General features: G+C 43.8%; 28 protein-coding genes (1 of these 28 running past the window's edge). 18 read left to right on the forward strand and 10 right to left on the reverse strand.

Annotated elements, in window-relative coordinates; all coding sequences use genetic code 11:
- The 5 genes from AAFP11_RS11905 to AAFP11_RS11925 all read left to right on the forward strand — a co-directional run.
- Positions 1 to 874, forward strand: partial view of an amino acid adenylation domain-containing protein gene (locus AAFP11_RS11905; RefSeq protein ID WP_341737260.1) — the 3' portion only. The gene continues 746 nt to the left of window position 1, outside the view; 874 of the gene's 1,620 nt are visible here — the last part of the coding sequence; its start codon lies beyond the left edge, outside the window; it ends in the stop codon at positions 872 to 874.
- A 14-nt stretch (positions 875 to 888) separates the two neighbouring features.
- Positions 889 to 1,152 carry an acyl carrier protein gene (locus AAFP11_RS11910; protein WP_340522711.1) on the forward strand — a complete coding sequence of 88 codons (264 nt, stop codon included), beginning with the start codon at positions 889 to 891 and terminating at the stop codon, positions 1,150 to 1,152.
- A gap of 152 nt (positions 1,153 to 1,304) precedes the next feature.
- A complete protein-coding gene (locus tag AAFP11_RS11915) occupies positions 1,305 to 7,748 on the forward strand; it encodes an SDR family NAD(P)-dependent oxidoreductase (protein ID WP_341737261.1) in 6,444 nt (2,147 codons plus the stop codon).
- 1 nt (position 7,749) lies between these two features.
- Positions 7,750 to 13,374: a type I polyketide synthase gene (locus AAFP11_RS11920; RefSeq protein WP_341737262.1), complete on the forward strand. Its 5,625-nt coding sequence runs from the start codon at positions 7,750 to 7,752 to the stop codon at positions 13,372 to 13,374.
- Between the two features lie 128 nt (positions 13,375 to 13,502).
- Complete coding sequence (locus AAFP11_RS11925) at positions 13,503 to 16,724, forward strand: beta-ketoacyl synthase N-terminal-like domain-containing protein (RefSeq protein ID WP_341737263.1); 3,222 nt, start codon at positions 13,503 to 13,505, stop codon at positions 16,722 to 16,724.
- A 255-nt stretch (positions 16,725 to 16,979) separates the two neighbouring features.
- Here the strand turns inward: AAFP11_RS11925 and AAFP11_RS11930 are convergent, their stop codons facing one another.
- Positions 16,980 to 17,696 carry an SDR family oxidoreductase gene (locus AAFP11_RS11930; RefSeq protein WP_341737264.1) on the reverse strand — a complete coding sequence of 239 codons (717 nt, stop codon included), beginning with the start codon at positions 17,694 to 17,696 and terminating at the stop codon, positions 16,980 to 16,982.
- Positions 17,697 to 17,840: 144 nt separating this feature from the next.
- On the opposite strand from AAFP11_RS11930, the gene AAFP11_RS11935 reads away from it, so the two are divergent.
- The 9 genes from AAFP11_RS11935 to gntT all read left to right on the forward strand — a co-directional run bounded on the left by AAFP11_RS11935 (position 17,841) and on the right by gntT (position 28,063).
- The gene (locus AAFP11_RS11935) at positions 17,841 to 18,506 is read left to right on the forward strand and encodes a GNAT family N-acetyltransferase (RefSeq protein ID WP_341737265.1); all 666 of its coding nucleotides are present in this window, start codon (positions 17,841 to 17,843) and stop codon (positions 18,504 to 18,506) included.
- Positions 18,507 to 18,933: 427 nt separating this feature from the next.
- The gene (locus AAFP11_RS11940; protein WP_341737266.1) at positions 18,934 to 20,385 is read left to right on the forward strand and encodes an APC family permease; all 1,452 of its coding nucleotides are present in this window, start codon (positions 18,934 to 18,936) and stop codon (positions 20,383 to 20,385) included.
- A 300-nt stretch (positions 20,386 to 20,685) separates the two neighbouring features.
- Positions 20,686 to 21,318: an NAD(P)-binding domain-containing protein gene (locus AAFP11_RS11945; RefSeq protein WP_341737267.1), complete on the forward strand. Its 633-nt coding sequence runs from the start codon at positions 20,686 to 20,688 to the stop codon at positions 21,316 to 21,318.
- Positions 21,319 to 21,511: 193 nt separating this feature from the next.
- On the forward strand, positions 21,512 to 22,417 hold the full coding sequence (locus AAFP11_RS11950) for a DUF4437 domain-containing protein (protein WP_341737268.1): 906 nt from the start codon (positions 21,512 to 21,514) through the stop codon (positions 22,415 to 22,417).
- A gap of 511 nt (positions 22,418 to 22,928) precedes the next feature.
- The gene (locus tag AAFP11_RS11955) at positions 22,929 to 23,267 is read left to right on the forward strand and encodes a lipocalin-like domain-containing protein (RefSeq protein WP_341737269.1); all 339 of its coding nucleotides are present in this window, start codon (positions 22,929 to 22,931) and stop codon (positions 23,265 to 23,267) included.
- Positions 23,268 to 23,469: 202 nt separating this feature from the next.
- A complete protein-coding gene (locus tag AAFP11_RS11960; protein ID WP_341737270.1) occupies positions 23,470 to 24,102 on the forward strand; it encodes an NAD(P)-binding domain-containing protein in 633 nt (210 codons plus the stop codon).
- A 323-nt stretch (positions 24,103 to 24,425) separates the two neighbouring features.
- A complete protein-coding gene (locus AAFP11_RS11965) occupies positions 24,426 to 25,145 on the forward strand; it encodes a lipocalin-like domain-containing protein (protein ID WP_341737271.1) in 720 nt (239 codons plus the stop codon).
- A gap of 393 nt (positions 25,146 to 25,538) precedes the next feature.
- The gene (locus AAFP11_RS11970) at positions 25,539 to 26,300 is read left to right on the forward strand and encodes an alpha/beta fold hydrolase (protein WP_341737272.1); all 762 of its coding nucleotides are present in this window, start codon (positions 25,539 to 25,541) and stop codon (positions 26,298 to 26,300) included.
- Positions 26,301 to 26,674: 374 nt separating this feature from the next.
- A complete protein-coding gene (gene gntT / locus AAFP11_RS11975; RefSeq protein WP_341737273.1) occupies positions 26,675 to 28,063 on the forward strand; it encodes a guanitoxin biosynthesis MATE family efflux transporter GntT in 1,389 nt (462 codons plus the stop codon).
- Positions 28,064 to 28,307: 244 nt separating this feature from the next.
- Here the strand turns inward: gntT and AAFP11_RS11980 are convergent, their stop codons facing one another.
- Together AAFP11_RS11980 and AAFP11_RS11985 are read right to left on the reverse strand one after the other, a co-directional pair.
- Positions 28,308 to 29,063 (reverse strand): DUF4277 domain-containing protein, encoded by a 756-nt coding sequence (locus AAFP11_RS11980; RefSeq protein ID WP_341737274.1) that lies wholly within the window; start codon positions 29,061 to 29,063, stop codon positions 28,308 to 28,310.
- Positions 29,064 to 29,605: 542 nt separating this feature from the next.
- Positions 29,606 to 30,973, reverse strand: a complete 1,368-nt coding sequence (locus AAFP11_RS11985) for a TldD/PmbA family protein (RefSeq protein ID WP_341737275.1) — start codon at positions 30,971 to 30,973, stop codon at positions 29,606 to 29,608.
- A 253-nt stretch (positions 30,974 to 31,226) separates the two neighbouring features.
- On the opposite strand from AAFP11_RS11985, the gene AAFP11_RS11990 reads away from it, so the two are divergent.
- The 3 genes from AAFP11_RS11990 (at position 31,227) to AAFP11_RS12000 (ending at position 37,463) form a co-directional block, all read left to right on the forward strand.
- Positions 31,227 to 34,772 (forward strand): PAS domain S-box protein, encoded by a 3,546-nt coding sequence (locus AAFP11_RS11990; protein ID WP_341737276.1) that lies wholly within the window; start codon positions 31,227 to 31,229, stop codon positions 34,770 to 34,772.
- Positions 34,773 to 34,857: 85 nt separating this feature from the next.
- On the forward strand, positions 34,858 to 35,715 hold the full coding sequence (locus AAFP11_RS11995; RefSeq protein ID WP_341737277.1) for a DUF1361 domain-containing protein: 858 nt from the start codon (positions 34,858 to 34,860) through the stop codon (positions 35,713 to 35,715).
- 122 nt (positions 35,716 to 35,837) lie between these two features.
- Positions 35,838 to 37,463: an NB-ARC domain-containing protein gene (locus AAFP11_RS12000; protein ID WP_341737278.1), complete on the forward strand. Its 1,626-nt coding sequence runs from the start codon at positions 35,838 to 35,840 to the stop codon at positions 37,461 to 37,463.
- A gap of 62 nt (positions 37,464 to 37,525) precedes the next feature.
- On the opposite strand, the gene AAFP11_RS12005 is transcribed toward AAFP11_RS12000, so the two are convergent.
- The 4 genes from AAFP11_RS12005 to dndB all read right to left on the reverse strand — a co-directional run bounded on the left by AAFP11_RS12005 (position 37,526) and on the right by dndB (position 43,437).
- Positions 37,526 to 39,256 carry an NAD(P)H-quinone oxidoreductase subunit 4 gene (locus AAFP11_RS12005; RefSeq protein WP_341737279.1) on the reverse strand — a complete coding sequence of 577 codons (1,731 nt, stop codon included), beginning with the start codon at positions 39,254 to 39,256 and terminating at the stop codon, positions 37,526 to 37,528.
- A 182-nt stretch (positions 39,257 to 39,438) separates the two neighbouring features.
- Positions 39,439 to 41,142, reverse strand: a complete 1,704-nt coding sequence (gene dndC / locus AAFP11_RS12010) for a DNA phosphorothioation system sulfurtransferase DndC (protein WP_341737280.1) — start codon at positions 41,140 to 41,142, stop codon at positions 39,439 to 39,441.
- Positions 41,143 to 41,164: 22 nt separating this feature from the next.
- Complete coding sequence (locus AAFP11_RS12015) at positions 41,165 to 42,133, reverse strand: HNH endonuclease (protein ID WP_341737281.1); 969 nt, start codon at positions 42,131 to 42,133, stop codon at positions 41,165 to 41,167.
- A gap of 164 nt (positions 42,134 to 42,297) precedes the next feature.
- Positions 42,298 to 43,437, reverse strand: a complete 1,140-nt coding sequence (gene dndB, locus AAFP11_RS12020) for a DNA sulfur modification protein DndB (protein WP_341737282.1) — start codon at positions 43,435 to 43,437, stop codon at positions 42,298 to 42,300.
- 194 nt (positions 43,438 to 43,631) lie between these two features.
- On the opposite strand from dndB, the gene AAFP11_RS12025 reads away from it, so the two are divergent.
- Complete coding sequence (locus AAFP11_RS12025) at positions 43,632 to 45,224, forward strand: DGQHR domain-containing protein (protein ID WP_341737283.1); 1,593 nt, start codon at positions 43,632 to 43,634, stop codon at positions 45,222 to 45,224.
- A 62-nt stretch (positions 45,225 to 45,286) separates the two neighbouring features.
- Here the strand turns inward: AAFP11_RS12025 and AAFP11_RS12030 are convergent, their stop codons facing one another.
- The 3 genes from AAFP11_RS12030 to AAFP11_RS12040 all read right to left on the reverse strand — a co-directional run.
- A complete protein-coding gene (locus AAFP11_RS12030) occupies positions 45,287 to 45,502 on the reverse strand; it encodes a hypothetical protein (protein WP_341737284.1) in 216 nt (71 codons plus the stop codon).
- Positions 45,489 to 45,677: a hypothetical protein gene (locus tag AAFP11_RS12035; protein WP_341732121.1), complete on the reverse strand. Its 189-nt coding sequence runs from the start codon at positions 45,675 to 45,677 to the stop codon at positions 45,489 to 45,491. The genes AAFP11_RS12030 and AAFP11_RS12035 overlap by 14 nt, the downstream gene beginning before the upstream one ends.
- A 150-nt stretch (positions 45,678 to 45,827) precedes the next feature.
- On the reverse strand, positions 45,828 to 46,651 hold an 824-nt coding region (locus AAFP11_RS12040), incomplete at its 5' end, for an endonuclease/exonuclease/phosphatase family protein (protein WP_341737285.1).

Consider the following 46,651-nt stretch of genomic DNA (forward strand, 5'->3'; position numbering starts at 1 on the left):
GGCTAAATTCATAGCCCAAGAAAGAATTTCGATCTGGTATTCAGTCCCCTCTATTCTCACAAGTTTGGTCTTATATGGTCGATTAGAGCAACATACCTTCCCCGCTTTAAGAACCATTTTGTTTGCGGGTGAAGTTTTCCCCATCAAATATTTGCGTCAGTTGATGGTGCATATTCCCCAGGCCTCCTATTACAACCTCTATGGCCCCACTGAAACGAATGTCTGCACCTATTACCAAGTTTCACCACTTGATATAGAACTAACCGAATCACTTCCACTTGGCAAAGCCTGCGCTAATACTGAAGTTTTTGTCTTGAGTACAAGTAATGAATTGGTAGCTAAAGGTGAGGTGGGTGAGCTTTGCGTGCGTGGCCCTGGGTTGATGACAGGTTATTGGGATTTGCCTGAAAAGAGTGCTCAAGTCCGAGTTCCCTTTACTTTGCATCGTAGCTTGGGATCTGAGATGATTTACCACACGGGGGATCTTGTCAAAGAAGCCCCGGATGGCAATTATATCTTTTTAGGTCGTCGCGATCATATGATTAAGAGTCGGGGCTATCGCATTGAATTGGGTGAGATAGAGAGCATTTTGTACAGCCATCCTCAAGTGGAAGAAGCCGCAGTAATTCCCATTCCCGATCATGAAATCGGTAATCGGATCAAAGCTGTTGTGGTGCCACGTAGTAGTAACGATCTCACAGGAGCAATACCTTCGGAAGTGCCTGATGTCTCAATACAGGCTTTAAAATTGTTTTGTGCAGATCGGCTTCCCAAATATATGGTTCCCGATTTGTTTGAGTTCCGTAGTTCCTTGCCCCACACTTCAACTGGTAAAATAGACAAAGTTCAGTTATCTCAAGAAACACAGCAATAACAGGAAACAATACAATGACAGAAGAAAAGATCGAACAAATGCTCAAAGAGTATATCACTCAAGAGTTGGCATACGACCAACCTAACTTGGTTCTAACTAATAGTTTAAAGATCGTAGAGCAACGGATAGTGGACTCAATGGATCTCTTTCGGTTGGTTCGCTTTGTCGAAGAAGAATTTGGAATTTTTTGGGAGCCTGAAGAACTCGTATTAAAAAACTTTGAAACGATTGACCATATCAAAGCTTATATACTTGGTAAATTGGCGTCACAGGTATGAAGGAAGAAGGTATTATTCCCTGAGACAAAAGTAAACATAGGATTTAATCGTTCATTTCTTTGTAATTGACTCCAACTCCACATTGGAATTTTCTGACCGTTCGTGTCTATCCTAATTTGCAATAATCTTAACCCTTCTCAAAAAAATCAATCATGAACAAAATCACTCATCCTAACCATGATTCTGATATCGAAAATCCTCAGAAGGAACCAATCGCGATCGTTGGGATGGGATGCCGTTTCCCAGGAAATGCCGACACTCCAGAAGCATTCTGGGAACTGTTGCGTAATGGCGTAAATGCTGTAACAGATATTCCCTCTTCTCGCTGGGATCTAGAGAGATACTATGACCCTACTCCTGCACCGGGCAAGTTTTATGTGCGTTCTGCGGCTTTCTTAGATACAAATGAGATAGAACAGTTTGATGCCGAATTTTTTCGGATGGCATCGCGAGAAGCGGCGAACTTAGATCCACAACAACGCTTGCTTCTAGAAGTAAGTTGGGAAGCTCTCGAAAACGCGGGAATTGCACCTACATCTTTGGCGGGTAGCCAGACAGGTGTATTTGTCGGTATTCACTGGGATGATTACTCGGCAGAACGCTTTTATATGGTGAATCCTAGTGAAATCAATGCTTACCCTACATTGAGCAATTTACGAAGTTTATCAGCAGGGCGAATTGCCTATGTATTGGACTTGCATGGGCCAACAATGCAAATTGATACAGCTTGTTCCTCAGCATTAGTTTCCGTCCATTTGGCCTGTCAATCCCTGCACGATCGCGAGTGCAATCTGGCTATAGCTGGTGGTGTCAGTCTGCTACTCTCTCCGAAACTAACAGTTGGCTTCTGCCAAATGAAGGTTTTAGCCAAAGATGGTCGCTGCAAAACCTTCTCGGATTCAGTAGATGGATTCGTACAAGGAGAGGGCTGTGGTGTTGTTATTCTCAAACGTCTCTCCGATGCTATTCGCGATCGCGATCCGATCTTGGCCACGATCAGAAGTACAGCAATCAATCACGATGGTTACAGTTTAACCCTGACAACACCTGCTAGTGCCGCACAGGAAGCAATGCTGCGCCAAGCCGTAGAAAACGCGCACATTGAGCCGCATCAGGTGCAATTTGTGGAGACACACGGAACCGGAACGCCTTTAGGCGACCCAATTGAAGTTATAGCCTTAGCAAAAGTATTAGGTAAAGATCGTCAAGATCCATTAGTAATTGGATCGATGAAGACCAATATGGGGCATTTAGGGGCAGCCGCAGGTGTAGCTAGTTTAATGAAAGTTGTACTTTCACTTCAGCATGACCAGATTCCCCCCAACTTACATTTTGATAGACCTAATCCGCGTATTCCTTGGCAGAAATTGCCAATTACTGTAGCAAATGAACTGATGCCTTGGCCAGAACATGAACCAAAACTGGCAGGCCTAAGTGCATTTGGTATGAGTGGAACCAATGCCCATGTAATTGTTGAAGCAGCCCCACAGCTACCGCAAGTTGAGTCTTCTGGCGAGGGAATTGAACCTTTATACCATCTACTTACTTTATCTGGTAAGAGCGAAAAAGCTCTCACCGATCTCGTCCATCGTTATTTAACTTTCTTGGACAAGACAGAGGATTCTATAGCAAATATTTGCTATACAGCCGCCGCTGGACGCACCCATTTTGCCAATCGGTTAGCTATTGTGGCTAACTCGAAAGCAAATATATCCCAACAGCTTGATGCTTTTATCAAGGGTAAACAAATTACAGGCACGATCCAAGGTGATACTTACCAAGGAACGCCTAAAATCGCTTTCTTGTTTACTGGACAAGGTTCCCAATACGTTGACATGGGACGCGAACTTTATGAAACGCAACCTACTTTTCGCCAAGCGTTGCAGCAATGCGATGAAATTCTGCGTTCTTATTTAGACCGACCCATTGCGTCAATACTTTATCCCGATCGACCAGAAAACATCATCGATCTCACAGTCTATACACAACCCGCGATATTTGCCTTTGAATACGCTCTCTTCCAGTTGTGGAAATCCTGGGGCATCGTACCTGATGTTGTGATCGGACATAGTGTAGGCGAGTATGTCGCGGCTTGCGTGGCAGGGGTGTTTAGCTTAGAAGATGGCTTAAAGCTGATTGCAACTCGCGGACAACTAATACAGCAATTGCCCCACGAAGTGCATGGCAAAATGGTCAGCGTTATGGCAAGCGAAGACCTCATAAATCTAGCGATCGCGCCCTACGGTACACAGGTGTCTGTAGCCGCAGTCAATGGCCCGCAGAGCATAGTCATCTCCGGTCATAGTAAGGCCATAGATGCGATCGTCGCCGAGCTGAAAACCAAGCAGATCAAAACCCATGAGCTAACAGTTTCTCATGCGTTCCATTCACCGCTAATGGAGCCAGTATTAAAGCCCTTTGCTGAAGTCGCTGCACAGGTGACATACTCTGTACCCACAATACCCCTGATATCTAATATCACAGGCGATCGAGTAACGGACGATGTAGCAACCTCTGATTATTGGACTCGCCATATTAGTCAGGCCGTGAGATTTGCCGATGGCATGAATACCCTACAAAAGATGGGGATAGAATGCTTTGTAGAAATTGGCCCCAAACCAATTCTCTTAGGTATGGGAGCTAGTTGCTTGGTTGATGAGGAAAAACGCCTGACATGGCTACCTAGTATCCGTCCTGAGACAGAATCATCCACTGTAGTGGAAAGTTTAGCTCAATTGTATGTTCGCGGTGTCAATATCAATTGGAAAGAGTTTTTCCAAGACCAACACCGTCGAAAAGTGGTGTTACCAACTTATCCCTTTCAAAAAGAGCGCTGTTGGGTTGATGTCAGACAAGAACGTATTGCCAGAAAGAGCAGTGAAATCTGTGCACATCCCTTACTACAAGAGAGGATTTATTCATCCGTACTCAAACAAGGAGAAGTTCAGTTTGAGGCTTACCTTTCTACCGACGATCTGCCCTACTTAGCAGAACATCGTGCTTTCGGTCAAGCAATTATGCCGGCTTCCGCCTACTTTGAGATGGTTTTGGCAGCGGTAAATCAACTTTTTGGAGACCGCCCCATAACTTTTGAGGATGTGGCAATTGAAAAAGCTCTCAAGCTAGAAGAACCTCAAACATTGCAACTGGTCTTAACCCCCGATCTCGAAGGCTATTCATGGCAAATTTTTAGTTTGGTCTTCATTAACGAAGAACCGACTTGGACGCGCTACGCAGCCGGAAAGATTAATGTAGGTAAAGAGAGAGCAAATCTTGAACCAAATACAAATTTAACTGCTTTAGAAGCTCATCTCCAAGAACATAAAGACATCAAAGCTTTCTATCAGCAAGTTGCCGTTCGAGGAATGGTCTATGAAGGTAGCTTCCAAAGTTTGCGCCGCTTGTGGCGTTCTGAGGGAGAAGCCCTCGGACAAGTTCAGTTAGCTAAAAACCTGGTCAACCATCCCTATCATTGGCATCCAGCGCTTTTGGATGGATGTTTCCAAGTAATTTTAGCAGCTATGCCTGCCGACTTTGCCGAAACTTATTTACCAGTCGGCTACCCACATTTCACCTTTTGGCAGCATCCTAGCAAAGAAATTTTTAGTTACGTTAAACTTCACGGTCAGCCCGGTCAAGAAACCCTGAAGGCAGACTTGCAGTTAATTGGAAAAGATGGTCAAGTTTATGCCGAAGCGATCGGTCTGCAACTGAAAAAGGCTCGGTTGCAAGCATTACAGCAGAAGCAACCCTGGAAAGATTGGCTTGTGCAAGTTGCTTGGAAAGAAGTCAAAAAAACAGCGGGAACTGCAAGCGCAACAAACAAAGGCGATTGGTTAATTTTGGCAGATCGCACTGGTGTAGCCGAAACCTTAGCTGACTTGTTGAAGGGAAGCGGACAGCGATCGCACCTCGTCTATGCCAAAACAACTGATGGGAACTCCAAGCCAGAGCAATATGCTATTAACTGGACAGACCCAACCGACTGGCAGCAATTGTTGGCGAGTAAATCCTATCAAGGCGTAGTCTACCTTTGGAGCCTTGATGAAAATGACTCCTGCGATTCAAGCTGCGAGCAAGTATTGCATCTAGTTCAATCTCTGACTTCAGCAAAGACTTCCCCTCGATTGTGGTTGGTTACGCAAGGGGCACAGTCGGCGCTCAAGGATGATACAGTTGCTTTCTGGCAAACACCGATCTGGGGACTAGGTAAAACGCTATCTCTAGAACACCCCGAATTTTCCACCACCTGTTTAGACTTACCATCCGATCGTCACTCCGATGAAACGGTTGAAACGGTTAAGTCTTTACTCCAAGAACTACTCGCACCTGATCTAGAAGACCAAATTGCTTATCGAAACGGGACACGCTATGTAGCTAGATTAGAGTCTTTCCACCCCACACAGGCACCAAGCATTGCTCCTGTAGCGTTGAAACTGACCAGCTACGGCACGCTCGACAACTTGACTTTGGTTCCCGCTTCTGCCCCAACGTTGGCACCTGATGAAGTCGAGATCAAAGTTCGGGCGAGTGGACTTAATTTTAGAGATGTGCTGCGTGCGTTAGGCATGATGCGCGAAGTTGAGGAGTCTTTAGGTATTGCTGCAACAGCCAGCGATATATTGTTCGGCTTTGAATGTGCAGGCACGATCGAGCGCGTTGGCAAACAGTCGTCTGACTTTAAAGTAGGCGATGCCGTCATTGCCTACACATCAGGTAGTTTGGCAACTACGGTTAAGGCTAAAGCAAAATTGGTAGTTCCTAAACCATCCGAACTCAGTTTTGAAGAAGCAGCAACGATTCCTGTTACTTTTTTGACAGCCTATTACGGCCTAGTCAAATGCGCTCAAATTGGCCCAAATGATCGAGTATTGATTCATAATGCGGCTGGAGGTGTAGGTCAAGCGGCTGTTCAATTAGCCAAGCTGAAAGGAGCAGAAATTTTTGCGACGGCTAGCCCGCCCAAGTGGGATTTTTTAAAGTCCCTTGGTGTTAAACATATATACAGCTCGCGCAACCTTGATTTTGCCGAACAGATAATGACTGACACCAATGGAAAAGGCGTGAATGTCATCCTCAACAGTCTAACTGGCAAGTTTATCGATCGGAGCTTTGACGTACTTACCCAAGGAGGGCGCTTTGTAGAAATCGGTAAACTTGGCATTTGGGATGAGGAGAAATTGCAATCACAGCGCCCTGATGCTACTTATTTCCCCTTTGATTTAGGAGAGATGGATGGGGCCCAAATTTCTTCAATGTTTCTGGAATTGATGACTATCTTTAAGGAAGGCAAGCTCAAACCATTACCGGCCAAAGTTTTCCCAATTACCGAATTTGTAAATGCTTTCCGCTATATGCAGCAAGCTAAGCACATTGGTAAAGTGGTGTTAAGTTTTCAGACTCCAGAAAATGTAAGGGTTCGCCCAGACAGCAGTTACCTAATTGCGGGAGGATTGGGAGCATTAGGATTAAAGGTGGCTGAGTGGCTGGTAGAACAAGGTGCTAAACATCTAGTTCTGACAGGACGAAGCAGTGTCAAACAGGCAGCAAATGAAGCTATCAGAAAATTAGAGCAGGCAGGTGCTAAAGTCTCGGTAATTAATGCCGATATTTCTAATCAGGAGGATGTCCAAAAAATACTGAGTGAATGCCCTAATTTACGTGGAATTGTTCATACCGCAGGTGTTTTAGATGATGGTTTGTTGAAGGAGCAAACACCTACTCGCTTCAAAAAAGTCATGGCATCCAAAGTACAAGGAACTTGGAACTTGCATACCTTGACTCAAGATTTATTCTTGGACTTCTTTGTATGTTTTTCCTCCGCTGCCTCTTTGTTGGGGAATGCAGGTCAAAGCAACTATGCCGCAGCTAATGCCTTCCTTGATGGTTTAGCTCATTATCGGCGATCGCAAGGTTTACCAAGTTTAACCATAAATTGGGGGCCTTGGGGTGAGGTAGGAATGGCAGCAGCTTTTGCTAGTCGTTTGAAAGCCCAAGGTTGGGGTATTATTCCAACTGAACAAGGCTTGCAAGCATTAAACTACTTGGTCAAAAACGAAGACTGCGATCAAGTCGGGGTACTGCCTATGAACTGGTCGAAATTTTTGGAACGACTACCAAAAATTACGCCATTCTATGAAAACTTCCAGACAACTGTTACACCATCTGAAGAACGACCAGCTTTAGTTTCCCAACTAAAAGCTACTCTGGCTAACGAGCGCCGAACAATTTTGATGGATCATGTTCGTTCCACCATTAGAAATGTAATCGGATTAAATGCCAGTACCAGGATTGAGCCGCGCCAGTCTTTATTCGACTTAGGGCTTGACTCCCTAATGGCGGTGGAATTGAGAAACTATCTGGAAAAAAGTGTCGAACATTCTTTGCGCTCAACTCTACTCTTTGACTATCCAACCTTAGAAGCGTTGGTGAATTACCTGCTACAAGAGGTTCTAGTTCTAGAGGATATGAGTGTCCAGCAAACAGAAGACCAAACGACATCAACCCAAGTATTTGAAGAACTTCCAGAAGAGGAAGCGGACATTTTACTTGCCAGCAAGTACGAAGAACTCAATAAACTACTAGGTAATATTTAACATGACACAAACTCCCGCCAAACCAACAACAGTACAGTTGCTCAACGCCCTAGAAGAAGCACGTACCAAACTAGAAGCAGTTCAGCAAGCAAAAGAAGAACCGATTGCCATCATTGGCATGAGTTGCCGTTTTCCTGGTGCAAAAGATATAGATTCTTTTTGGCATTTGCTCTCGAATGGTGTGGATGCAATTCAGGAAGTACCTGCTAACCGATGGAAGATTGATGCCTGTTACGATCCCAATCCAGATGCGCCAGGAAAGATGTCTAGCCGTTATGGTGGCTTTTTATCGGAAGTGGATAAGTTTGACGCTCACTTCTTTGGGATCTCGCCTCGCGAAGCAATGTCTCTTGATCCGCAGCAGCGGCTACTGCTAGAAGTAAGTTTTGAGGCCTTAGAAAATGGCGGTCAGTCATCAGAAAAGCTATTTGGCACTCCCACTGGCGTATTTATCGCCATTAGTACCTTTGACTATGCTATGCGCCTTTCAGAAGCGCGATCGCAAATCGACGCTCACTTAGGCACAGGAACCCTTTTGAGTCCAGCAGCAGGACGCTTGTCTTATAGTTTGGGACTGAAAGGAGCAAGCATGGTAGTAGATACAGCTTGTTCTTCCTCCCTCGTGGCGGTGCATCTAGCTGCAAACAGCTTGCGTAACAAAGAATCCGACCTAGCTTTAGTCGGAGGTGTGAACTTGCTGCTAGGACCAAGCCTCAGCATCAATTTCACAAAAGCCCGGATGCTTGCTCCCGATGGTCGTTGTAAAACCTTTGATCAGAGTGCAAATGGGTATGTCCGCAGTGAAGGTTGTGGTGTTGTTGTTTTGAAGCGCCTTAGTCAAGCCATCCGCGATGGAGACAACGTTTTAGCATTAATTCGAGGTTCCGCCCTCAATCAGGATGGGGCAAGTGGCGGCCTCACCGTACCTAGCGGCCCTTCTCAGGAAGCAGTAGTTCGTCAGGCATTGAAAAATGCCGGTGTTAAGCCGAAGGAAGTTAGCTATATTGAAGCGCATGGTACGGGTACTTCCTTGGGAGATCCAATTGAAGCAAATGCTTTGGGTAGCCTCTTTAGCGATCGGGAAGAACCCTTGATTGTAGGCTCCGTTAAAACTAATATCGGACACCCAGAAGCAGCGGCTGGTATAGCAGGTCTGATCAAAGTTGTTCTCTCCCTACAACACAAAGAGATTCCGCCTCACCTGCACTTTGAGAAACCGAACCCTTACATTGCTTGGGAGCAACTACCGATCAAAGTGCCCACTGAATTAACTCCTTGGTCAACAGTCAATAAACAACGAATTGCTGGAATCAGCTCCTTTGGGTTTAGTGGCACTAATGCTCATATAGTCCTTTCCGAAGCACCGCCAGTTGCAGCAAAAAGCGAGGGAGAAACAGCCCTGCGCCCCCAACATCTGCTCACCCTCAGTGCCAAAACCAAACCCGCACTCGAACAGATGGTTCGCAACTACTCAGAACACGCTTCCACTCATCCCAACTTAGAGTGGGCTGATGTCTGTTACACAACTAATACTCGGCGCACTCATTTCCACGAACGCTTAGCTGTGGTTGCCGACTCAGTTTCTCAAGCACAGGAAAAATTATTAGCTCATCTGGCAGGAGCGGAAACCACTCATCTGTACGGAGGCAGCAAGAGCGAAAGTCAACCTCAAATTGCCTTTCTATTCACAGGTCAAGGTTCCCAGTATCTAGGGATGGGACGGAAGCTATACGAAACACAACCAACATTTCGGAAATCCCTAGAGCGCTCTCAGGAAATTTTAAATACCATCGGCAATCAGGAGCGATCGCTACTCTCCATCCTCTACCAAAATGATGACAATTCCCTTTTAGAGCAAACTGCCTACACCCAACCAGCCTTGTTTGCTATAGAGTACGCCCTAGCCGAATTATGGAAATCCTGGGGTATTGAACCAAGCGCAGTCATCGGTCACAGCGTTGGGGAATATGTCGCGGCTTGTGTAGCAGGGATTTTCTCCTTAGAAGACGGCTTGAAAATGATTTCAGCCAGAGGCAGTTTAATGCAAAAACTGCCATCCAACGGCGAAATGGTATCCCTATTAGCTTCTGTTGAACAAGTAGTAGAAGCACTGCAAGGACTTGACTCAGTAAGCATCGCAGCCATCAACGGGCCTGAAAGCGTCGTCATTTCTGGTGCAGGGGAAGCAGTACGTCGGGTAGTGCAGGAATTAGAAAGCAAGGGAATTAAAACTAAGCGATTAAAAGTTTCCCATGCCTTCCATTCAGCATTGATGGAGCCAATGCTGGCAGATTTTCGCCAAGTAGTGCAAGAGGTAACATTCCACCAACCAAAACTCAACTTTATCTCCAATGTCACGGGCAATTTTGAGCGCGTTTTACCCACAAACCCGGAATATTGGGTAGATCACGTCCTCAAACCAGTGAAATTTGCCTCTGGAATTGAGACATTACACAGAGAAGGAGTAGAGATATTTGTGGAGATGGGGCCTCAGCCAATATTGCTGGGGATGGGTCGTCAGTGCTTGCCATTAGGGTATGGAACCTGGCTGCCGACGCTACAGCTAGAGCAAAGCGATTGGCAAGGACTGCTTCAGGCATTGGGTCAATTGTATGTACGGGGTGTGGCGATAGATTGGGAGAGCTTCCACCGCGACTCTAGCCACCGCCCAGTGGGAGTACCAACTTATCCTTGGCAGCGAGAGCGCTACTGGATTGATGCTGCACAAAGACAACCACAGACGGAATCGGGAATGCAGAACGGGCATCATCCTCTACTGGGTCAACGAATTCGGAGTGCAGCGCTGAAAAATCAACAAATAGTTTTTGAAAGTCAACTCAGCTCAGATTTCCCTGCATATTTAGCGGATCATGCTCTCTATGAGAAAGTCATTTTCCCCACCGCTGCTTATGTGGAGATAGCGTTAGCAGCAGGAGCGCAAATCTTCGGAGCAGGGTCGCTGGAGAATCATCCACAATTAGTAGTTGAAGAATTTCTGATTGAGCAGTCGCTAGTTTTGAATCCTGAAGAAACAGTCTCGGTTCAATTAGTATTAACACCCAACGAATCCGGGTATGAATTTGGGATTTTCAGCCGCAAAAACTCAGATAATGTTGATGAGAATGAAACATGGACTCGCCATTCCCAAGGTTATCTTTTGAGTACCAAAGCTCCGGTGGCAAAAGCGCCGCTAGATTTGGCTGGTGTTCAGCAAAAAGTTAACCAAGAGATTGAAATCAAGGGCTATTACCAAAAATTCAGCGATTTGGGAGTAGAGTACGGCCCGAACTTCCAAGTAATTGAGAAATTGTGGCGTTCTCAGGGTGACTCACCAGAAGTCCTCGGTAAGATTAAATTACCTGAAATGGTAGAGAGTGGTGTAAATGACAGCTTACATCCGCTGCTGTTGGATGGTTGCTTGCAGCTTTTGGCGGCGGCTCTTGAAGATGGCCCTGATAGCGATACCAAGACTTATTTTCTAGTCGGTTTAGAGCGTCTAAATTTCTTCAAGCAGCCTAGTACAAGCATTTGGTGTCACGTTCATCAATCATCAAATCAGGGCAACTCTGGTTTGCTGACTGCTTTCGATTTACATTTGGTTGATGAGAATGGAATAGCAGTAGCCGATCTGATTAATTTACAGGTGCGGCGTGCTAATCAAACTGCGCTGCTAGCCAATCAAACAGATGATTGGTTATACAGAATTGGTTGGGAAGTAAAACCGCGTGTCTTGGCAGAAAGCTCGTCATTTGCTAAGACGAATAACAAAACCTCTAAAGCAGGCAGTTGGCTGATTTTCAGCGATGGGGGAGAAGTAAGCAACTCCTTAGCTGACCTTCTCAAAAAACAGGGCGATCGCTGTATTTTAATTTCACAAGGAGCGTCTTTTTCATTATTAGATGGCGATCGCTATCAAATCAACCCCTCCGAACCAAAAGACTTCCAGAACCTACTTTCCGCAATAGTCAAGAAAGAGCAGTCAGTCTGCCGTGGGATAGTTTACTTATGGGGTCTCGATCGCAAGCTGGAGATATCAGATGTGCCAACAACAGCACTGGATCTATGTTCTAGTCTGTTGTATTTGGTTCAAGCATTATCTGCAATTCCTCCCCATCATTGGGGCAAAAAGATGCCTCGTTTATCCTTGGTAACTCGTAATGCCCAAGCAGTGACAAAATCCCCCTTACAAGTAGAACAATCGCCATTGTGGGGCTTAGCCCGCGTCATTGTTTTAGAACATCCCGAACTAGAAACCGTCTGTATCGATCTTTCCTCGCACCAAGTTAATGAGAGCGAAATCCTGCTCAAAGAAATCCTCTTCCCAGAGCAAGAAGAGCAAGTAGCTTTTCGAGATGGAAAGCGTTATGTCGCTCGATTGAAACGTGCTGATGCTAAAACTATCACCCACCTAGCAAAAATTGATTCATCAGGCAGTTACTTAATAACTGGTGGCTTAGGATCATTAGGACTGCAAGTGGCAAATTACCTTGTGGAACAAGGCGCACGCCACCTACTGCTAGTGGGACGACAAGGAGCAGTATCCCCAGAAGCACAAGCAGGAGTCAAGGAGTTAGAAGACAAAGGGGCGTTGGTGAAGATTGTCAAAACTGACATTTCTCAACCCGATAGTGTAGCAACGCTAACTGCCGCAACCGATATCCCCTTACGAGGAGTAGTTCACGTCGCAGGTGTTTTAGATGATGGGATGGTCAGGGATCAAAACCGGCAGCGATTCTCAAAAGTCATGGCTCCCAAGGTTCAAGGTACTTGGAACTTGCACAAACTGACCAAAGAAATGCCATTGGATTTCTTTGTTTGCTTTTCCTCTATGACCTCAGTTATAGGTGCGCTAGGTCAAGGAAATTATTCTGCGGCCAATGCCTTTATGGATGCACTCTGCCATCACCGACACGCATTGGGATTACCCGCTGTCAGCATCAACTGGGGCCCTTGGGCTACTTCTGGGATGGCAACTCGATTGGATGCAAATATTCAAAGTCGTTGGGAGGCAATAGGTTTTGGAATGATTTCGCCGAGTCAAGGAGCGCATCTATTTGCTAACTTGTTCACCGCCAAAGCACCACAAGTGGGCGCGATGCCAATAAACTGGTCGAAATATACGGTAGAAAGTGCGTTCTTCACTGACCTCCGAAAAACTACCGACCAAAAGAAAGAGCAACAAAAAACTGCACCTAACTTCCTGGAAACGGTAAAGGCTGCTGAAAAAGAGCAACGCCAGGCACTTTTAGTGGCTCACATCCAATCTCAAGTATCCAAAGTCTTGGGCTACCAGAAAGATCGCGTATTCTCTGTTTCGGAAGGGTTTTTTGACTTAGGAATGAGTTCTCTGACATCTGTAGAATTGAGAAACAATTTGCAAAATAGCTTAGGCTGTCGTTTGCCCGCTACGCTAACTTTTGATTATCCAACTGTTAAAAAGTTGGTTGATTATCTGATGGCGGAGTTCATAGAAGAGGCTGATGAAGATGAGGATGTAGATGTCTCCGAGCAGTCTTTCCAAATAAATAGTAAAGCCCTTACATTCCAACCCCTAGAGGAAAATGATGATGCCGATGAAATTGCAAGACAATTTGCAGAACAATTAGGTATGCAATGGGTTAACTAGATGAACCCAAATCTAGATACTCATCGTTTAGATGAGTATCTAGATGATTGAAAATAATGAACAGCGCTATGTTCAGATCAATTCAATGAATGCAGAAGAATTAGGCAACATATAATGGGGTTAATCAGATGAGTGAAAGTAATGAACAACGCTATGTTCAATTGATGAAGGTAGCGTCGCAAAAAATAGCCGATTTACAAGCTGAAGTTGAGCGATTAAAGCAGAAAGAACGCGAACCGATCGCCATTGTTGGTATGAGTTGTCGGTTGGCAGAAGCCGATAATCCTGAAGCATTTTGGGAATTACTTTCCAATGGTGTAGATGCCATTCGAGAAGCCCCAAAGGGTCATCATTCATATCTAGATCCCTATTACGATCCAGATCCAGATATGCCAGGCAAGGTGTATATGCGGCGTGCAGGATTTCTCAACCAATCTCCCAAAGATTTTGATGCTAGTTTTTTCGGGATTTCCGCCAGAGAAGCAGCAAGTTTAGATCCCCAGCATAGACTGGTGATGGAAGTAGCTTGGGAAGCCTTAGAAAACGCTGGATTTGTCCCCGAAAAATTGGCAGGCAGCCAGACAGGTGTTTTTATTGGGATATGTGCCAATGACTACGTTTGGCAACTTGTCAAACAAGACCCTGTAGAAACAGATTTCTACATAGGATCGGGGAACGCCTATAGCCCAGTGGCAGGTCGCCTTTCTTACTTCTTCGACTTTACAGGTCCTTGTCTCGCCGTTGATACCGGCTGTGCTTCTTCATTGGCTGCAATTCACTTAGCAGTTGTCAATTTGCGAAGGGGAGATTGCAACATGGCACTGGCTGGAGGCGTACAGCGATATGTCTCGCCGGAATATTGGCTCAACCTTTGCAAATCCCGAATGCTGTCTCCAGATGGTCGTTGCAAAACTTTTGCGGCAGGAGCAAATGGTTATGCTCGCGGCGAAGGTTGTGGCATCATCGTTCTCAAACGTCTTTCAGATGCAGTAGCTGATGGTGACAATATTCTGGCCTTAATTAGAGGCACGGCTCATGGGCAAGATGGACGAACCAGCGGGCTCACTGTACCCAGCGGTTCTTCTCAGCAAAATGTGATTCGCAGAGCGCTTGCCAATGCAGGTATTAAGCCCAAAGATGTCAATTATATTGAGGCTCATGGTACAGGTACTTCTCTGGGAGACCCAATTGAAGCAAATGCTTTGATAAAGGTCTTTCGCCAACGAGAAGAACCTTTGATCTTAGGTTCTGCGAAAACTAATATCGGACACTTGGAAGGAGCCGCTGGCGTAGCAGGTTTGATCAAAATCGTTCTCTCGTTACAAAATGAGATGATTCCACAACACCTACACTTCAAGGAGCCTAGCCCTTATATTGCTTGGGATGAGATGCCAATAAAAGTGGCAAGTGAACAGATACCCTGGCCAGCAACAGATAAAACTAGGTTTGCTGGAGTTAGTTCCTTTGGTTTTACGGGCATCAATGTCCATGCTGTTCTTTCAGAAGCACCACCAGTAGCAGCAAAAAGTGAGGCAGAAACTTGGAAGCGCCCCCTACACCTGCTCACTCTTAGTGCCAAAACTAAACCCGCACTCGAACAGATGGTTCGTAACTACGAGAAGCACTTAGCTACCCATCCCAACTTAGAGTGGGCTGATGTCTGTTACACAACTAATACTCGGCGGACTCATTTCCACGAACGTTTAGCTGTGGTTGCTGACTCAGTTTCTCAAGCACGGGAAAAATTATTAGCTGATTTAGCAGGAGCAGAAAACACCAATCTGTTTAAAGGTAGCAAGAGCGAAAGTCAAACTCAAATCGCTTTTCTATTCACAGGTCAAGGTTCCCAGTATGTAGGTATGGGACGGGAGCTATACGAAACACAACCAATTTTTCGTCAGGCTTTAGACCGCTGTCAGGAAATTTTAAATGCCATTGGGAAGCAGGAAAAATCGTTACTTTCGGTTCTGTACCAAAGCGATGACAGTTCTCTCCTAGAGCAAACCGCTTATACGCAACCAGCGCTATTTGCCTTAGAGTACGCCCTAGCCTCTATGTGGAAATCTTGGGGTTTAGAACCAACCGTAGTCATCGGTCATAGTGTCGGGGAATATGTAGCAGCTTGCATAGCGGGGATTTTCTCCTTAGAAGACGGATTAAAAATGATTGCTGCCAGAGGGCAGTTGATGCAAAAACTGCCATCTAACGGAGAAATGGTATCTCTGTTAGCTTCGGTTGAACAAGTGGCAGAAGCAATTAAAGATACGAACTTAGTAAGCATCGCGGCTATCAACGGGCCTGAAAGCGTCGTCATTTCTGGGGAAGGGGAAGCGGTACGTCGAGTAGTGCAGGAGTTAGAACACAAGGGAATTAAAACTAAGCGCTTAAAGGTTTCCCATGCCTTCCATTCAGCTTTAATGAAGCCAATGCTGGCTGAGTTTAGCCAGGTGGTGCAAGAGGTGACATTCCACCAACCCAAAGTCAATTTTATCTCCAATGTCACGGGCAATTTTGAGCCTGTTTTACCCGCAGACCCAGAATATTGGGTAGATCATGTGGTTAAACCAGTGAGATTTGCCGACGGTGTGGAGACATTGCACAGAGAAGGAGTAGAGATATTTGTGGAGATGGGGCCCCAGCCAATATTGCTGGGTATGGCACGTCATTGTTTACCATCTGAGTATGGAACATGGCTGCCGACGCTACAGCGAGAGCAAAGCGATTGGCAAGGCGTGCTTCAGGCTGTAGGTCAATTGTATGTGCAGGGTGTGGCAATTGATTGGGACGGTTTCCATCGCGACTATGGCCACCGCCAAGTGGGAGTGCCAACTTATCCTTGGCAGCGAGAGCGCTACTGGATTGATGTGACACATACACAACCTCTGACGCAATCTGGCACCCAGAGCGTTGCCCATTCGCTCGGTCAACCATCACCTCAGCAGCCCACTGGCAAAGATTTTGCCGATCAGGTGGTGTGGGAACCACAAGATAAACCTTTGATAGCTGGTATTCTCGAAAAGAAAGAGGGAGAAGGAACTTCACTCAATTTGGTCGAACAGTTAAAGGCAACTGAGAAAGAGCAACGTAAAGCACTGTTAATTGCTCATATTCAATCTCTATTGTCTCAGGTTTTGGGAGATAAACATGATAGGACTTTCTCCCTATCACAAGAATTTTTCGACTTAGGAATGGATTCTATGACATCCCTAGAGCTAAGAAATCGCTTGCAAAACTTGATAGGCATCCCATTGTCATCAACTTTGTTTTATAAATATCCAACAGCAGAGGCATTAGTTCATTATTTGATTCAAGATGTGCTTGCTACTTTTGTAAGCTTTGATGATGAATAGGGGTTAAGGTGCTCCCCGGAGTCGCTTCCGGGGCAGTGTTTTCGCCTACTAATTAGGGTTGGCTGAAAAAGTTGTCCGTGATAGCGTAGCGTGACGTAAGTCATGGGCAGGGAACAGGGATTATTGAGAATTAAAACCGATAGTTATTGACTGCGAGACCGTAAGATATGCCAATACGCCCGTACTTCGTTTAGGAAAAACCGTTCGGCTGACGCTCACTGTGGCGCATGGCATTCGTATTTAAATAGTTTGAACCTAGTACCTGGGCATCAGCATCAGTTCCTCAATCACGGCCGCATCGTTCAATTGAGCAATATGTAAAATTGACTGAGCCACTATTTCTGGGGTTAACATGGCTGAACGGTCAAAGTTAGCTTGGACGGTTTCCGTATCCCAAAGTGGTGTATTGACAGCACCAGGACAGATTACACTGACGCGAATATTGTGCGCACGTTCTTCTACAGCTAGGGTTTGAGAAAGAGCCATCAACCCAAATTTGCTGACACAGTAAGCTCCCCATTCAGCAGTAACTTGTTTACCAGAATCCGAAGAAACATTAATTATTGTTCCAGACCGACGATCGCGCATACCTGGTAAAATCCCCTGAGTACATTGGAATACGCTCGTGAGATTTAGATCAATAACTCTTTGCCAGTCTGCTAAAGGTGTTTCTAGTAATAACCCAGTATAACCCATCGCGGCGTTATTCACGAGAATATCGATCGGGTTGTAAGTGGTATCGATCGCCCTGATCTGTTCTCGCACTTCGTCAATTTTGGCTAAGTCTAAGGGAAAAGCTTTAGCCTTTACACCAATTTTTCTAGCTGCTTCTGCTACTTGTTCAAGTTTTTCGCCCGAGCGGCTTACCAGCGCTAAATTAATTCCAGCTTCGGCAAAAGCTAATGCTGTTGCCTTACCAATTCCACTACTTGCACCTGTAATGAGAGCACAGCGTTGTGTCTGACTATTCATACAAATCTCCAAATCTCCAAATAATATTATAGCAACCGCCTTGGCGGTTAGGGCATAAACTGTAAGTAGACCTTTTTGCAGCGCGCTCGCAAAATTTATTGCTATACTTTATTTAATCCATATTCCTAATGATGAAAATAGCCTATGTCTTCCTCCGAAATGAACACAAATCCTATTGACGACAGCATCATCGCTACAAAGTCTGCTCAAACCAATCCTTCAATAAAACAGAAGGACATTCAGATCAGAACTGCATCAGCTTCCGACCAGAGATATATTACTGCTGCAATGGTTCTAGCCTTTAACAACGATCCTATTATCCGCTGGATGTATCCTGACCCCTATCAATATCTCACTTATTTCCCACTCCTGTTTGGAGCATATATGAACGAGTCCTTGGCCCACCAGACTTCTTATTATGTTGATGGTTATGGGGGTGCGGTGCAATGGATTCCGCCAGGGATAGAATGGGATGCAGAACCATTAAGGAAAGTATTTCAAGAAGGTATCGCTGAGTCACGCCAAGCAGAGGCATTTGAATTGTTCGATCGATTGGGGCATGATCATCCTAGTCAGCCTCACTGGTATCTGGCGTTTCTGGGTGTGGAGCCAATTCAACAGCGTAAAGGCTTTGGTTCAGCCCTATTGCGGCCTGTTCTGGGACAATGCGATCGCGATAGTATTCCTGCTTGTGTGGAATGTCTTACCAAAAACGTAGCATTCTATAAACAGCAAGGGTTTGAGTTAATTAGCCAGTATCAAGTTGGTGATATACCGATTATTGTCAGAATGATTCGCCAGCCACAATAGCAGGTTGGTGATGCAAAAAAAAATCCCATCCCTGTGTTCTCGCCTCATGAAAGCCGGAGGTTGAGTAACAGTAGTAACTGTATTAACTAATGCTCCCAATCGTTAACTTTTACTTCCAGGCATATTGCTCGTCATGCCAAACAGATAGTAAAATCGCTCTATGCTAAGTAGTCGGACAAAAATAAAGTTAACTATGAGGACAAGGGAACAGGGAACAGGGAACGGGGAACAGTAAAGGTTTCAGGCTTGTTAATATTTATTAACACAGTGTCGTTTACTTTTGTCCGACTACTTAAGGCTATAATAAAATTGCAACGATTGGGCCACTGGTAGGCTTTTTGAATGGGTTGTCACCCGTCAGCTACCTGAGAAAGGCTATAGCGCCTCTAAATCATTTGTGTAAATTGCGGTGTAAGGGTAAAGGCTTATGACAACAGAAATGCCAAACAATCGAAGCCCCCATGGTTTAAGAAAGCACTGTCTTTCCTATGAGGCAGTAATTGCTCAATCTATAGTCTTAATGTCACCTAGCCTAATCCCATCAACTATATTAAGCTTAATTTTTGCTAGTGCCGGAAATGGGACATGGTTAAGTTTTATCATAGGTATGGTTGGACTGTTATTTGTCAGTTTCAACATTAACCAATTTGCTTGTCGTTCCGCTTCTCCTGGTTCGCTATATTCATATATTATCAAGGGTCTTGGTCCTCATGTCGGAGTTTTTTGTGCTTGGGCTTTGCTGCTGGGCTATTTATTTGGAGCAATGGTAGGATTGTGTGCATTTGCCATCTTTAGTCAAAAATTATTAGGTGATATTGGTCTTACCACCCATGCTTTGACCTTATTTATCCTAGTTACTGTTGCAGCTTGCTATGTAGCTTTTAAGGATATTCGCTTCACTAAAATTCTCCTAGTAGTTCAAGGAGTCTGCCTCGCGTTGATCCTTTTATTGTGCTTAATTATCTTAGTAAAGAAAGGTTTTGTGATAGATTGGAATCAATTGAGCTTGCAAGGAGCCACTCCTGGGGGAATAACAATGGGACTTGTCCTAGTTATCCTCAGTTTTGCTGGCTTTGACAGTGCAACAGCTTTGGGTGATGAAGCAAAAAACCCCCTAAAGACTATCCCTAGAGCTGTGACGCAAAGCATAATTTTTTGTGCTATATTCTACATGATCACGACCTATATTGTGGTGCTGGGTTTTAGCGGTACTAATGAAAATTTAGGTAAAATAGAAACTCCATTAAATTTTCTAGCACATCAGATCGGATTAGACTTTTTAGGAGTACTAATTAGTATAGCTTTCTTACTTACTTTATTCGTTGCTATCTGCGGTTGTATTAATTTCACATCCCGAATATTTCTGTCCATGTCGCTTCATGGTTGGTTTCACCATTCTTTAGGAAAAACCCATGATACTAATCTTACACCTCACAATGCGATCGCTTTATCAGGTTTTATTATCTTGATTATCCCCTCCGTATTCAAGATATCTGGCTATGATACGTTTGAGTTACAAAATTATTTTGGTATCATTTGCTCGTTTGGATTTTTGGTAATGTACATTTTGGTTTCCATTGCAGCACCAGTCTACTTGTTCCAACTTAATAAACTGAAACCAATAGATGTGCTATTCGCTATTCTAGCAGTTAGTTTTATGATCCTTCCCTTTATTGGCATAATTGGAATTCCTGGTAGTAGTCTATTTCCAGTTCCAGACTTTCCTCAAAATATTCTACCCTACTTGGTCTTAATGTACTTCATGGCTGGGTTTGGATGGTTCCTTTTTCAGAAGAAACGTTATCCCAAAATCGTAGAAAATATGAATAATTCTATTGAGGAAATTCATACCAGGTTTAGTGATGAGGAAAATCTTTAACTAAGCAGTAAAACACCCCCGAAACCGTGTATTAGCATCAGAGAGTGGGTAGTCCCACCTCTTCATCACTCCTTTTATTTTGTAATGTAGCATCAGATGCGATCGCGATTGCCTCAATCACGATCTAATTCTGTAGATATTCTATAGTTTTCTCTAACTGCTAGGAAAATTAGTCACATCCAGATAAAATTAAATTGGTAAAGCTAGTTGGACAAAAATAAACAACGTCATTGCGTTGGCGTTACAGTTTAGGCTATAAAATTAACTCCGTAAGGAGAATCATATAAACAGGACTTTTTTATGAAAATTGGTATTGTTGGCAGCGGGAAGATTGGCGGCCCACTAGGAAGGCTCTGGGCACAGTCGGGGCATAACGTATTCTTTTCCTCGCGAAATCCCGATAGTCTACGCGCACTGGTTGAAAAGGCGGGTAACGGATCGCAGGCAGGAACACCTGAAGAGGCGATCGCTTTCGCAGATGTTGTTCTAGAAGCTGTTCCCTTTTCTTCCACGATGTCGTTGCCGGCAGATGCACTCGCTGGGAAAATGCTCATCAGCGCTTCAAATTACGACCCTCAGCGTGACGGCGAGATTGAGATTGACGCACCAAGTCAAAGCGAAGCCATTGCTCAGAGACTTCCGCAAACAGTGGTCGTTAAGGCGTTCAATATGATGTTTTTCCAAGAGATAGAGGCTCGAGCCAATGGAGAGCTATTCTCTGAGCTAGCCATCTTTTACGCTGGTGATGATGTAGAGGCAATGGCGATCGCCGCGAAGATGATTGAAGAAGCAAGATTTGTGCCTGTAAAAGCCGGATCGCTCGCTGACGGGCGCTACTTTCAAATTGGGGAACCACTCTATGCTCGGTGCTGGTCGGAAGAGGTAGCTCAGCAGGCTCTCGCTCAGGTCAAAGCTCTCAGGGTAAGGGCTTAGACTTTTGAAGCTCAAAAAAGATTATTGCGTAGATATTCTATAGTTTTCTCTAACTACTAGGAAAATTAGTCAGATCCAGATAAAATTAATTTGGTGAACCTAGTTGGACAAAAATAAACAACGTCATTGCGTTGGCGTTACACTTTAGGCTATAAAATTAACTCCGTAAGCAGAATCAGGAGAATAGAGAATCATGGGTGAAGCGAATAGAAGTTTGAATTTGGCCCAAACAGACCAAACGGATAATTTTTTAAGTGTAGCACCTGTAAAAGAGGATTGGGGCGGAGATGGGAGCGGACGCTTGAACCTATCAGGAAGGTCTACGGCCATATCGAAAGAGTATGTGCCGCGTCAGTATCAATTTTTCAATACAAATACGGTGCCAGAAGAACCAGGATGGCGAATCAGTGGAATGCCAGATCGAGTCCTACCAGGAAGACGAAGATTGCTGACTTGGCATGACTGTGGTGCATCTACTTCCAGAGTAATCCTACCGCCCAAATTTGCAGCGCCATCCGGGATCTTCACTGCTGACTTGGAAATTTTTATTCTTTCTGGTAAGATCCAAATTGGTGAATGGCAACTAGGTCAACATGGTTACTCCTTTATTCCTGCTGGGGTAAAAGTAGAATCTTGGCAAGTTTTAGGTGAAGAGGAAGCGGAAATCCTGTGGATGGAAAATGGGCCAGTTCCTCTCCAGTACCAAGATGCAGAAACCAATCATCCAGATGCGAGAATAAGTGAATTTATTCCAGCCTTGGATAGCAAATTGTTGCCTTGGGTTAATATAGAGGCACGAAAAAAAAAGAAGATTTTAAGGCAACATAATAACGGCGGTCAAACAAGGCTATTTATCTACTTGCCACACTATGAAACTCAGTATGGAATGATTTATTCCTACAATGAAGAGGCCTATGCTTTAGGTGGATATTGCGATCTAGGAAATTACCCATTTGCGAAGGATCACTTCTGCTATTGTCCTAGCTATAATACTCTTCCTAGAGAGATAACAGTTGATGGACTTTTCGGGTTTGCCAGAGTTGATAGAGATGTATCCCAAACTGCCGTAGTGTCGTCATATGCACATATTAACGGATGAATCGGACAGCCGTTGGTTAGAGGCAGTGGATATTAATTAATTATGTACGCCTTATGTGAGTTAAAAATGCCCTGGTTATTTTAAGGGTTTCAGACTTCACTTTAGCAGCAGGGCCTAGCCTTACGAATGAGATTGCGTTATTCCAGCCTCCAACTCACATAAGGCGTTATAAATCAGACCGCAATAATGAAACGCCGCATAAACAGATAGTCTTTATCGTTCCAGATCTTCAGATCCTCAGTTAACTTGACAATGACACAGCGGCGTAGGTGGGGAAATCTGTGTAACCTTCAGCCCCAAACGTAGATCCAAATCCAAAAAGGAGCGATCGCCAAAGTGAGGAGCTCCTTTTAAGGCATATCAGCTCACCCCCTTACCTGGTAGGTCTTTCAACTTGCTTACTTGTCACCCTTTCAGCTACCCTAAAATAATTCTTAGATATCCTGACTTTAGATGTAGACACGGCGAATGTTTTTATGGTATTATCCTGCAAGATACCAGCCACAGCATTATGCCATGCTACCTTATTTACAGCCCCGATGGACATATGTGTGCAACCCTTTCAAAAAACAAACGTCCTAATTTTCATGGAGGAGACATTTTGGGAGGAACATTACAACAACAGGCCGAGGCAGTACAAACATATATTGCCTATTGCGGTAAATATGAAGTCAAACCAGATAAAGTTGTTCATCTGCCTGATGTCAGCCTGTTTCCGAATTATATTGGTACAAGGCAAGAACGCTTCTATAAATTTGAGAATGGCAAGCTAGTATTGAATCAGGCTCCAGAATTGATGGATGGTAAGAAACAAACTGCTTTTATAATTTGGGAGCGCGTTCCAGAGTAACAGTTTACATCATTCCCAAACGTTACCGGAAAAAACAGCTACACATTGATGGTAGATTAAGAGGCACGGATATGCTGATTATTTGATTCAAGATGTGCTTGCTACTTTTGTAAGCTTTGATGATGAATACGGGTTAAACTCTTCCCCAGAGGTGACTCTGGGGCATTGTTTTTGCCCACTAATTTATTGAGAATTAAGAACAATGAAAATTGGTATTGTTGGCAGCGGGAAGATTGGTGGCCCACTAGGAAGGCTTTGGGCACATTCGGGGCATAAGGTATTCTTTTCCTCGCGAAATCCCGATAGTCTACGCGGACTGGTTGAAAAGGCGGGTAACGGAGCGCAGGCAGGAACACCTGAAGAGGCGATCGCTTTCGGAGATGTTGTTCTAGAAGCTGTTCCCTTCTGGGCGACGATATCATTGCCAGCAGATGCACTCGCTGGGAAAATACTCATCAGCGCTTCAAATTACTACCCTCTGCGTGATGGCGAGATTGAGATTGACGCACCAAGCCAAAGCGAAGCCATTGCTAAGAGGCTTCCGCAAACAGCGGTTGTTAAGGCGTTCAATATGATGTTTTTTGAAGAGATAGAGGCTCGAGCCAATGGAGAGCTCTTCTCTGAGCTAGCCATCTTTTACGCTGGTGATGATGTAGAGGCAATGGCGATCGCAGCTCAGTTGATTGAAGAAGCAAAGTTTGTGCCTGTAAAAGCCGGATCGCTAGCTGACGGGCGCTACTTTCAAAATGGGGAACCACTCTATGCTCGGTGTTGGTCGGAAGAGGTAGCTCACCAGGCTCTCGCTCAGGTCAAAGCTCTCAGGGTAAGGGCTTAGGCTTTTGAACCTCAAAAAAGATTGCAACAATTAAGTAATTGGACAGAATTAATTACACATTTTTAGATCGCCAAAGTGAGGAGCTTTTTTAAGACATATCAACTCAAACCCTTACCTAGTAAGTCTTTCAACTTGCTTATCACCCTTTGAGGCTACCCTAAGATAATTTTTGGATGTCCTGACTTTAGATGTAGACACTGCAAATGTTTTTATGGTATTATCTTGCAAGACACCAGCCACAGCATTATGCCTCTGTGTGATTTCCCCAAACGCTCATTGCTGCATAATGCCTGGGACAGTTACCAAATTATTGAGGATGAATTATGGCTCCTATTTCTAATGACTCAATTGATGCCAGTATTGAACAGCGCAAGAAAGCGGGAACAAAAAAAAATCGTCTCCAGCGCTCTATTAAATGGTTTTCTGGAGGTTTAACAGCAGCCTTAATTGCATCATATGGTGCGGCTGCAATTAAAGCTGAAGCATCGAAATCTACTGCCGTTCAACAAGGTGTTACTAACTTAAAACTGGACGGAATTTCACCTAAGCAAGGTTCAATCCCCTCCGGGATGGAACATCCTCCCTATAAGGTCTCTCGCGGTGAGTTGACAGCCGCACAAAAAAAAGTTTTAGGAACTTGGCGGCTCGTATCTTGGGAAAACAAGGATGAAGAAGGGAAAGTTACCTATCCATATGGAAAGGATGCTCTTGGCTACCTTATTTACAGCCCCGATGGACATATGTGTGCAACCCTTTCAAAAAACAAACGTCCTAATTTTCCTGGAGGAGACATTTTGGGAGGAACATTACAACAACAGGCCGACGCAGTACAAACATATATTGCCTATTGCGGTAAATATGAAGTCAAACCAGATAGAGTTGTTCATCTGCCTGATGTCAGCCTGTTTCCGAATTATATTGGTACAAGGCAAGAACGCTTCTATAAATTTGAGAATGGCAAGCTGGTATTGAATCAGGCTCCAGAATTGATGGATGGTAAGAAACAAACTGCTTTTATAATTTGGGAGCGCGTTCCAGAGTAACAGTTTACATCATTCCCAAACGTTACCGGAAAAACAGCTACACATTGATCGTAGATTAAGAGGCACAGATATTCATGTGCTTCATTTTCGGGGTTAAAATTTGCCACCCTTGTTTCCAGGGATACTACCAACCACTCGTGCACAATCTACCACTCTGGCAAACAAGCGTGGCATTTACAGATTTAATTCAGCTTTATAAGACCAATACTAATTTCTGATATAAATCCAGTCTAACTAGCGCCGATAGTAATGTCTTAACTCTTGCACTCAGGTATCTTGCTAGCTGGCATAAACAAATTTTTTACAACGTAAGCCTAATTTTTCTACCGCACAAGGCATTGTTAAGATATTATATTTAGAGACAAGCTTATTTTCCTTAAGGTAATATTTTTTATGAAAACAGAAACACCTAATCCCTGGATTAAATGTCCCCAGCCCAATCCACAAGCTAATTTACGCTTATTTTGCCTACCCTATGCAGGAGGTGGGACATCGATTTTTCGTCTCTGGCCTCAAGAATTGCCGTCAAATGTAGAGCTTTGTGCGATTGAGCTGCCGGGAAGAGAAAATCGCATCAGAGAAAAACCAATTTCAGATATTGAAATTCTGGCAGACAACTTAGTGGAGGTCTTACTGCAACATTTGGATAAGCCATTTGCGATCTTTGGTCATAGTATGGGATCGCGAATTGCTTATAATCTAACTAGAAAACTCCACCAAAGAAACGTCAATCCGGTCTGTTTATTTGTATCAGGCAGCTATGCTCCGCACTTACCTGAATTAAATCCGCCCGTTTATTTGTTATCTGATACAGAATTTATTGAACAAGTAGTCAGGATTTACGCTGCTATACCAGAAGTACTCTTAGCAGATAAAGACCTCATGGAATTGTTCTTACCTATTTTGCGAGCAGATGTGACTGTAGGAACCACATATATCCCTTTCCCAGATGAACCTCTTGATTGTCCCATTTTTGCTTTGGGTGGTCTTGAAGATCCGGAAGCCAGTCATGATCTTCTTGCTTCTTGGCGTGATTACACCCGTTCCTCATTTTCAATAGAGATGTTCCCAGGTGGACACTTTTACCTGAATGAAAATGAAAATAGACAACTTTTGTTGCAGTTTCTATCTAAAACGCTAAAAGACTATTTATAGCTCCCATATCGCATCCTCGACTGTCACCAAGATAAATAGATATATAGCAGTCCTTGCAGGAGTCGTAAAGTTTTTTACCCCACCCCAACCCTCCCCTTATTAAGGGGAGGGAGTAAGAAATTCACAAATGATTTAGGATTGCTATAGTGAACTGCAAACATAAATCCTCAAAACCACAAACAGGGCATTGTTGAAACCACATTATCTACAAATAAAGGGATTCTTAAGCAATACCTTTGCCAATCTCCAAGGATGAGTTGATGATGCTATAGCTAAAAACGGCGAAGGCATTGTAAATTGATAGCTTGTGACTCAACCTCTAACTTTTCAAACATTCTCTTAAGTGCCAGACCCCATAAGTCAATACTCTAACTATGAACCTAGTCCTTCCAACTCAGTATAATTTTATACCCCGCTACTTCCGATTAGCTGTAGCCAACGTCCTATCAAGTATTATGGTGCCACTGGCCAATATAGCTAGTGTCATGTTTCTGGGTCATCTTGAAGAAATCCGCCACTTTGCTGGAGTCAACATTGCTGGAAACTTGCTTAACTTTCTCTATTTAGCTTTATTCTTTTTACGAATGGGAACCACTGGAGTTACAGCGCAAGCAGTGGGACGAGATGACCGAGAAGGTATGTTGTTAGTAGGACTGCGTAATGGCTTAATAGCTCTAGTGCTAGGTGTCGCTCTCATACTCTTACAATACCCTTTGGGAGAACTTGGATTTGCTCTGATAAATGTTCCCCCAGAGATTAAATCTTCAGGGCTTGCCTATTTCAACACCCAAATTTGGGGAGCACCTGCAATTTTACTCAATTTTGTGTTGATAGGTTGGTTTCTAGGGCGAGAAAAAAATGGCTTAGTTGTGTTTTTGTCAGTCCTTGGAAATGGTGGCAAAATCGCACTTGACTATCTACTTATTGTCCACCTGGGATGGGCAAGTGTAGGGGCAGGAGTTTCTTATGCCACAAGCCAATATTTAGCGTTGTTGGTGGGAGTGATATTTTTTTTCAAGGAATTCCAGTGGCTTGAAATACAAAGCCTATTTGGAAAAATATGGGATATATCAGCTATAAAATCTAACTTGACTCTCAATACAAACATCCTGCTCAGCAATTTAATTCTTCTGGTTGTCTCCTTAACATTCAGCTATCAAGGAGTACAAATGGGAACGTTAATTTATTCTCAAAATGCCTTATTGTGGCTGATATTTAACCTTAATACATATTTTGTAGAGGGACTGGGGTTTGGTACAGAAACTTTGGTTGGAAACTTTAAAGGAAAAGGAGATTCACAACAATTACCAGCCATAGCTTTTGTTTCTCTCTCAACTGCTCTCGTGGTAGGAGTGTGTTTCGGCGGAGTGTGCGTGCTATTTCCCGATAGTATTTTTAGGTTGTTCACTAACCACACTGAAGTCACCTCAAATATAAATATTTCTCTGCCTTGGTTACAAGCTATCTTAGTATTTTGTTCAATAGGTTATACGCTGGAAGGATACTTCTTGGGTTTAGCACAAGGACAGATCCTCCGCAATGTTAGCATAGTTCCTTTTGTAGTCGCTTTTATACCTACAAATATTGCGTTCTTTAAGTTTCCAAGTAACAATCTTTTGTGGTTTAGTGTATCTTTGTTTTATGGAATCAGAATGGTGATGTATATAATAAATTTATTCAGTACATTTGGTAGTAATGTTGTTGATAGTGGTGATTCAATCCCGGCTCTAGAAGAGAATCGCGCTTTGGGTGGTGATTTGTAAGTTGGCCCATAAATGTAGGAGACCGCAATCATAATCACCCAAGACCGCAATCAGGATTTTTTCCAGACCACATCTTTTCGTTGAATCAGGGTTGGGGGCGAGCGCTACCATCCCGAATTGTCAATAAACCGGTGATAATTGCTACTATGTTGAGGAAGGTGTGTGATGCCCATTTGTGACAATTTAAGAAAAAGTGCAAATTGTCAAGGGGGTAAACCAAAAAAGGTAAAATAGGCTAAAACATCTATCTGGCAAGCAGTTGAGCCATATCGGATGTTAAATTAGAAACTTGCTGAATTCCTTGAATACAAACGGCATGAATCGATTGAAAACTTTGGAATATCCAGCGCAAAGTAGGTCGATTTGTTCCTTTGCCCAATTGATTTTTTACGGTTTTATTAGTGAGTTGCAAATTTTGCCGGAGTAACCTTTGACCTAAAGTATAAACCAACAAACACAAACCCATTATTAAAGTTAAAGCCTCGATTCTTTCTGGGGAATGGTTTATTGATAAATTTTCCAACTGATTGCTATCTGTTTCTGTGCTATAAAAAGATACTGATGGCAACTCTTGTTCATATTTGCCATGTAGATGAAATGAACTTGAGTCGAGGTCAGATGTGTCGGTATTTATCTCGAATTTTTGAGCTGCTTCTAGGGCAATGGTTGTGAATATTTCGGTAATTCCTGCCAAATATAATTTATCTAATACTCTTCCTAAACGGTCATCATTTAAATGCGATGCTTGAATTCCTGAACCAAGTAAATGTTCTATTGCTTTCCCTTCAAAAAATTTATAAAATAAGTATAGTGGGGCGGAAACCATCCCTAATCCATTGATGATCATGGCTTTAACTACCAGGCCGGGACTGACTATCTCGCCCGGTTGTTCACCTACTAACTGATTGATTCTTTCCACAATTCCTATTTCATCAACTAGACCGGCTATCAAGCCCAGATGATCTAGGTTTTCTACTTTCATCTGGGATGCTTTCTGCATGGGCTGCTGAATCCTGATTTGATCGTTAATCGCGATCGCCAGTTTACACTATTTTTGGTGATGATTGGTTACCCAAGAGCGATCGCAATTAACGCACTTTCGCGGATGCGAGCGGGTTACGGATATGTCATAAACTTGGTCTTTTACCGAGCGCTACCAAAATAATTGAGTATTTTTACTCGCTCTTGTCTCGGATGATTCACTTTTACCCCCTCAATTCGCGTAGGCTGCCCCTTGGGGTGCGGAATGTGGGTTGTATCGGAATGATTTAACCGCGAAGGCGCGAAGTACGCGAAGCAAGAGAAGAGAGAGTTTAATACAGGACGATGAAGAGAGGATTTTATATCACCCCCCCCTGCCCCCCCCTAGGGGGGAAGGAAGAAGGAAGAAGTCACCCCCCCCCTGCCCCCCCCTAGGGGGGAAGGAAGAAGGAAGAAGTCACCCCCCCCTGCCCCCCTAGGGGGGAAGGAAGAAGATCGAGGTGAAGAATGCTGATACAGCAAGCTTTTTAGCAACCGGGGTTTTTTATGAGTTATTCAGGATTATCTGCCTCCGACAACCACATTTTTAATCCGTAAATGGGGGCCGCCGACACTGACTGGTAAGCCGCCCTGGCCGCCTTTACCACAACCGCCGTAGGCATACACTGAGTCATTTCCGATCGCCTCAATGTCCTTGAGCGTTTGAAATACGTTACCACTTAAGGTGACATCGCTCACAGGTTCTGCTAATTTGCCGTCGCGAATCATGTAACCTTGAGCCGCTGCAAAGGTAAACATTTCACCGTTGGTTTGTCCTCCCAGCATCCGCACTGCATAAACTCCTTCTGCGATGTCACCAATCATGTCATCAAAAGAATTTTCTCCCGATTCGATCGCCGTATTAGTCATGCGCACCAAGGGCATAAAAGTAGCACTCAAAGCCCGCGCATTTCCCGTGGGACTTTCGCCCATTTTGCCGGCAGTTTCCCGATTGTGCATTCGAGTGGTTAACACCCCATTTTTAATTAAATGCTTGCACTGGGCGGGTACGCCTTCGTCGTCGTATTTCAATGTTCCCGGTAATCCTGGTAAGGTGGCATCATCGATGACATTCAATTGTTCGATGGCGACTGGTTTACCCAAGGTCAACAATTCCTGCATTTTGGGGTTTTCGTAAATGCCGTCTGCTTCCGATAAATGGCCGAAAGCTTCGTGAATAAATACCCCTGATAAATAAGGGTCTAAAATGACTGGATACTGGCCACCTTTGACTGATTTTGCTTCTAGTTGACTGACAGCTCGAACGGCCGCACTCTTAACACGATCTTCAATATTTGTCAAGACATTGTAGTCCGATCGCGAATGAATAGACTCAAACCCTTGGCGGACAATGCCGCCGTCACCACGGGCGATCGCGCCAAAACGTCCGGTGACATCCAATCGCTCTTGAGCGATGGAAGTGCCTTGGGAATTTACAAAATAAGTAATTCCAAATCGATCGCTATAACCGGCAATTGTAGTCTGAATCCGTGGGTCATAATCTAATAACAATTGGTTGTAAGATTCGAGCAATTGTCGCTTTTGGGCTAAAGTAATGGAGCGAGGATCGCTACCTAATTCCACCGCTACATAATCTTGAATCGGGGTGACATCTGCTAGTATAGTTTTTTCGCTACCTACTAAGCGAGACTGAATTACAGATTCTTCAATACGGTCTTTTAATTCAGCCAAACCATTAAAAGTGACAAAACTCCAGCCACCTTTGTGACAGGCGCGGATACCACCAGCGAGGCTAAAACTGCGGTTGACAGCATCCAACTGAGGCCCACGAAAACTAATGGCTGTTGACTCGCTTTGTTCGAGGCGAACTTCTAGATAATCTACCCGATCGCGGTAGGGTGCGATCGCTTCCATCAATTGTTCCTGCATCTATTTGTCCCTAGGAGTGAGTCGCCTTAGCGTTGTAAAGAATAGCTAACTTTATTTTAATCCGCTGAATCGACTAAAAGCCGATCGCCCCCAAGGGTAAATTGGCAGCTACGCATTTAAAGTGTTGGTTAGGGAGGGAGTGGAAGAGGCGGAGAATGGGAGAATGGAAGCCAATTAGCGAGATCCGACTAAAATAAATCTATCTTAAGACTGAAAAAAATCATTAAATTAGACAGAAATGCCTGACTTGAGGATGAAAAATTGGCAAATTTCACCGTATTTAGCCGCAATTACCGCAGCAGTAGCAATTGTGGCCGGAGTTTGCATTTTAGATCGATCTCAACAGCAGCGGTTTTTACTGGAAAACCGTGCTACTACTCTCAATCAACTCAGCACAATTCGTTCTAATCTCGAAGGTAAGTTGAACTCGCGGCTGTTTTTGATGCGCGGTTTGGTGGCGGATATTTCCAAAAACCCAAACATCAGCGAAGAGGAATTTGCAGCTACCGGGAGAATTCTGCTGGCAAACCAAACTGGCATTCGCAGTATAGGTTTAGTGAAAGGGACTACCATCACTTATATGTATCCGCGAGAAGGAAATGAATCGGCGATCGGGGTGGACTTGAGTGCTGTACCTCAGCAACGAAAAATGGTGGAAGAGGCGATCGCGACTCGCAAAACTGTACTGGCGGGCCCTGTGAAATTATTAGCGGGGAATGTGGGCTTTGTCAGTCGATCGCCCATTTTTCTGACACCACCGGGCGCAGATCCAGAAAGCGGTGATTTTTGGGGGTTAACAGGGGTTCTCATCGACGAAGATACCCTCCTCCAAGAGGCAGGGATCAAAGACCATTCTGCCCAGCTACAATACGCTCTGCGAGGCAAAGATGGCAGGGGTGTGACCGGGGAAGTGTTTTTTGGCGACTCTGCAATTTTCCAGCAAGCACCCGTATTGCTGGAAGTGACATTGCCCAACGGTTCCTGGCAGTTAGCCGCCATTCCCCTGGGGGGATGGCCCCAGAATTCGCCACAGCGGGGGTTGCTGCTTGCTGGTGGTGGTTTGCTGGCAGTTGTGAGCTCTGTGGTGGTCTTTAGTTTGGTGTATGGATCTACAAAGCTGCGAGAAAGTGAGACTAAATACAGGCAATTGGTAGAGAATGCCAATTGCATTATTGTGCAGTTAGACCGTGAGGGCAATGTTACTTTTTTGAACGAGTTTGCTGAAAGTTTTTTTGGGTATTCACAAGCAGAAATACTTGGCAAAAATGATTTCTGGAATCTGATATCCTCGGAGACAACTTTGTCGAAAAATCAACTCCCTGCCATGATGCGGGAATTCCTGCTACACCGGAATCGATACTTCACAATTCAGGAAAATGAACATATCCGTCGTCAGGGAGACAGAGTTTGGATCGCGTGGCGAAATCAAGCTTTACGAGATCGGAAAGGGCGTTTGAAAGGGATGTTGTGTATTGGAACTGATATTAGCGATCGCAAAAAAGCTGAAATCGCCTTACAAGATTCTGAAGCAGAACTGCGAGCTTTATTTGCCGCCATGAATGATGTCATTTTTGTAATTGATATAGAGGGAAGATACCTCAAAATTGCGCCGACAAATCCCAGCCTTTTGTACAAACCACCGACGGAAGTTATCGGCAAAACTCTCGGCGAGATTATGCCACCAGAAATAGCAGATTTTTTCCTAAATCAAATTCGACTCACCGCCGAAACCAAACAAACTAATTCACTAGAATACAGCTTACCTATAGGAGACAAATACCTCTGGTTTGCTGCTACTATTTCACCTATGCAGTCAAACACATTTCTGTGCGTAGCCCGTGACATTACGGATCGCAAGCAAGGTGAAAGTTGGTTAGCCGCCCAAAAACAAATATTAGAAATGATTGCTAAAAGTGCGCCTCTGGGCGATACTTTAAATGCCTTAGTGAAAATTATCGAGCAGCAATGTAAAGATGTCATGGGTTCGATCTTGATTCTAGATCGAGATGGCAAACACCTGGTGAACGGAGCTGCACCGAGTTTACCTGAGAGTTACAATGCTGCTATTGAGGGCATGGCGATCGGTCCCAATGTCGGTTCCTGTGGCACTGCTATCTATCGGAAAGAGTCTGTGATTGTTACAGATATTGCCACCGATCCGTTGTGGGAAGATTATCGAGATTTTGCTTTAAGTTTTGGACTGAGAGCTTGTTCATCTACTCCTATTATATCATCGAACGAGCGACTTTTGGGAACCTTTGCTATGTATTATACTGAGCCACATACGCCCGAAAATTTTGAGTTTGAATTCAGAGATTTGGTCAAAAATTTAGCAGGAATTGCCATCGAGCGCAAACAAGCAGAAGAGAGTCTTCAACAATTGAATGAAGACTTAGAACATAGAGTTATAGAAAGAACCTCGGAATTAAGCAAAGCTTTTAAACAGTTGCAAACCGAAATTGCCGAACGCCAGGAAGCCGAGCAAAGATTAATAGCAAGCAAGAGCAAATTTAAAAAACTTTCCGCTAATTTGCCGGGGATGATTTATCAATGTTTATTGAGTCCCGATGGCTGTGTTAGATTCCCTTACGTCAGTCCTGCTTGCCGAGAAATGTTTGAGTTAGAACCAAAAGCAATTCAGGAAAATTCGGCTTTACTAATAAACTTGGTTCATCCCGAAGACCGAGACAATTATTACGATTCAGTGGCAGTTTCTGCCAAAAATATGCAGCCTTGGCAGTGGGAAGGAAGGCTAATTTTACCATCGGGAACAATTAGATGGTTTCAGGTAATTTCCCGTCCGGAAGCAAAAGAAAACGGCGATATTCTTTGGGACGGTATCACCATTGATATTACCGGACGCAAACAAGCAGAGGAAGCACTGCGGGAAAGTGACGCACGAGAAAGAGAAAGATCTCAACAACTCGAACAAGCGCTGTTGGAGTTGCGCTCTACTCAAAGTCAGCTAGTTCAGACGGAAAAAATGTCTTCTTTGGGTGAACTGGTTGCTGGTATTGCTCACGAAATTAATAATCCGGTTAACTTTATTCATGGCAATATTAAATATGTCGAGGATTATACGAAACAGTTAATGGAATTGGTCGATTTGTACGCCGAAGAATATCCAGAGCCTAATTCTATAATCCTTGATAAAATTGAAGAAATGGATTTAGATTTTGTCTCAGAAGATTTAAATAAAATAGTGAGGTCGATGGAGGTAGGAACAAAACGTATCCGGCAAATTGTTTTGTCGCTCAGGAATTTCTCGCGACTGGACGAATCGGAAATGAAGCCAGTGGATATTCATGGAGGAATTGACAGCACTTTGTTAATTTTGCAGCACCGATTGAAGGGGCTTAATGGCTGGCCGGAAATTAATATAATTCATGAATTCAGCAACATACCACTGGTGGATTGTTATCCTAGCCAACTGAATCAGGTATTTATGAATATTATTGCTAATGCCATTGATGCGATCGAGGAACGGTATCAAAAGTTCTCTGTGGCGGCAGCGGAGGCAAATCCTGGCAGAATTGCGATCGCCACTCAGGTGATTGGTGAGAATATGATAGCGGTGGAAATCTCCGACAATGGTACGGGAATGCCACAGACGACGATCGATCGCATTTTTAATCCGTTTTATACTACAAAAGAAGTTGGAAAAGGTACGGGTTTGGGAATGTCGATTTCTCACTCGATTGTGGTTCAGAAGCACAAAGGCAAAATAGAGTGTTTTTCAGAAATAGGACAGGGTACAACTTTTAGGATTTCAATTCCCATTAGTCTGGTGCCCAATTGACCGCAAACAATAAGCGATTAAAATAGATTCAAGCTGCTGGCGAAGCGGTGCTGCATTGAACCATGATATTTTTAGGAAATTTGACATGATGGGATTGCTCCTAGAAGCGTTGCAGGCAATGGGACACAATGTCCGATGGATGTCTTGGAATTTGTTCTTAGCTTTAGTACCGTTAGCGCTGAGTTTTTGGCTGTTTCGCAAACCTCGATCGCGCTGGCTGATGTGGGGGACAAGTTTTCTGCTGGGGGCTACTTTTTTGCCCTGTCTATCCCTGGTTTTGTTACATCTAAGGTACATTGTCCACGATTTGGGCAAAACTTACGTTTTGGGGGCGATCGCGATTACACTAACACTGATGGCTGTAGATATCTGGGTACTGCGACAGCGCGGTGTGCGTTCTCTCCGCTGGTGGGGTGGTTTTTTGGCATTCATTGCCTTTTTGCCCAATGCGCCCTATGTTTTAACTGATATCATCCATTTGATCGACCAGATTAAACAGGGACACTCGGTGTGGGTGGTGACTCTAGCTTTGGTTCCTCAATATTTGGTGTTTATGATCGCAGGGCTTCAGGCTTACGTGCTGTCGGTGATGAGTTTTGGTTACTATTTGAGCCAACAGGGTTGGGGCAAATTTGTCCTAGTAGCAGAGTTAACTATACACGCACTTTCGGCGATCGGCATTTATTTAGGGCGATTTATCCGGTTCAACAGTTGGGATATCATTACTAATCCCGATGGGTTAGTTAATACTGTGATGAACGATTTGATGGGGAAACGTCCGGTTTTATTAATTGTTGCGACTTTTTTAGTAATTGCCAGTTTGTATTGGGTGATGAAGCAAATTACTTTGGGAATTAGCCAGCGATTTTACCCGAATCAATCCCAGTCAGAGTTTTCCGGTGCCAGCGGTAATTCTTCCGAACCCATCGATGTGAGATTTTAGATAGAAGATTTGACAGGGGATCGGACCTAAACCCCCGACTAATTCTGGCAAGTCGGGGTGCTAACACAAGGTAACACAATATAATAATATGTATATATTTTAGCATGGGCGAGATTCCTACCTTGACTACTCAGATTCCTCAGAACTTTGTGCAAACGATCGCCAAGGAGCGCGGTGTCACAGATGCCGAGTTAGAAACTGTGTTTATGGCTCTCGATGGTCAAACTACGGCCGCGATCGCCACCAAGCTTGGCATTAGCGACATCGCAGTTCGTAAAAGACTAGGCGAGGTTTACAAAAAGTTTCAAATTGGCGGAAAGGGCCCCGGAAAATTGTCAGAATTGAGGCATCAGTTACTGTTGTCATACCATCAGGAACTCGGTTTGAGGGATTTTAGTCCGACAGGTAAAGGAAGCCTATCAAAAATGGCGATCGCACACCGACAACAAGATTGGGGCGAAGCACCGGATGTTACGGTTTTTTACGGACGGACTCAAGAATTAAACACTTTAAAGCAGTGGATTGTCTCAGATAATTGTCGGCTGGTGGCGTTGTTGGGCTTGGCTGGTAGCGGTAAAACAACTCTGTCAGTAAAATTAGTCTCACAGATCCAGAAAGAGTTTGATTTTGTGGTTTGGCGCTCTTGGCGATCGCAGCCGACTCCCCAACTGTTTCTCACCAACTTAATTCAATTTTTTTCCCACCACCAAAGAAGCGATTTACCACCAGACAACGACAACATCAACGGTCAAATTTCCCTGCTAGTTGAGTATTTGCGCCAGCACCGATGTTTGCTGATTTTCGACGATTTTGAAGCCGTGCTGAAGCCGGAAGAACTAGCAGGACATTACCGAGAGGGTTGGGAGGAATATCGAGATTTAATTGTGCGGATCTCAGAGGTTAATCACCGTAGCTGTTTGCTGGTAATTAGTGCAGAAGAACCTACAGAAATCGCTTTGCTAGCTGGGGAAAAAGTACGCTCTTTCAAACCAGAAGTTTCCCAGGAAATTGCCCAGAATATTTTTCAAGAAAAAGGTTTATCTGCTCAAAATAGTGAGTGGAAAATTTTGCTAGAGCGCTACGGAGGAAATCTATTAGCATTTAAGATTGTAGCCACAACAATTCAGGATTTTTTCGAGGGGAATGTTGGTAGTTTTTTGGAAGCAACGGCATTATTTATTGAAGAACATATCAGCAATCTACTCGCGCAACAGCTAGAGCGAATGTCTACTGCTGAAACCGAGATTACCTATTGGCTGACTATTGCGGAAACTCCGGTTTCCCTCGGAACTTTGCGACAGGAAATTTTTGCTAAGTATTCTTTTTCTGATTTAGTGAAAAATCTCGATTCTTTGAGTCGCCGCTCGTTGATTGAAAAAATCCATCAGGGTACAGAAACAGTGTTTGTGCTTCAGCCTTTGATGATGAAATATGTTGCCGATAGGTTAGTAGAAAAGCTTAAATATGAGATTTTGGAGACGATTAAGACGCAAAAAATCGAAAATATGCGGTTGTTGAAAGATTATGATTTTAGCATAAATTTTGCTAAAAAAGTAGGGAAATACGAGGCAACCAGTTATATTCTCAGAATGGTAAAAAATCGGTTGCAAGTTTTTTGTCAGAAAACTAAGGGAGATGAAGAACTTTTAAATATCCTGAACAAACTTGCATCTTTGCTGGCAGAGAAATCGACTTTTGAAGTGGGATATGCTAGAGAAAATATGGCGCTGATTATTGCACAAACTTAGTCTTAAAACTGAGATACCAGACTTTGTGAAGCAGTCTGGTATCTCACAGTCACAGAGTTGGATTATTTGACAATACCCAAAACTGAGGCTGATTCAGAACCTGTAATTTTACCCAAAGCCGGAGCTGTTTGAGCCTGGGCAATTTTGGGAACCAAAAGTTGATTCGCATAAATCCGAGGATTTTCTTGAGCGATTTGGATGTAAGATTCCCGGACTTCTGCATTCACTGCCACAGTCTTGGCATCATAAACTTGCATCGCCATATTGGGATAGAAACCAATGCCAACAATCGGGATTAAAAAGCAAAAGGCGATCGCCACTTCGCGAGGTTGAGCATCGATGAATACTGCATCCGCAGGCAAAACGCAACTATTACCGAAACAAACCGCTTCATCCAGATTATTTCTCTGATTTTGCAAATCTAAATCCTCGATGTCACAAGCGGCGGCGGCTCCAGAATTATAGAAGAGCTGGCGCAGCATCGAGAGCAAATAAATCGGTGTCAAAATCAGTCCTACCGCCGCCAGGAAGACAATCACAGCCCGGAAAGAATCGCTATAGATATCGCTAGTTGCCACACCGACAAATACCGAAAGTTCGCTAGCAAAACCACTCATACCGGGAAGTGCCAAGGAAGCCATAGCGCCTGCGGTAAACAAGGCAAATACTTTGGGCATGACTTTACCAATCTCGCCCATTTCATCCATGATCATGGTATGGGTGCGATCGTAGGTTACGCCGGCCAGAAAGAACAATACTGAGGCGATTAAACCGTGGGAAATCATTTGCAACAGAGCACCATTGATTCCCAAGTCATTGAAAGAAGCAATACCTAGGAGTACAAATCCCATGTGAGAAATAGAGGAATTCGCTAGGCGGCGCTTCATGTTGGTTTGGCCGAAGGAATTCAGTGCTCCGTAGATAATGTTAACTACGCCAAGCACGGCCATAATCGGTGCAAAGTAAACGTGAGCTTTAGGAAGGAGTTCCAAATTCAGACGAATCAGGCCATATCCGCCCATTTTTAACAGCACACCGGCCAGAATCATGGACACGGGAGAAGATGCTTCGCCGTGGGCATCAGGTAGCCAAGTGTGGAAGGGGAAAATCGCCAGTTTCACGCCGAAGGCAATCAACAATCCCGCATAAAGCAGTAATTCTAAACCCAGGGGGTAGTCTTTCAAGCCTAGTTCTACCATATCGAAGGTGATATTGCCTCCGCCGTAGAATGCCATTGCTAAAGCAGCTACCAGAATGAAAATTGAAGCGCCAGCGGTATAAATCAAGAATTTGGTGGCTGCGTAGCGACGGTTTTGTCCGCCCCAAATCGAGATTAGCAGGTAAACCGGAATTAGTTCTAGTTCCCAGACAATGAACAGTAGCATGATGTCTTGGGCGACGAATACTCCTATCTGTGCCGAGTACATCACCAGCATCAGGAAGTAGAAGAGTCGGGGTTTGCGATCGACCTCCCAGGCTGCAAAAATTGAGAGAGTCGTCACCAGTCCAGCCAACAGTACCAAGGGTACTGACAATCCGTCAACCGAAACAGACCAATTGAGGCCCAGAGAAGGTATCCAGGGGTATTGCTCTACGATTTGGAATGTAGAGATTGTGGGATCGTAATGAGTCCAAAACACCCAGCACATGAGTACAAAGTCTGCCAAACCGACACCTAGGGCGTACCACCGAACTGTTTTGCCCCCTGTATCGGGTAGAAAAGGGATGGCGACGGAAGCTAGGAGGGGTAACAGGACTATCGCGGTCAGCCAAGGAAATTGATCCGCTATCATAATGGGAATAAATACTTACTGGAAGATGACTAAGATTATAATACAAAATTTAATAAAAATTTAATATTTATTGATAATTTTTTTTTATGACACCCATGGGGGGTTGTCATATCACCAATTGCGACAAAAGTCAAGTAGACAATCCCCACGCGCGTTGAGGCGCGGGGATTCTTGGTTCTACTTTAGGGAGTTGGGGGTGAAAATTTGATATCCGCCCAAGATAATTGCCTGCTTTGGTTGGTGGTGCTTTCGAGTTGTTCTTTCAGTTTGGCAACATTAACGGTATCCTCTGTTGCAGAAATATTGCTTTGGGCGATCGCATCTTTGACTCGCTGAATATTGAGAGTCGGATTTGCTTTGACAGCTTCGACAGCGTTTTTCAGATTCCGTTGATAGTGAGCGTTACCAATGGCTTCTTCTTTAGAGCGCGAACTGGTTTCAAAGCATTTGTCCAAATCGCCATAAATGCCAGTACGCCTGGATTTGGTGTAATATTGGCGTTCTGTGTCTAGGAGTTTTGCCATTAATTCCAGGTGCATTTTGTCCTCGCACATTTCTTCGAGCACAGTCCATTCGTCGCTACCGAGGAGTTTTCTTTCGGCGCTGGGGCGGCTGTCTTCAAAGGGTTGACCCGTGACTTGTTCGTAAATGCGGGGTAAAGAGTCATCGAATTCGTGTTTTTCTTCCAGCCAAATGCGGCGGATTTCACTAAGTTCTTCCGGGGTAATTAGGGTGATGTCGCGCATTTCTACAGGTGCGGTTTTGCGTATTTGAGTTTGTGCTTCCAAGACTCGTCTGAGCCAGTGTTCCCGCCAGAATTTGGTATAGGGGCCGGGGATGGGTTCGACGGAGGTTTTGTTGTCGCCCATGTTGCGCTCAAACAATTCTACTCTACCGTAGATGCGACGGAAGTCTCTTTTTGGGCGATCGTCTTTTATGTCTAATTCGTTGCGAATATCCAGCAGAGGCTGCATCCATTCTTTTTCCTCATCGTTTTGAATCATTGCCTCCATAGATTTGTCTTGATTTACCATTGTACAAACCCAGCAACCAAAGCGAGAACTGCCACAGCTAGGAGTGGAAGTATCGACAACTAAAGGACATTCATTGTCTGCTGTCGCACCACGATACATACTAAATAAATCTTTATTGTTGTTGCCCCAAGGGTTTTCCCACTGCATCAAGTAAAGCCAAACTTCATCAGTTCGCCAGTCTTCAATAGGGCTATAAATTAGAGAGTTAGGCAGACTAGGACTATGATAAAGCATAGACTTAATTGAACTAGAATTATCGTTGAGACGGTCACTCAGTGGACCTATTTCATGTTTCTCCATTGAAACAGCACGTTTAATACTTTCAGCTTTACGAGTACCTAATATAAGAATCACTTCTCCATTGATTCTCACCACATCACGAACAAACCGATTAGAAGGAAGGATTTTCAGGCGTTCAGTACACCAGCGAAATCCATGTCTCGGTGATGGGTAGCCTTTTCCCATCAAGTTAACCCAGAAAGTATCTTTGATATCTGGATAAAGCAAATGAGGTTCTATGGGAATCTGCTGTGCTTTAGCAGCAGACTTCATCTGCTCTAATGACTTGCGTACCCAAGCAGACACTATTGGATTCTCTACCAGTGTATCTGTGGTAATTACATATATTTTTTTTGTCCTTTGTTCTTGTGGCAATGCTGCGATCGCATACCAAACAAGTTGCAAAACTGATGTGCTATCTTTGCCTCCACTCCAACCAATAACAAAAGGTATATTTTCGGAGCAATAAATATATTGAATTTCTTTAGTTAGCTTTTCTATATCTTTTACTAACTCAGGAAGCGTGCGGTTCGGGATCGGTGGAAATAGTTGCATTTGCTGTTTTTCGGTCATTTTTTTTACCTATATTACTTAATTAAGCTCTAAATACATTCACTCGATGCCAGTGCAGTGATTCAAGTCTTGGTAGATATCTTTCAGAAGTTGGCAACAGAATAGTTTCACTCTGAAAATCTTTCATGGGTTTAGCATTCGGAGATTCCTCTTCTAAGTCACTAGCTACGATAATTCTGTAATCATCATCTATCGCAAACCAACCCTGGTCAAAAGCCCAATGATGATTTTTACATAATGATATGCCGTTATTAATTTGGTTATCATAAAACTGTGAAAATGGCTTAATATGTGAGCCATCTACAATGTTTTGATTGAGTGTTCTTCTTACTTTTAATCTGCAAAATGCACATTTGTAATCATATATATGTACTACTGCTTTCCTAAAAAAAGCATTTCTGACAGCAGATTTTCTTAAATAAAACCTAGGTTCTCTGTCTAAATCATCTGCTTCCTCTAATATTTCTGTTTCTTCCTCTGCAACATTTATAAAATTTTGATTGACTTCCAAAATTTCTTCGATAGCCTTCCTGTTAGATGAAAACCAGACAGCTACCAGTGTGTCTATTAATTCGGCTCTAGAATTTGGTTCTGCCAGTATATTAAATAATTCACTATCCAGATTTGCATATTCTACCGCTTCTCTTAACTTGTTTATTGTTTTAGGTTTTGGCCCATCAAATGCGGGCTGGTATGTTATGTGCCAAAAACCGTCTCTTCTCAGATGAATGAATGGATAATACAAACCACCCTTGTAAGACTCCGAACCTAAAACATTCCAATAGTTATTAAATGTTTTAATCAAATTATCGGACACATAAATTTTATTTTCATTAATTATGCCTTGAGCGATTAAGTCAATTATTGACAAAAGTAATATTGGCTTATAGTGAGCCTCACCCCGTTCCCGTGTACTGTGCACATTAAGGTTGGCAAAACATTTACAATAATAAGCTAAATTTTTATTGACTGACTCCTGTGCTGTAGTCATTTCCTCCTCCTCTGAATAAATACAATGAAACCTGACATCTTACACTATTTTTAACACAAATTTAAAAACAGCACTGCTCAAACATGAGGCAAAAACCTCACACCTCAGTGGGTATCAACAAACTCAACTTAATTTTTCCATTTAAACCCCAGATAATTAGATAGCTATCCACCTTGATTGTGGCACGGGCGTCCCGCCCGTGCTCCCTCAGCGGTTCCCAAACCCAACCGATTTTTCAAATAATCCCTCATCCAACCCACACTAGCCCTCGACTTAGAAATCCCCCCTCTCAACAAAATCCCACCTTCCCAATCAGGATTAGAAATCGACCAATCAACATCGCGCAAAAGGGCCAAACGTTCCTCCCAACTCTCAGGAAAAACCGATCGCAAACTCGCGCCAACTTCCCCCAAACTCTCCAGCACCACACTACGACAATGCACAAAATCCCGCCGTATTTCCCCCGCTGCAACTTGCTTGTGCAAAACCAACTGCCAATCGGGAATAAAACTGGTAACCGCATTCCAATAACTAACCGCTAGTTGTATTTTTTGAACAAACTCTGCCTCTTTTTCCTGTTTTGTGGCGCGGTAACGAGAGGGTTTTGCCTGTTGGCTGGCCTCAATATTAGACAGCAAAGCCATGATAGCACGATCGATCGCACTCAGGGTAAACAATTTGGGCGATCGCCCATTCAAAATCCCCCTCTCCATCTCAGTCAAACAGCGGAAAACTTCAACCTGCTTTACCACCGCCTTCACCAACCGCGCGCGATCGTCCCGATGATTGTAAAGCAAACTCAGCGACGCTTCCAAAGGCACCTGAAAACTATTCAAATCAGCAAACCTTTCCTGTGACTTCTCCAATCCAATATCCAGAAACAAAATCAGCGCCACCGTCTCATATCCCAACTGCGGATTTTGCTGCAAAGCCATTTCAAAAGCCGCCCTACGATGCTGTCCATCATTAATCGTAAACTTAGCATCCATCGGCACCCGCAAGCAGCCTATTTTCCGTTCTTGTCCCTCATTTCCCACCGCTTCAAACGTAATATCCGCATCAATCGAAGCGGCGATCGCCCCGCAAGTATAACTTGTCGAATTCCTCACCAAATAATCAGCTATTTCGGGAATCCGACTTTGATTCAGGGTACGACTAGCCCGCATTTCCGGTGGCAAATCTTCAGATTCAAAGGGGAACAATTTGGGCAAAAAACGCACCGGGCACATCGAAACATAATATTCGCGGCCCCCTTGAATTCCCCGGATGACCGGCAAAATGTATTCAAAAGAAAGAGTAGACATAATTTAGAATTGGGTATCGGGCAGACAAATTAAGAATTAATACTTATTGACTTGAGTTTATATTTGTGATATGTGCTGACCCTCGCTCCAGATAAATTAAGTATTTCACAATATTTTTTTAAAAACAATCATTGACACAAAAATTTAAACGTGATATTTTTTGAAAAAATACCATATTTATATAAAAACCGCCAATGAAAACTAACCCAGCGGATGAGCTTGTTAATAAGATATTAGAAAAAGAAAATAGCGATCGCCAAGAAATCGCACTGTTATTAGATAATTACCTAGGAAAAGACGATCGCATTTTCGTCCAAAAAACCCAAATGGGAAACAGCGAAGCCTACATCGGTTCAGTCACCCTAGAATGGTTAGATTCCCGCGTGCGTTTCGCCTCCCAAATGCCACTTTTTCGCCACAAATTCGACCTCCAAACTAACAACATCCTCCGCGACGACGAAACCATCGATGAAATCATCCAGCGTCCCCTAGATTGGTCCCGCCAAGCCGCCCTCACTCAATATCTAGCCGCCCGCAAATCCCACAAATTTCCCGCAGTTTTAGTGGTAATCAGTCCCCCGTGGGTAGACAATCCTCTAGCCGATGAATGGGATAAAAATAAAGTCGCAACTAAATCGGCTGCGGAATTCGTATCCTTTGATAAAAACCAAAATTTAGGGCTGTTGAATGTTTCTCAAAAAATTTCAATTTTTGCCTTAGACGGCCAGCATCGATTGATGGGAGTTCAAGGTTTGATGACTTTAATTAAAACCGGAATCCTGCAAAGATATAACAAAAACAAAAAACCAGTCGGCGCGGCAATTACCCTGGAAGATTTAGCCGAAGAATATCAAGTAGACCCCGAAAAAGTCTGCGATTTAGCCCAGGAAAAAATCGGGATTGAGTTTATTCCGGCGGTGGTGGCTGGGGAAACGCGACAGCAAGCACAACGGCGAGTGCGATCGATATTTGTCCACGTTAACTTAATGGCGGTGACGCTGAGTCAGGGCCAATTAGCCTTATTAAATGAGGATAATGGATTTGCAATCTGCGCCCGCAAAATTGCCGTCACCCATCCGTTATTAAAAGAGCAAGATAGTAGAAACCCCCGCGTCAATTGGGACAGCGCCACCGTCGCAGCCAAATCAACTGTACTCACTACATTGCAAGCCCTGCAAGATATGTCGGAACGGTATTTAGAATACAAATTCCCCCATTGGAAGCCGGAGAAAAAAGGTTTGATTCCCATGCGTCCCGAAGAAGAGGAACTAAAAAATGGCATTGAAGAGTTTAGGAAACTGTTCGATAATTTAGCAACTTTGCCCAGCTATCAAAGAATTGAAAGTGGCGAAGAAACGGCAGAATTACGCCGATTTAGTTTTGAAAAACCGGGGGGTGAGGGCAATATTTTGTTTCGTCCAGTCGGTCAAATTGCCTTAGCTAATGCTTTAGGAATTCTCACTTTTAGAAAAAAACTGTCACTGAAATCAACTTTTGACAAACTCCGCAGATTCGATGTGGATGAAGGATTCAGCCACATGGACAATCCTGAGTCTGCGTGGTACGGGATTTTGTACGATCCGAATAAAAAGCGAATGCTAGTTTCTGGGAAGGATTTAGCGGCGAAGTTAATGGTATATTTGGTAGCGGGAATTCAGGACGATATGGATCGGGCTCATTTGCGGCAAGCAGTTGCCCAAGCGAGAACTTTTGAAGGTAAAGCTATTAGTTTTAGTGGCAAATTTGTGCGGCCGCAAGAGGTGGGATTGCCGCCGGTGCTGAGTTAATTTTTTACTGGTAAAAGTAGGATGAAATACGGGATACGGCACTACTGTATTCCTAGCTTTATTCACCTGCTGCTATTTCTTGCTGCTTCTAATTTTCGACGGATTGCAGCTTGAACTTTCGCATCAAAATCTGGATCGCCGGGACTTGCAATAATCCTCAGCGGATGCTGATTGATTCTGTCTAGGTACGCCTGAAAAGCTGCTCTATCTCCACGATGTTTTAGAAAATACTGTTTCAATTCAGAGTTAGACATTGCATTATAGTTAACTTGGCTCATCAGCAAACTCCCCATTTGGTAAAATTTGGAACTCAAGCTCTTCATCGTAGCCAGCCAATATGTACACGTTATGAGTGCGATCGTCAACACAAATAAGATGGATGGGCTGAAGCATTGTATAGGTCAATTGATAACAGATGCGATATAAACTCTCTAGCTGGGCATTAGTAGGCATTAGGGTTAAGCATTTCACCTAATACTTATATTAACATATAGCAGTCCTTGCAGGAGTCGTAAAGTTTTTTACCCCACCCCAACCCTCCCCTTATTAAGGGGAGGGAGTAAGAAATTCACAAATGATTTAGGATTGCTATATGACTCAAATTCATTGTAACAAAACTAATTCGGCTGCTATGGGCAAATGATCTGACTCTGTTGCTTCTAAAACTGAACTATATTTAGCACCCCAATGCTTTGAATACCAAATATAATCAATCCGGCAAACAGGATAATTTAATTTCCAATTCAAGCTTTTAATCAAGAACTTAAGTTGCCAACCGTGAGGCCAGGTAAAACCAAAACCAAATCCAGATTTACGGAAAGAATCCAGCAGGACTTTTTGCACATTGTCGTAATCTTGAGTTTCCTCTGTCATATTAAAATCACCCGCGACAATTACGGGCAAAGTTTCTGTCTGGACTCGCTCTACTAAATCTTGAATTTCTGGAGCGCGTTTGGCATATTTGTAAACAGGAATTCTGACTAAAGGCAATATTTTAGATTTCCGAAACCAGGGTCCTGTGGCTTGCATATTATAAATGACTATCTCTTGTTGGTTGAAGTTAATAATTGCTCGCTGCTGGGTTTCTGGATGACCAGCTAAGTTCAATATTTCGCTGGATACAATTGGATATTTACTGAGAATCCCTACTGGGGGAATGCCAATTTGATAGGGGTAGTCTACTTTTAACCAGGTGAAAGCTCTTTCGATATGCTTCTCGACGATTTCTTGTAGAAAGATAATGTCAGGTTTTTCCCTTTCAATTAGTTTAATTAAAGTTGGCGATTGTGTGGTATACCAACCGAGGTTATGGGATAAAATTTTGAGACCGGGCTGCGAATTTGTGATGTTGACTCGTGCGGGAGAAAAGTATTTGACGTGCAGCCAACTTATGAGGATAATACAGGCGATCGCCGAAATTATCGTAA

It is taken from the genome of Microcoleus sp. CAWBG640 (assembly GCF_020883015.1).
In the GTDB taxonomy this organism is placed as follows: Bacteria; Cyanobacteriota; Cyanobacteriia; order Cyanobacteriales; family Microcoleaceae; genus Microcoleus; species Microcoleus anatoxicus.

Bases quoted from the DNA above. Each gene is read 5' to 3' on its own strand.
- AAFP11_RS11940 (WP_341737266.1), top strand. From the start codon at position 18,934: ATGACAACAGAAATGCCAAACAATCGAAGCCCCCATGGTTTAAGAAAG.
- AAFP11_RS11945 (WP_341737267.1), top strand. From the start codon at position 20,686: ATGAAAATTGGTATTGTTGGCAGCGGGAAGATTGGCGGCCCACTAGGA.
- dndB (WP_341737282.1), bottom strand. From the start codon at position 43,437: ATGTCTACTCTTTCTTTTGAATACATTTTGCCGGTCATCCGGGGAATT.
- AAFP11_RS11960 (WP_341737270.1), top strand. From the start codon at position 23,470: ATGAAAATTGGTATTGTTGGCAGCGGGAAGATTGGTGGCCCACTAGGA.
- AAFP11_RS12005 (WP_341737279.1), bottom strand. From the start codon at position 39,256: ATGATAGCGGATCAATTTCCTTGGCTGACCGCGATAGTCCTGTTACCC.
- AAFP11_RS11955 (WP_341737269.1), top strand. From the start codon at position 22,929: ATGCCATGCTACCTTATTTACAGCCCCGATGGACATATGTGTGCAACC.
- AAFP11_RS11910 (WP_340522711.1), top strand. From the start codon at position 889: ATGACAGAAGAAAAGATCGAACAAATGCTCAAAGAGTATATCACTCAA.
- AAFP11_RS11935 (WP_341737265.1), top strand. From the start codon at position 17,841: ATGTCTTCCTCCGAAATGAACACAAATCCTATTGACGACAGCATCATC.
- AAFP11_RS11950 (WP_341737268.1), top strand. From the start codon at position 21,512: ATGGGTGAAGCGAATAGAAGTTTGAATTTGGCCCAAACAGACCAAACG.
- AAFP11_RS11970 (WP_341737272.1), top strand. From the start codon at position 25,539: ATGAAAACAGAAACACCTAATCCCTGGATTAAATGTCCCCAGCCCAAT.
- AAFP11_RS11925 (WP_341737263.1), top strand. From the start codon at position 13,503: ATGAGTGAAAGTAATGAACAACGCTATGTTCAATTGATGAAGGTAGCG.
- AAFP11_RS12025 (WP_341737283.1), top strand. From the start codon at position 43,632: ATGAAAACTAACCCAGCGGATGAGCTTGTTAATAAGATATTAGAAAAA.
- AAFP11_RS11985 (WP_341737275.1), bottom strand. From the start codon at position 30,973: ATGCAGGAACAATTGATGGAAGCGATCGCACCCTACCGCGATCGGGTA.
- AAFP11_RS12030 (WP_341737284.1), bottom strand. From the start codon at position 45,502: ATGAGCCAAGTTAACTATAATGCAATGTCTAACTCTGAATTGAAACAG.
- AAFP11_RS11965 (WP_341737271.1), top strand. From the start codon at position 24,426: ATGGCTCCTATTTCTAATGACTCAATTGATGCCAGTATTGAACAGCGC.
- AAFP11_RS11920 (WP_341737262.1), top strand. From the start codon at position 7,750: ATGACACAAACTCCCGCCAAACCAACAACAGTACAGTTGCTCAACGCC.
- AAFP11_RS12015 (WP_341737281.1), bottom strand. From the start codon at position 42,133: ATGACTACAGCACAGGAGTCAGTCAATAAAAATTTAGCTTATTATTGT.
- dndC (WP_341737280.1), bottom strand. From the start codon at position 41,142: ATGACCGAAAAACAGCAAATGCAACTATTTCCACCGATCCCGAACCGC.
- AAFP11_RS11990 (WP_341737276.1), top strand. From the start codon at position 31,227: ATGAAAAATTGGCAAATTTCACCGTATTTAGCCGCAATTACCGCAGCA.
- gntT (WP_341737273.1), top strand. From the start codon at position 26,675: ATGAACCTAGTCCTTCCAACTCAGTATAATTTTATACCCCGCTACTTC.
- AAFP11_RS11930 (WP_341737264.1), bottom strand. From the start codon at position 17,696: ATGAATAGTCAGACACAACGCTGTGCTCTCATTACAGGTGCAAGTAGT.
- AAFP11_RS12035 (WP_341732121.1), bottom strand. From the start codon at position 45,677: ATGCCTACTAATGCCCAGCTAGAGAGTTTATATCGCATCTGTTATCAA.
- AAFP11_RS11995 (WP_341737277.1), top strand. From the start codon at position 34,858: ATGATGGGATTGCTCCTAGAAGCGTTGCAGGCAATGGGACACAATGTC.
- AAFP11_RS11980 (WP_341737274.1), bottom strand. From the start codon at position 29,063: ATGCAGAAAGCATCCCAGATGAAAGTAGAAAACCTAGATCATCTGGGC.
- AAFP11_RS11915 (WP_341737261.1), top strand. From the start codon at position 1,305: ATGAACAAAATCACTCATCCTAACCATGATTCTGATATCGAAAATCCT.